This window comes from Aeromicrobium sp. CnD17-E, from assembly GCF_024124745.1.
Classification (GTDB): Bacteria; Actinomycetota; Actinomycetes; order Propionibacteriales; family Nocardioidaceae; genus Aeromicrobium.
In genome coordinates, this window is sequence record NZ_JAMXRU010000001.1 from 112,038 (window position 1) to 168,790 (window position 56,753).

Here is a 56,753-nt window from a genome sequence, read left to right on the forward strand (position 1 = left end):
TCCGCGACGTCTAGGCTCGAGGCATGGCCACCCCGGACTTCGTCCTCGCCCTCCGCGCCAAGATCGGCACGGACCCGCTCTGGCTCCCAGGGACGACGGCGGTGGTCACGCGCGGCGACGACGTGCTCATGGTGCGTCGCGCCGACACGGGCCAGTGGACGCCGGTCACGGGCATCATCGACCCCGGCGAGGAGCCGGCCGACGCCGCCGTGCGGGAGACGCTCGAGGAGGCCGACGTCGTGGCGCGGCCCGTGCGGCTCGCGTCGGTGGGCGTGACCGACGAGGTCGTCTACCCCAACGGCGACCGGACGCAGTTCGTCGACCTGACGTTCCGCCTGGAGTGGGTGTCGGGCGAGCCGCACCCCGCCGACGGCGAGAACACCGACGCCCGCTGGTTCCCCCGCGACGCGCTCCCGGAGATGACCGAGGAGATGCGGGGACGGGTCGACGCCGGCCTCTCCGACGAGCCCTCCGCCCGATTCGGGACGTCATCGCCCATCTGAGCGCGCCGTTCGGGCGATGACGTCCCGAATCGGGGGGACGTGGCCGGTCAGCCCTCGGCGGCGAGCGCGGTGGCGAAGCCGAGCATGACCACACCCGTCCCGCCGTCCACCCCGCGGCGGAAGCCGGGGCGCGCGATGCGCGACGCCGCACCCGAGGCCGCCAGGACGACCGCGAGCAGCACCACCGCGCCAACGACCACGAGCGTCAAGGCGTAGGCCGCGAGCACCGCGACCCCCTGGTCGCGCCCGACGAACTGCGGCAGCACGGCCAGGTTGAACGCCAGCACCTTCGGGTTCGTCACGTTGCAGACGAAGCCCTGCCGGAAGGCGGTACGGCGGCGGACCTGGGCACGACCGGAACCGACGGTCCAGGCCGACCCGTCGCGACGCAGCGCCGCGCGCAGGGCGCCGACGCCCAGCCACGTCAGGTAGACGACACCGGCCCAGCGGATGGTCTGGAACACCGGCTCCGACGCCGCGAGCACCGCACCGAGTCCCATCGCGGCCAGCAGACCCTGCAGCGCACCGGCCGTCGAGATGCCGGCAGCGGTGAACAGTCCACGAGGTCGTCCGCCGACCACGCTGGCGCGCAGGGTCAGGAAGGTGTCGGGGCCCGGCGCGACAGCGAGGAGCGCCGCGAAGGCCAGGAAGGAGAGGTAGGTCGCCACCCGAGGATCGTAGGCCTCGTGGCCGCTCGCGCGGACCCCTTCACGACCTCGCGCGACTCGCCTCACACGGGCCGCGCGGAACTCGACCCCATAGTCGTTCGTCCCTCACACGTACCGTCCACATACCTCGGGGGTTCCCATGTCCACCATCGCTCGCACGCTCGACCACCGCCGACACGCCACCGCGCAGGACCTCGGCCTCCTCATCGGGCGGGCGGTCGTCGGCGTCACGTTCGTGGTCCACGGCTGGCAGAAGTGGTCCGGCGGCATCGGCGGGACGCAGGACGGCTTCGCCGCGATGGGCGTGCCGCTGGCCGACGTGTCCGCGGTCGCGCTGGCCACGCTCGAGGTGGTCGGCGGGGCCCTGCTGGTGCTCGGCGCGCTGACGACCGTCGTCGCCCCGCTGCTCGGGCTCGGCATGCTCGGCGCGGCCTGGTACGCCCACCGCGACGCGTTCCTCGTCTCCGACGGCGGGTCGGAGTTCGTGCTCGTCCTCGCGGCCGTGGCGTTCCTGCTCGCGCTCGTCGGACCCGGCCGCTGGAGCGTCGACGCGCTCGCCGCGCGTGGCCGCCGCTGAGGGCTACGGTGGGAGGGACCGACCAGGAGGAAGCATGACCACGATCGTCGCCGGATACGTCCCGACCCCCGAGGGTGAGGCCGCGCTCGCATGGGCACTCGCTCAGGCCCAGCGCGACTCCGCGCGGCTCACGGTGGTCGCGACGCCGGGCGCCGACACGGCCGAGGCGATCTCCGAGGAGCAGCAGATCGACGCGCTGCAGGCGCGGCTGGCGGAGGCCGGCGTCGAGGGCGACGTCGTGCACTTCCGCGGCGCGGGCGGTGCCGCTGACTCGATCCTCGACCACGCGAAGGGCGACGACGTGTCGCTCGTCGTCATCGGCCAGCGCCGCCGCTCGCCCGTCGGCAAGCTGGTGCTCGGCAGCACCTCGCAGCGCATCCTCCTCGAGGCCGACGCGCCCGTCGTGGCCGTCAAGGCCTGACCCTGAACGAGGACGGCCCCGCCGAGGACGAGCACTACTTCGTCGTCAGGGGTCGACGCTGGCGCCGCACCGACCCCTGCCTGCCCGACGACGTCGTCGAGCGGCTGACGTCGCACCTGGGTCGCGGCCGCTCCGGCGTGCGCGTGGCGAAGAAGGCGGGCGACGACGACGCAGTGGCGGCCGCCCGGCACCGCGTCGGCCTGGCGAAGCACGGTCTCGGGGAGCGCGGACCCCGCTGGTGGGACGACGAGCCCGCCGCCCGCCTCGCCCGAGCCCGCGAGGCGCTCGACGAGCTGGACGCGCTCGACGACTGACCGAGGGCGGTGTCCGAGGCACCGTGGCGGGTCGTCGCGGGACGGCTCACTGTCACCCCGTCTGCTGGTCCTCGACGGTCTTGTCCACGCGTCAAGTCATACGTATGATCTCTCGTCGACGACGAGGATGCCTCCGACGCGGGAGCTGACCGAGGTCTCGCTGAGCCGTCACGACGTCGAGAGGAGGCTCGCATGACCAGCCAGATCGCGGTCCTGCAACGAGCGCACGTCCCCCGCCTCCTGACGAGTGGACTCATCGGACGGATTCCGAGCGCGATCGCTGCGCTGGCGGCGACCCTCGTCATGCGCGACGCGGGACTACCGTTCGACCGCGTGGGCGCTGCGGTCGGGCTCTTCGCGCTCGGGCTGGCCGTCGGTGGACCCACGCTGGGACGCTGGGTGGATCGACGCGGACAACCACGCGTCCTCGTCGTCTCGTCCCTCGTCGCCGCCGTGGGCTTCCTGACGGTCGACGCCGTGGACGACCACTGGCAGCTGATCTGCGTCGCGATGTTCGTCGCCGGCTTCGCGACGCCACCTCTCGAGCCCTGCCTCCGCGCCCTCTGGCCGGACCTGGTCGACGACGACCAGCTCGACGCGGCCCTCAGTCTCGACGCGGCGGCCCAGGAGATCGTCTTCATCGTCGGCCCCCTCATGGTCGCGGTCAGCACGGCCGTCGTAGGCCCGTCGGCCGCCCTGTGGCTCGCCGCCGCGCTGGGGGTCGCCGGCGCGCTGGTGTTCGCGCGCTCCGAGCCGTCCCGGCTCTGGCGACCGCAGCCCGGCGAGCGGCACTGGTTCGGACCCCTGAACAGCGTCGGCCTCGTGCTGCTGTTCTCGACGCTCTTCTTCTCGGGGGCGGCGATCGGTGCCCTCACCATCACGGCCGTCTCCTACGCCGAGGACACCCGCTCCCCCGGCGGCGCGGGCCTCCTCCTGGCCGTCAACGCCGTCGGCGCGCTCGCCGGGGCCCTGATCTACGGGTCCCTGCGCTGGACCATGCCGCACCCCCGACGCCTGGTCGTGTGCTGCGTCGGCATGTGCGCCACCTATCTCACCCTCGTCACGATCCCGAGCCCCCCGGGGATGTTCGCAGCGATGTTCGCGACTGGAGTCTTCCTAGCCCCGCTGCTGGCAGTGTCGTTCTCGATGGTCGGCCGCCTCTGCGATCCCGTGCACGTCACGGAGGCCTTCGCCTGGCTCGTCACGCTGTTCACGATGGGCAACGCGGTGGGCTCGCCGCTGGCCGGCCTGGCCGCCGACGGCGGCCTCTCGGGCTCCGCCTGGGTCGCAGCCGGCACGACAGCCGTCGGTCTGCTGGTCGCCGTCGCGTCCCTACGACGGTGGATGACTGCCGAGGAACGCACGTGACTGCGCGCCCGTCGCCCGAGGCGCGAGCTCAGCCGACGCGGACTCGCGTGACCGAGCCTCGGATCACGATGCGCGGCGGCGCCACGGCCGCGACGGGTGCCGCCGTGTCGAGGACCGCGCGCACCCCGCCCGCGCCGAGGTCCTCCGCCGGGAAGGAGATGGTGCTCAGCGGCGGGTCGAGGAGGCGCGCCGTCGGCGAGTCGTCCATGCCGAGCACGCCGACGTCGCCCGGGATGCTCAGCCCTCGCGCGCGGGCCGCGTGGTAGACACCCGCAGCGATGACGTCGTCGTCGCAGAGGATGACCGTCGGAGGGTCGGGAAGGTCGAGCAGGAATCCCGCTGCCGCGGCACTGCCGCTCACGCCCTGCTCCAGGTCGACCGGCGCACGGACCACGTCGAGGTCCTGCGCCGCCACGTCGAAGGCGAGCTGCCGCGCCCGGAAGGTGTGGGAGGCGATCGATGACTCGAGCCGACCGACGCGCACGTGTCCCAGTCGGCGGGCGTGGGACACCAGGAGGTTCATGCCCTCGGCGACGTCGAGGGTGATGACGCGCTCGACCCCGCTCGTGTGCGGGTCGGCGTCGACGAGGACCACCGGCGTCGCGCCGAGGTCGCCGCGGAGCATGCCGTCGGTCGGCGAGCACAGGATGGCACCGTCGAACCGAGCGCCGGCGACCGCCTCCGAGACCTGACGTCCTGACCATCCGGAGGCGAGGACCACGGAGGCGCCCGCCTCCTCGGCCGCCCGCTGCGCGCCGTGCAGGACGCGAGCGAAGAAGGTGGAGCGGACGTCCGGGACGGCCAGCAGGAGCAGTCCGGTGCGGCCCAGCCGGAGGGCTCGTCCCGCACGTTGCGGTCGGTATCCGAGCTCGTCGGCGATCTGGACGATGCGCGCACGGGTCGCCGCGGAGACACGCGTGGACGACGGGTCGGAGAGGGCCAGCGAGACCGTCGCCTGGGAGACGCCGGCCCGTGCGGCGACGTCGTGCCCCGTGGGACGGGCGGGCCTCTCGGGCGACTCGGACATCGCTGCATCCTCTCGTCATTCCACCTGTCGGTCCAGCAGCGGGGCCCCTCCCCCGACGTTATACGTTTGACCTCATGCGGCGCGCGTTCGTCTTCGACCTCGACGGGACCCTGCTCGACTCCGATGGCCAGCTGTCCGCGGCGACCGTCGAGGCACTGCGAGAGGAGAGGGCGCGGGGGTCGCTCCTCGCGGTCGCGACAGCGAGACCGCTGCGGCTCGCGCGGTCAGCGCTCGGGCGCCACGTCGGGCTCGTCGACGCGCTCATCGTGTCCAACGGTGCCGCGACGCACGAGGGCCCCTCGAGCACGCTGGTCGACGAGGCACCTCTGCCCGCCCGCCGCGTCGCCCACGTGCTCTCCCGCTCACGTCGCCTGTGGCCCGGCTGCGGGATCGGGTGGGAGCGCGGGGACGGCTTCTTCCACGATCCGTCCTTCGCGGGCATCGCGACCCAGCGCAGCATCACCCGCTTCCTCGACCACCCCCCGGCGGACGGGCCGACGGGACCGATCCACCAGCTGGTGATCGCCACGACGACCCCGCACAGCTCTGCGGACCTGCAGCGGCTGAGGTCCCACCTTGGCCGCCGCACCTCGGTCACCGACTCGGCCGGCGGCGTGATCGAGGTGTCGTCGCGCCGCGCCGACAAGGCGATGGCGATGCTGCGTTGGGCGAGCAGGCACGGTGTCGGCGCACCACGGATCACGGCCTTCGGCGACGGGCTCAACGACATCGGCATGCTGCGCTCGGCCGGGACGTCGGTGGCCATGGGGAACGCGGCGGCCGAGGTCGCGGCCGCCGCCACCCACCGAGCCCTTGCCCACGACCAGGACGGCGTCGCCCAGTTCCTGCAGTCGCTACGTCGATGAGTCCGGCGTCGTCGCCTCGCGCGTCTCAGCCCCCGACCGCACGGGGCGACGCCGAGCCGACCTGAGCGAGGACGCGGACGAGTCGTTGGCCGGTGGTCGCGTCGGTCGATCCACCGAGGACGGCGGCGTGGACGCCGCGGACCCCGGCGACGATCCCGACCGCGAGGTGGTCAGGGTCGTCGTCCGGGCCGAGCTGGCCGAGCCGCTGCGCCTCGTGCAGGAGCCGCGCGACCACGTCGACGAACAGCAGGTGCCAGCGGCCGGTGTCGACGACCTCGCGCGGGAGGCCGACGTCGCAGAACAGCACGTGGGCGCCCTGGACGGCGTAGACGCATCGCGCCGCGACCACCAGGAGCTCCTCCAGCTGCTCCAGGGGCTCCGGGCTGAGGTGGCGAGGCGTCTCCTGCGCGATCCGCTCGATGATCTCGGTCGCGGCCGCGTCGACGGCGGCGCCGAAGACGTCCTGCTTGGTGTCGAAGCGCTGGTAGGCGGACCGCACGGAGACCCCGGCGCCGCCCGCCAGCATCTTCATGGTGACGGCCGCGTACTCGTGCTCGCGCAGGAGCTGCTGGGCGCTGCGCACCAGCCGGCTCGACACGTCCTCGTGACCGTCGGGACGCTGCTCGGCGCGGCTCCCGATGAGCTCTCCCGCCCACCGGTAGATCGTGGCGGGGTGGACGTCGAGCTCGGTCGCGACCTGCTCGGGTCCCACGCCCTCGTCGAAGGCGCGGACGACCGCGGCGCGACGTCGTGCGACGTCGAAGCGGGACGGTCGGCTCACGGGCTCAGCATAGGGACGCCGCCGACGGTGACCGTCGCCCGTCAGACGGGGAAGGCGAGACCCACCGCCTGCTCGGAGGCCGACCAGAGACGCTCGGCGAGCTCCTCGTCGCGCGCGCGGGACGGCATGCGCACGAGGACCGGGCGACCGCGGGTGTGGCCCGGCCACGACGGTCCGACGTAGTCGCCCGACGCGAGCGTGGTGTCGAGGGCGGCGCGCAGGATCGGCTGCGCACCGGCGTGCGCGCTCTGGAGCCCGGGTCGGATCGCACGGGTGAGGAGCCAGCCGAGGACCGGGTGGCCCATCGCCATGCCGGTCTGGGTGATCTCGGTCGCCGCGAGGCCCGGGTGGGCGGCCACGGCCGTCCGCGCGCTCCCGCCAGACGACAGGCGTCGCGCGAGCTCGCGCGTGAACAGCAGGTTGGCGAGCTTGGACTCCGCGTAGGCGCGCCAGCGGCGGTCGCGGCGTCGGGCGCCGGGCGACGTCCACGTGTCGAGGTCGAGGCGGCGCGCGCTCGCGGCGGCGACGGAGCTCACGGTGACCACACGACCCGTGGGCGTCAGGTGCGGGAGCAGGTGCGCGGTCCACGCGAAGTGGCCGAGGTGGTTGGTGCCCATCTGCAGCGGTAGGCCGTCGGCCGTGGGCACGTCGGGGGCGAGCATGATGCCGGCGTTGTTGACGACGACGTCGATCGACGGCGTCCGCTCGCGCACCTCCTGGGCTCCGCGGGCCAGCGACCCGAGGTCGGCGAGGTCCGCCTCGACCAGGTGCAGACGTTCCTGCGAGGCACCGGAGGTCAGCCGGTCGAGCAGGTCGGCGCCGCGGCGGAGGTCGCGCACGGTCATGTAGACCTCGGCCCCACGGTCCGCCAGCGAACGTGCCACGTGGAAGCCGAGGCCGCCGGTGGCACCGGTCAGCACGACGCGTGTGCCGGCGACGTCCGGCGGAGGTGTCCAGGTCATACGACGGGACGGTAGAGCAGATCTGCGAGTTTTGCGAATGACGTCTGCATCGTGCATAGTTCGCATCAAGGAGCCCGCGGCCGAGGCCGCCAGAGGTGAAGGGTGGACGCTCATGTCGGACCTGATCGTCGTGACGAGCGCTGCGGGCGGGGTCGGTCGACCGCTCGTCGAGCGCCTCGCCGCCGCGGGCGAGCACGTTCGCGCCTTCGTCAAGAACGACCAGCAGGCGGGCGTCGCGCGTCGGGCGGGCGCCGCCGAGGTCGTCGTCGGCGACCTGCGCGACGCGTCCGCCCTGACCGACGCGCTGCGCGGCGCGGGTCGCGCGTACCACGCGGCCCCGACGCAGATCATCGACGAGCAGCCGCTGCTCGACGCCTTCATCGACGCGGCGACGAGCGGCGACCTGCGGCACCTCGTGTTCCACTCGGTGGTCCACCCCGACCTGCACGTCCTCCCGCACCACCACCAGAAGGACGTCGCCGAGCAGCGGTTGAAGGAGTCCGGGATCCCGGTCACCGTGCTGCGGCCGTCGCACTACATGCAGAACTACCTCGAGCTGTGGGACTTCATCCGGGTCGGCTCCATGCCCTACCCGGTGAGCACGCAGAGCGTCATGGGCGTGGTCGACGTCGAGGACGTGGCCGAGGCGGCCGTGCGGGTGCTGCGCGACCCGTCAGGTCACGTCGGGCAGACGTACGACCTGTCGGCGCAGGAGCTGACGCGGGAGGAGATGGCGGCCGCGTGGTCGGAGGTCGTGGGTCATCGCGTCACGGCGGTGCGGATCCCGCCGGCGTCGATCACGAACCCGCTGCGGTCGGTGCACGTCCTCCCCCGCCTGGTCGCCGCACTGCCGTCGCCGCGGGCGACGTCGGCGGTGCGTCTGCTCAAGGCGCTCGACGGTGCGCGGAACGTCCGGGGCATCAACACCTGGAGCCGGGATGCCGTCGACACGTACCGGATCATGATGAGCCACTACGACCAGCACGGCCTGCCGGCCGGCGACCTCTCCCACCTGCCGACCCTGCTCGACCGAGCACCGACGTCGTACGCGCAGTTCGCGCGTCGCGAGGCCGCGCGCCGCGGCATCTGAGGGGAGGGTCGGGCGATGGGTCGCGAGGTCGAGTGGGAGAGCAGCGAGCGCACGGTGCAGGTGGGCGGGGCGGACCTGCGGCTGGTCGACGTCGGCGACCCGGACGCCGAGCGGGTCGTCGTGCTGCTGCACGGCATCGCGGCCAGCTGGCGCTGGTTCACGCCCGTCATCCCGGCGCTGTCCGAACGGGCACGCGTGCTCGCGGTCGACCTTCCGGGGTTCGGGCGCTCGGCGATGCCGCCCGGCGGGCTGACGTTCGACGGCATGGCTGCCGCGGTCGACGAGCTGGCGGACCGGCTGGGGCTGGGGGTCGTCGACGTCGTGGGCCACTCGATGGGGTCGATCGTCGGCACCCGACTCGCCGTCGACCACCCGCAGCGGGTCCGGCGTCTCGTGCTCACCGGAGGTCCGGTGCTCGCCCTGACGGACCTCCCGCGGCACCCGTTCCGCACTCTGACCAGCGAGCCGCGCGCCGTGACCACCCTCGTCAAGCAGCTCGCGACCATCGGGCTCCCGCTGCCGGCGGCGGCGGCCAGCGTCGTCGCGGAGTCGGCGCTCGTGCGACGCGTCCTCATGCGCGGCTACGTCGCGCGCCCCGCGGACCTGCCGCCCGACGTCGTCCGCGACGTGATGCGCGAGCTGGGCGCCCGCGGGTCGCTGCCGGCGCTGCTGTCGGCGTTCAGGAGCGACCCGTCCGCCGGGCTCGAGCGCATCTGCGCGCCGACACTCATCGTCCGCGGCGCCGAGGACCCCCTCTCCACCGCCCGCGACGTCGAGCGCTTCGCCCGCACCGTCCCCGACGTCCGCGTCGTCACCCTCGACGGCGTCGGGCACTGGCCGCAGATCGAGGCGCCGGGGAGGTTCGCGCGCGAGGTGGTGGGGTTCCTCGACGAGGAATGAACCGTGAGATCCGCCCCGCGCGCGGCTGCCGCGGTGACGTGCTCGGCTCCAGGACTGAGGGTCCTTCAACGTCCACGCGGCGAGGCAGGCGCTCGCTCGGCGCGGAGACACCGTCAGCGCTCACCTGTCTCAGTTCCCGGCTGACCCGAACGCAACACCAGGCAGTCCGACGTGCGCCCACCGGCGCGACTCGGCCTCGAGCCGTGCACGATCCCCAGCCAGCACCACGTGAAAGGCGACGGGAGGCCGATCCCACCACGCACCGACCTCGACGGGCTGGGCCCACTGACTGGCTGCCGACGCCAGCGAATGCGCGAACCACTCGAACGCAGCGTCGCTCTCCTCCGCCAACAACTCAGCCGGCTCGTCGATCACGACGACGTAGCCGTTGCCGCGTGGAAGCCCTTCGAGGTCTGCGATGCACTCGTCGAACGCGTCGCGATTCTCGCCGAAGTAGGTGGGGAACTGGAGCGCGGCCGCGAACTCATCGAACAGTCCCTGAAGAGTCCGGGCCTTCCTCCCTCGAACAACGCGGGCGGCAAGACCACCCTCGAGCCACGCCGCCACGGTCGAACTGACCGAGTCCGCATCGCCCTCGAGAAGATAGGGCCTGAGCGTGGCGTCAACCTTGGTCAGTGACAGGAGATCCATGGTCCGGCCGGCTTTCGTCTCGTCGGGAGGCTGACGTCGTCGTCGCCCGTGCCGCGGCGCTGCAGAAGGACGTCGCCGATGCACGGCGAGCATCAGCGCCCTCCGAAGGTCGCGAGGAATTGTGCGCGGTCTACCGGGGCCAACGGAATCTTGAAGTCGGGCTCGGTGAACCAGTCCAGTGCTTCCTGCGCGGACACCCAGGCGACGTCGCTCGCCAAAGGGGGATCCCACGGTCGCTCCGTCGCGACCACGCCGACATCCCACGACCGCTCGGCCCAGACCGCCCATCGGTGGGAACTGCCCCATATCGCGAAGATGTCCGCCGACACGAAGATCGAGCCGGTCGGGTCATCGTCCGGCTCGTGGCTGAGCGCGTCCCAGAACCTCTCTTCCAGGTCGGCTGCGGGGATCCTGAAGGCGGGAAACCCGCCGTAGTGCAGTCGGTAGGAGGTCGGCGAGGGATCTCGCACGACGCAGGAGATCTCGTCGTCCCCGAACGCCTGCACGAGGTCGGACAGGTCAGAGGCGAAGTCTCCGCTGAGGACGGCGCTGAACTGAGCCAAGCGGAAGTTCGTGAGTCGACCGACGAACGGTGAGTGCGGCAGCGTCCGGGCGCCCGGGGCGACGAACGCGCGATCGTCCTCGAAGGCGGCGAACGCGTCGCCGTCCCGCGGGAAGAGGTCGAAGCCGGTCATCGCTCGCAGACTAGTGCCGGCTCCGGATCTCGCGTACTTCATTATCTAGGAGCGGCGCTCACTGATGGATGACCATCCCAGGATCGATCCCTCGTGCGCTCAGGTCCGTTGCGACCCTGTCGACGAAGCGCCTGCAGCACCGGACGACGTGGGCGAGCTCGACTGGCGTGCTGGTGGCGTCGGGCTCGAGGACCGAGCCGAACGTCCAGCCCGCGGTAGCGCGACGGATGAAGACAGTGCCCCGCTCCTCGTACGACATCGAGTCGAACTCGAAGTCCTCGCTCTCGGCCCGCGGGAGCCACGACAGCAGGCTTCGCGCGAGCTCCACGACAGGGAACGCCGGCTCGTCGAAGATCACCGCGTCGTTCTCCACCACCTGGAGGTGAGCGTCGAGGGCGATCAGGTAGTCCGCCTGCGTGGTCCCCCTCAGCTCGTCCGCGCACAGCCGGTCGTACGTGAGCTGCATGCTCCTCCTCGTCGCTGGCACGGGCCCCTGGTCATCCTGTCCCCAGCCGTGTTCACCACGCCAGCACGACCCGGGCTCAGCCGATCACGCGTCCACCCCTCACCCGGCCCGTCGCGAGCTCGACCGCGACGTCGCGTGGCTCGTCATCGTCCGGATCCGCTACCCCTCGGACCCAACCGCCGTCGGCCTCGTCCAGGCGGATGCCGTCGACGGCGAGCCGTGGGGTCGTCCAGAGCACGCCGCGCTCGCCGATGGCTGTGATGGCCCAAGGGCTCAGGAGGAGCAACACTCGCTCGCGCGGCAGTGCCTCCGCACTCACGACAGGCCTCGTGGTCGCGATCACCCCGAAGCTCGCGGGTTCGAGCACGTCGCCGAGGAACGCAGTGCCCCGCTCCACGATGCACAGACCCGCTGGATCGGGAGTGCCGAGCAGCGCACTCAGGGCAGGGCGGCCGGGGTCGGGGGCCGCGAACGTCCCGGTCCACACCTGCCCGCCCCGCGGTTGCACCGTGACCACCCTCGACCTCGACCCGGAGCCCTCAGCAGCACAGGTGACGTCAGGTGGACCCGTCGGCAGGTCAGCCGTCGTGGCATCGAAGGTGGAGACGAACCGCCCGTGGTTGATCATGAGTGCCCCGTTCCGCTCCTGCTGATCGCTGCTTCGCGACTCATGCACCCTGAGGCGAACGGCCGGCTCACGTCGGCTCCGTGTCGACGTACTGATCGACAGACAGCACCGCGCCTGCCGCAGCGAGCCACCTGATGGCTGAGGAGTCCAGGTTCAAGCCGGTGTGCTCAGGCCGGTCGGCGAGCTCCTGGTGGACGATGAGCACGACCTCGCGCCCTGTCGCGGCGAGCTTCGCTGCTCGTTCGGCCATCGCCATGCCCAGCGATGCGATCGCCGTCGCCAACCCCCCGGTGCCTGCATGAGTGTCACGTGGCAGCCGCAGTTCCATCGACCACGAGGTCCAGTCCCTTGTCCATGTGGAAGAGGGCGCGACAGATCCGCGTTCGAAGCCTCGATCGGGCTCGCGCGTCATGGCGGCACTGATCTCGTCGAGCGTCAGGTCGCGGCTCTCGATGGCAAGAGATGCCTTGATCATGGGCTCGATCTTCCCAGGACGGAGCCGCACGTCAGGCTCACAAGGCTCCGTTCGCGATCAAAGGCGTGGCCACTGAATGTCGTCTCCAACAAGGCCTCCCGCGCCCCACGCTTCTCCCGATCGGTGTTCGAGGGTCGTGCGAACTCCCGCGTCGCGAGCGAGATGTTGTTCCTGCCGCACTACCCGTCGCGCAGAAGGCGATCACCATCCACGCGCCACGCATGCTCGCCGTCCGCCGCGTCACGGACGAGCAGAACCTCGCCCTCCCATCTGGCGACGTCGATCACCGTCAGCCCGGAGTCCGCCGAAGTGGGCAGCTCCACCAGCTCCCGACCCGACCAGACGCAGCCGACGTCACCGAAGGCACCGAATGACACCGCTCGCCACCCTGCAACGGTCGTCGACCATTCGTACCGACTGTCCACCGTCACGGTCAGCACGGCCGCCCGGGCGGCGCCACCCCCCGACAGGCGCACGTCGTAGACACGATCGCCGAGGATGAAGGTCATGGCGTTCATGGTGGCACTCGTGCCTCCGCGAACTTGCCGATGAAGTCTGCGGCGGAACCGTTGCAGCGTTTGCGAACCTCACGTGCGCGGCGGGTTCCAGTGATCTCCCCTGGCTCGCGCCTCGTCCTCAGCCGCGCCGATGCTGTCCAGGAACCGCTCCGCGTCCTCTCGGAACATGCCCAGGATGTTGCGGAAGTCGTGATCTTCCATCGCGACCCCGTACAGCGCATGCGTCAGCAGCAAGTACACGAAGATGTACTCGTCCTTCGTCAGGTCGAGTTCGACACCATCACTTCTGAATCTCGCCATCATGGCTGTCACCGTCCCACCGCATTCTCTCGAGAGGAGCCTCGTGAGTCGAGTCCGACCCGGGCGCGAAGTCTGACGATCTTCGGGGGCGATTCCACAAGATCTTCACGAAGTACTCGACACCATCTCGCGTGACCTCATTCAGTCGCGCGGCCTCGGCGTCCGCCTCGGCAGGGTCGGTGAACCACCTCATCAGGTCGACGCACTGAGCAGGTGTAGCACCGTCGTAGTGCCTGTACCGAACGACGACGGCCAGCTCCTGCGTCTCAACCGCCATGAGCAAGGCTCCCCATCAACTCGTCCGCCGTCCTCGGATCTCAAGTATCGCCGGTCTGACCGAGCGAGACATCGACGTCAGGTGGCAGAGCTCCACTCTTCCTCGTCCTACGGAACTTCATCCGAGACTGGCCCCCGTCTCCCCTGACCTCCTGGGCGGCAGCGGGGCGTCACTCTCTCGAAACTCGCTCCACCGGGTGCGCAGGTGCCATGACCGGCGGAACAAGACTAGATCTTGATCAGTGCCTGAAAGGCCAGCTCCCGCACCCGCGCCCACTCCGGGGACTCACGCAACGAGTCGACGTGCCAGAAGTCCTCGTGAACCGGACCGCTCCACTCTCCGAGCACAGCATCCAGTGCTTCGACAGCCCGGCGAGCTTCGGCCGTGACCCAGCCGGCTTGTTCGAACTGAGGCAGCAAGAGCACACCGCTCTCGAGCTCGAGTGCGAGCTCGTCGGAGTACAGAGGAGCGCCCAGACCCAGCGACTCGAGCCAGGCGATCTGAGCGCCGGCCGGCATCGCCAGCAGAGCGACACTCCGCACGAACGTCGCGAGAGTACGAGGGTGGAGGTCCGTCATCGCGAGACCGTACCGCGCCAGCGATTCCGCGACGATGCTGCTGATCGTGGCGCAGCCGCATCTCCAACGTCCAGCAGAACCTCAGGGCTCGGGCGAATCGACGTACCCCTCAAGGATCACCTCACGGCCGCGTCCGGCAGCCACGTCCCGGATGGCTCGGACCGCGCGGTCGGTTGCCGTGTCCAGACGAAGCATGAGACTCAGGTTCCCCTTCTGAAAGGCACTGGCAGTGACCGAGCGACCGTCCACCGTCGTGAAGCGTGCACCCTCGTAGGTCGACTCGATCCGGGCGAGGTCTTCGACCGGCAGACGGACGGTGCGGCGCCAGGTCCTGATCACCACCGTCGCCTCGTCGAGCGACGCTTTGGGCCACCAGATGACCCACAGGAGCGCTGCTGTCATCGGTGTGACGACGAGCGTGACGGACCACCCGCCGCTGGCCGCCACGACCATGCAGAAAAGCTCATGACCACGCCGAGCGCGACGATGACGAGCCACCGCCATCGCCCGAAAGCTCGCCACTCCATTGCTTCATCCGCCTTCTCTCGACCGTCGAGGCGACGCCAGCGTGCCCGCCGCGCAGAGCGCCGCTCTCCGTCGTGAGCGCGACAGTCCGCCTCGAAGCAGCATCGGACGGCGACCGTCATGGACGTCAGCTCCTTCGCTCGCGATGCTAACCAGCACTGTCAGTCGGTGCGGATACCCGTGACCTCAGCCACGCGCCCGGGAATCTCCTCGTCCGAACGGACGCAGACTTTTGGGAAGGTCACGTGCGTCCCGTCCCGGAGGGTGAAGACTGCCCGTGGAGTGTCCGGCGAGTAGAGGGCCTCGAACGACGTGTTGTACGTGTACCAACCTTCCGCGAGAGCGACGACGTCTCGAATGAGGACGGATGCCACCTTCTCGTCGCCCCGCCAAGCCTCGACACGATCCTGGAAGAACCGGTACTCGACCGGCAGGATGCGGCGACGTATGTACACGTGGACCGCCAGGAGGTACGCGCCGATGACGAGGGTTGCTGCTGTCAGACCGTAGACCTGACCGGACCGCAGCGGGCTGCCGTCCTCGTTGCCCGCCACCATCAGGAGTAGGGGGACGAAGGGGATCCACCCGCGACTCTTGAGCCAGAACCGCGGATAGCTCGAGTCTCCGCGAAGCACGAGCATCATGCTCTCCTCATGCATCGAACGGCCGCCCGGCCCGCGGCGGCCGACACGACAGGCACGGGCTCAGGCTCTGCCATGGCAGCCTTCTCCAGGCTGAGACGCACGCCCGGCCAGGAACATGGTGGCGAAAGGTTCTTCAGTCATCAGACTTCTGTGGCGCCGGCCAATCGAGCATCCTGGCAGCATGGCAGATCACCCACCACCGTCCTCTCAGCTCTCCCGTCGCACCCGATGAGAAGGTCAGGAACACTCTCCACGGCGTATGCGCCAAAATCGACCTCCTGAAGGGGAAAACCGGACTCACCCGCACCGAAACTGGTCCACGCAGGTCGATCGGTGTGCGGTTCTCCGTGAACGCCCATCGCCTCACGACCGACTCCGTCCTCACCTCGATCCCAGACGGTTGACCTCTGAGGTTCGAACCGAAGAGGCCCTCACCCCCAACCACGTGGAGCGAGCCCACCGTCCCGTCGGCCGCCGGCCTCGGCCGTGGGCGCCAGAGGGCGACAGGAACCGCAAGCGGCAGAGCGATCGCGACGCGGACGCCGCACGTGACGAGTCAGAACATGTACACGAACGGGCCAGGTCGTCGAACGGACCACTCCATCAGTACCCCTTCGGCCCACCAGGGAACGCTCGCGACCTCAGTATCCCCGCGTCGTGCTGCGACGATGGCTGCAGGGCATCCCCATCGGTTCCGATGACGCCTGCTTGGTGCAAGGGCAAACGCTTCTCAGCCACAACCCGCCGGGCGGACGGTTCACGTCATACGAACCAGCTCACGAGTCCGATGGCGACGATGAGTGCGATCTGGGAGGCGCGGCCCCATCGCAGGTCTCGTGCGCTCTGAGCCTCCCGGTCGGGCCAGCCGTCAACCATGACGAGAGCCGGCCTCGCGCCCGTCACCACCGTCACGACCACCAGCACCACAGCCGCATCGCGCAGCGCCTGAGCGGCATCAGCGTTTCCCGTGATCGCGCCACTGAGGCGCAGCGCGGGATACACACCGAGCCATGACAACGCCGGCAGCCAACGATCCTCATGACGCCACACTCGGTCCTGCCAGGTCCGAACGACAAGAAGAGTGGTGAGGAGGACGACGAGTCCTAGCTCGAGCATGCGCGATCCCTTCACCCCACACCATGGCCGAGGCCGTACCCGGTCACGCGAATGTAGCCACGACGCGAGTGTCCTCTTCCACCGGCGAGGCTCTTAGCACGCCGCCACCCTGCCGGCCCCCGCCACGGCTCCGCTCGGTGACGGTCTCCCTGCGCCAGCCCACCGGCAGAGCCTTCTCGGGAGGGCGACCTCTGCACGAAGGCTGGATGCGCTTTATCCCGGCTGCTCGAGTTGCCGGCACGCAGCTTGGTACTGAATCTTTCGCGTCAGGTCGAGCTCCCGTCTGAAGGGGCGCCAGTGCGCGACCGCTGCCTCGGCGTCGGACCGCTTCCACGCCTCGTCGCCCGCGGCGAGCGCGGCTCTCCGCCCTAGCCCGTGACGACCTTGACCAAGCTCGTCGCGAGGACGTCCGCCAGCGCCACGAACATCGCCCCCGACGAACGCGGACCCCAAGACGAATCCCTGCGGCCCCACCTCGCCGCGCTCGACCAGCTCGACCCCAACGAACGCAACAGCATCCGCGCCCGCATCGAATGCGCCCTCCTCCGCCACCAAGCACGGCGACTCGCCGAGACCAGCTGATCGGACGGTTAGCGGGAATTCTCGACGAAGCGGCCTAGAAAACCGACGACTCGTTCCAAGCCGGGCTCATCGGCCTGGGGTTCGCTCCACGGTCGCCAGGCTCGGAAGATCGTGCCCGCATTGGATCGCGACAGGGCGCTCTTGTTCAGGCCCGACAACAACTGCTCCTCTTCGGCCACTGCCTGCGAGCCAAGTTGAGTTGACCAGAACCATGTCGTCGGCCAGAGCCTTGAGCGCTGGCTCCCCACCAAAGCGGCCGGCGTCGGGAAGGTTGCCTCGATCCCGATCGCTCCGTACTGAGCCTTGGTCGGCCCGACCAGGGCGAGCAGCAACCTCTCCATCCAACCCATGAGGCGCTTCGCGGATTGCCGGTCGGACTTGGACCAGAGCTCGACCGGCATGGACAAGGGTCCAGCGTGGATCGCGACTTCAAGCGGATGCGGTTCACCAAACTCGCCGGCCGACGAGAGACCCAGCGCAACAATGCCGATGCTCCGGTGACGGAACTGGATCCGAAGAACGTCGCGTCGCACCAGCAGGTCGCGCGGCGAACCGCTCGGCCGGATCACCTCGCGCTCGACATCGCTCACGCCTCGGAACCACTCGTGTTCGCGCGCGACCAGGACCTCGCCAGCGAACGCACAGCCCTGGCCGTTGAGCACGTCCCAAGCCAGTCCGAGCGCCTCCCACGAATCCAACGCGGGCGCGACGAATGCTGACAGGTGGGGCGGGTCTGGATACAGATCTGTCATCACTGCCCCAGCAGTCGCAGCATCGCGCTGCGCTGATCGTTCTTCGGGACGAACGCGGTGACCAGGTCACCGCTCCCGCGGTCGAACTGCGCCACGAAGTACTTGCCGTCAGTTCGGGCGATGTGCGCGTCGGTCAACGTGCTGCCAGAGCTCCACAGGCCCCTCCGAGCTGCCCGCAACCACGACCACCACCCACGATGCCAGAACGCCGAGGTCCAGCAGGGCATCACGGGATTGAAGAAGGTCCGGATACGCATCAGTTGAAAATCTCGCCCACCGTGTCGTTCGCCTCGGGAGTGTGCTCAGTCGCGCCATAGAGTGCGACGACTTCGCCGAGTCTACGAATCATCAGAGAGGCGCCGTGCCGTGTCGGCCAAACGCCATACGCTGGCGTGGATGCGTCCGCGGTGATTCCGTCAGTTCGGTCGACATCGCAGCCAGATGCACCTGTTGAACGGCCACCCGCTCTCTTCCTCAGGGCTGGAACGCCACGCCGAGTAGACCACGTCGAAACCTTCCGGCGCTCGTGGATGTTCGAACACCCTCCGGTACTCCACGCTCTCTTCCTCACGCAACCAACGCACGCGTTGAAGCAGATAGAGGCCCGGGACCTCGTGGCCGGGACCGTTCCGCCACGCGCGGTCGAGAAGCTCTCCCAGGTCGGGAACGGCCGTCGGAATCCGCTCATCTTCGAGCGGCGGCAAGGGAACGCACGCAGCGACCTCGAGCACAGAGTGCGCCTCATCGAGCACGGAGCGCACAGCGCGGACACAGTCCACCGCCAACGGAACTGCCGCAGCGGGCAACTGCTCGTCAGTCAGCTCGTCGATATCAACCTGCTCGAAAGTGGATCCGCGAGCCAGCGACCGACGGGCCCAATCGGCAGCAGCCGTAGTCCAGTCGCTCATAGGTTCCATCCGTTCGCCATCAGCCGCGATGGAATCTGGCCATCATGGCCGTTCACCGTCCTTCGCATGTTCCTCCTCGGAGGCAGGCCGCGAGTCAAGTACGACCGGGCCCACAGCTGGTCGCTTGGGCGAACGGTTCTGCAAGATCTTCACGAAGTACTCAACGCCTTCGACCCGAACCTCATTCAGACGGACGGCCTCGGCGTCAGCGTCATCGAGATTGGTATACTACCGCATCAGATCAACGCACTGTTCGGGAGTGGCGCCGTCGTAGTGCGAGTAACGCACCACGACGGCCAGCAGTTGCGCTTCATGTGCCATAGAGGTTCCCCCGTCAACTCGCCCGCTGGCCGATTCCGCACGTTGATGGTCGGACCGAGCGAGACATCGAACTCAGGTGGCAGAGCTTCTCTCTTCCCCATCCTATGAATGTGCGTGCCGAACTGGCTGCATTTCCCCTGACCCCCCGGGTGGAGGCGGGGCGTCACACCTCTCGAAACTCCGGCCCTCTGAGTACGGCACCTTGAGCGAAGTGCTGTCCTCCGCGCTCTTCGCGGCTCGCCGGATCACTCTTCGTTCGCATACCACGAGTCCAACTCCTCACGCGCGAGTCCGCGAGTCGGCAAGCGATGCCACCACCACCTCGAGGACAGGCTGGGCTCCGGGTCGCCGTAACGGACCACCACGCCACGACGGTCTTCCTCGGTGATCTCGCGCAGCAGCTCGTCCGTTGCCGCCACGCTGGCCGCGACGAGGTGATCGTGTCTGCGGGCCAGGCCGTAGCGGCCAGTCTCGATGAGATCGCGAAGACTGAGCGCAGCGAAGTAGTCGTGCGCTCCCCACGTCTCCTGACGCACTGGACCTCGCATCTCCTCCGCGAGGCGCGCGATGTGTCGCTGCCAACCAACGACCAATCCCTGCATCGTGAAGGTACGGTCATGCGCCAGCTGGACGCGGATGCCTTCAAGGTCTGTCATGATCACCGTCCCGGTGAGTACCTTGCAGGGACGCCAAAGCGCCGCGCAACCAGGGGTCGTTGGCGTCGCAGGTATTGCCTTGGTCGTGCTTCGTAGGCGGGCAGCGGTGCGCGAGTCGCGCGAAGCCCGGCACGCAACTGGCGGGGTTGCAGCAGCGGAAAGCCAGGCGGGACGGCGCTGACGTCTTGGCGGCGGCCGCTGCGGGAGGAGCGAGTCCTCTCCGGGCAACCAAGGCCCGGAATCCTGGCGATCACGCACCCCACGAGGTGCCTCCCAGGGAGTCTCATCGGCTCCCTTCCGGCCGATCCGCGCCATCGCCGGACTGCGGCGACTGCGTCAGGTGAATTCGACGCGCCGTCGCTACTCGTCTGCTGAGCAAGTCAAGTTCCGTCATGGTGAGACCTACTCTGATGGCCATCTCCCAAGGCTCGATCGACACTGCGACATGGCGAAGAGAGCGATCAATGACCTCCAGACTGGCGACATCGCCTGAAACCTGTCTCCCGCTCGATAGGTCTGCCAGGAGTTCGTCGGCTCGAGCGAGGATGTCAGGCTCAACGTCAAAGATCTCGTCGGTGACCGCCTCCAGCACAGCCGCCCGAGCGCCGTGGAGCTCTCTGTACGTCACCTCAAGACTGATCTCGATCATAAGAACTCGTCATGGTAATGGATTGCGGCCTCGATACTCGGCTCACTCGACGCGGTGCCGCCGTGTGCTGGTGTGGGGTCGCTGATGATGATGTTGCGGCCGTCCCGCCATAAAGCCCGCCCGGGTTCGCCGGGCCACCAGATGACTCACAGGAGCGCTGGTCTGACGACGAGCGCGACGGACCACCCACCGCTGGCCGCTACGACTATGCAGAACAGGCTCATGACCACGCCGAGCGCAACGATGACGAGCCACCGCCATCGCCATCGCCATCGCCATCGCCATCGCCCGAAGGCTCGCCACTCCGTTGCGTCATCCGCCTTCTCTCGACCGTCGAGGTGCGACCAGCGAGCCCGCCGGGAAGAGCGGACCACGCCCTAGTCCAAGAAGTCTTTCAGCTCAACCAGAGGATCCCACTCATCGACCCTCGCGAGAACTCTCCGGCGTCCAGTGCCTCTCGCCACGTGGGTGGGGGGCGGGGTGTCGCGGCTCTCGAAACTCGCTCCACTCAGCGCAGGAGTTCCAGACAGCCGTCTTGCGACGTCCCGGAACTTCCCCAATCTCGTTGCCGTGTACGCCAAAAGCTCCAGCACGACTGCACGGTCGCGACGCTCGACGGCATCCTCAACGAGGAGGACCGCACGCGTCCCAGCGACGAGCCATTCGGTATCCCCGCTGCCCAGGGCAACTGAGGCGCACCGCTCGCTCCAACCGAGCAGGGCCCAGACTTGTTCGACCGTCAAGTGCTGGAACTCAACCGGCGCGGCTTTGGAGACCGCCTTCTTCACGGCCTGGTCCCAGCGTCCTCCCAGGTCCTCAAGTGCCGCCGGCGCATCTTTCAGGCTTTCCGTCAACCTCATGAGGGCGGTACCAGGTAGTCCCCGTTTCGCCTGTAGCCAGCATCTCGAAGTTGTCGAAGCTCTCGGGCGAAAATGGTCGGTTGGCCTGCGAAGGAACCTTTGCGCTGCACCATGTTTCCCTTCGTCGGAGAGGCACGGCAGACGGTCCTATTCTGCGCTATCGCGCCTCGGATGAACTCGTCGTTCAGGTCCAGCGACCACTTCTTCGATGCCAGGACAGAATGCCCCGGCCAGGACTGCGCGATCGCCGTAACGGTCTGCCGTCCAAGCACCACGATGTTGCCTGCGGGCCCGAGTTGTGCAGCGGCCTCCCCCTTCAGGGCCACCGTAGCGCGTGCCCCTGTGCCGAAGCGCGACGCGCCGAGACAACTCGTGGAGTCCCGCTCCCAAGGCCTCGCCCTCAGCATCGGTGAGTTTGATGCGGTCGACCTCGGCGCTGGCAGTACCTCTGTCGATGATCTTGAGCACGCTATTCAGCAGTCCGCGCATCCCTTCCCGACAAACCTCGTGATGCTGGTGGGCTCGACGGATCGACATCCGCGCGAGCCGACGGGGAGATCGTGGCTCTGCCCCCGCAAGACGTCGAGGCCCACTGCCGCCACTGCCGTCCCACCTGAGAAAGATGCCTCTCCTGGCTCGCGCCCGGCACGCCGCCTCCCTCACGGGTTCAAAGAGGTCGCCGGTCACCTCCGACTCGTCGCGCGAGCAGTTTTCTGGACGAGCGTTTCCCTATGGCCTGTACGAAGCACTCCATGCCGTGTTGCCGGACTCCACCCCAGCGCGGCCGCCGCGTCGGAGTCCGCGACGTAAACATGCCACCCCTACTATTCGACACTATGAGCGTGAGGGACGCCGTCCTCGTGCGAGTCCACCACGATGATAAGCAATCTCGCGTCGTCCTTCATGATCGATGCACCCATCTCGTTTGCCGTCCGTGGATGTCGGGGGCCGACACTCCACAGCAAGACGGACGGCGCCCGCCGACTGGCCTGCCTCACGCGCGCAGCGGATTCCAGTGATCTCCCCTGGCTCGCGCCTCGCGCTCAACCGCGCGAATGCTCTGCATGAGTCGCTCCGCGTCGACTCGAGACATACCCAGGATGTTGCGGAAGTCGTGGTCCTCCAACTCGACACCGTGCAGTCCGTACGAAAGCAGCAGATACACGAAGATGTACTCGTCCTTGGTCAGATCGAGTTCGACACCGTCCCTTCTGAAACGTGCCTTCATGACTTGTTTACCGTCCTATCCATTGCCTCATCAACAGCATGCGCAAAGTTGTCCGGGCGGTAGACCGAGCCCGGAACGCCAGCATTCGGACCTCGGAAGACGATAGCGGAGTTGCCATAGTCGACCCAGAACCGTGAACCGTCCTCACGAAGATGCCCAGCGCTGGAACTCATCACCTTGTCGACGTATGCTCCCATCTCTTCAACGGACTTGAAACCCATCTTGGCGCCGTGCTTGTCGAACGCCTTCATCGCGATGTCCCACGCTGCATCCGAGCAATCGTTATGGACGAGGATCGCATCGCCGCCGACGTGATAGGTGTGCACCCCAGCGATGGAAAGGTTGTAGGCCAGCGCGGTGCGGTTCGTGCCGGGCCGGAACCCGCGAACCTTGACGTGACGACCGCCGTCACCCAACACGAGCTCGCCTGCACCAAGGTCGTCAGCTCGTTCGAACTGCTGATCTGACACCGACCAGAAAAGGTGGTCCTCGGTAGTGGTGATGACCTCGCCGTCAAGAACCAGGTCGAGAACTTCGTCCTCATGGACCCAGAGACGCGTGACCCTGCGGATCACTCTCTCACCGGTCTCGGGATCGGTCGCGACGACCTTGTCGCCGACCCTGATCTTGCTGATCGGTCGTTGCGAACCATCAGCCATGAGCACAGCGGTCTCGCCTGCGAAGGAGCGCAGACAGGAGCGCGCGCCTGTGGTGCCGGCGCGTTCAGCGTCTCCCGCACTGCGAGCCGAACCGCTGCCCTTCTTCGCCTTGGAGCCGGCTCCACCGACGTTGTCGATAAGTTTCAGCGGCTTCGCGACCTTCAGGATCGGGATGGCCATCGCGATCTCGGCCGCGCACGCTCCCTTGCTTCCCTGTGTGCAGCTTCTCTCGTCGAAGACCCCCACTCGCCAGAGGCCGAGCGCCATGTCCTTGAAGGACTTCGCGGGCGCAGTGCGTTGCTTCTGGTACTCCGCGACGAGCGCGTCGTGGCTGGCCTGGACCCGCTTGCTCGCAGCGTGGTTCTCGCCCAGCGCACGAGCCGTGTCATAAGCCTGGATCCGAGACTCGGTCAGCTGCCACGGATCGCCCGAGTACCCGACGTAACGCCCCGGCGTCACCGTGCCCGCCGTCTGGTGCCACCCGTTCTTCGTCTTCGTCGGAGCCGTCCGGTTGCTGCCACACTCACACGAGACGAACTCACCACTGGGGTCAGAGAGCGTCACCGGCGAGTTGTTCGCATACGCGTACCCGTTCAGCTGCTGCGGGTCGCCATAGTCCGCGATCGGGTCGACCGAGATGAACCGCCCCGCACCCGGATCGAGCTCACGCGCCTCCAGGTGCACCGTCCCCGGACCAGCATCAGTGATCTTGTTCAAGAAGCCCCGGTTCGACAACCACGTCGCCGACGCATCCGTCAACGCCTCCCCGAACGGGGAGTAACGACGCTTCTCCACACTCGCCGTCGTCGACGTCACCGACACCAACGGCGTGCCCTGATGATCCACCGCCGTGTGCTTGAGCCCACCAGAGTCACGCGTGGCCACCGCCTCACCGTCCAGTGAGTACGTACGCACCGCCGAGCGGGTCGTGCCCTTCACCTTCAGCTGCGTCGACCCGAACAGCAACGTCGTCGAACCATCGAACCCGTCACGCTCGATCAGACGATTGCCGTCAGCGTCGTAGAGATACTCCACGCTCTTGCCGGTCGCCAGGTCCGTGACCTTCTTGACGTTGCCCTCACGATCCCACTCGTACGACTTGCCCTCCGTGCTCGAGGTCGACCGCTTCTTCATGTTGCCGACCTCGTCGTACGCGTACGTCGTCGTACCCGTCTCCCCACCAGACTTCGTCGTCGTCAGGGCAGCGTGAGGACGATCCGCAGTCGCCGCGGGGTAAGCCGGATCATGCGTCGTGGTGACGATGCCCGACGTCCCCGCACGCATCGAGACGACCTTCTCGCGGTTGCCGTTCTTCGCGAACGTGTACACGTCCGAGTACGGAGCCGTCGAGCCCAGGTTGCTCGCCGTGGGAGCGACGCACGAGTTCCCCGACGACGTCCAGGCGTTCGTCATCCGACGCAGGTAGTCGTACGTGAAGCACTGACGCCACGTCGTCGCGGACGTCTGGTTCGTGTCACCTGGAGCGACGTCGTTCAGCTTCTTGACGTTGCCCATCGGGTCGTAGGTGTAGCGCAGGTCCAGCTTCGGAGCCGTGGCACTGCCCTGCAGCGAGAAGGCACGTCGCGTCGTCCGACGCGTGGCGTCGTCGTACTCGCGGGTGTCGTACACGGCCTTCCCGGCCGTGCTTCCCGACGTCCGTTGAAGCACCTCGCCCAGCGGCGAGTAGAGGTTGTCGGTGACGATCACGACGGCGCCGGTCAGCTTCTTCACGTTGCCGAGCCGGTCGTACGTGTACGTGAGGTTCTCGTTCGTGATCCCCGTGACCAGAGGCTGGGTGATCTTCTGCACCGACCCGTCCGGGTTGTAGTCCACACCCGTCACGTAGCCGCCGGAACGCGAGAGGAGGCCCTCCTCCGTCGGGATCGTCAGCGTGCTCGACGTGGGTCGACCTGCACTGTCGTAGGCCGTGACCTCGTCCTTGTACTCCTTGCCGTCAGCCACACGGACGGCGGACGCCAGGGCACCCTTGCGGACGGTGTCGTACGTCCACCTCGCTCGGACGAGACCAGTGGCGGAGTCGTCACGCAGCGCGATCTTCCGGCCGAGCGCGTCGTAGTCGGTCCACAAGGTCACACCGCGCTTGTCCGTCGCCGAGACCGGGCGGTCGAGCTCGTCGTACGTGAAGGTGCTCTCGCCCTTGTCCGGGTCGTCGTCGGCGATCAGGCGCCCACGGATGTCGTAGGTCTTCGACCACTCGGTGCCCGAGGCGTCGGTGACCTTCTTGAGCTGGCCCGACGGCGTGTACGTGTAGGAGGTGACGTCACCCCCGCCTGTCGGGGTCGACGCGGTGTGCTGAGTGAGGCTCGTGACCTGCCCTCGCGCGTCGGAGACCGTCGTCGTGGCGGTGCCTCCGGTCGGCGGCGTGACGAGGACCCGATCGCCCCCGTAGGCCGTGCTGGTCGACCACTTGACTCCACCGAGAGAGGCAAGCGCCTCCCTCGTGACGCGGCCGGCGAGGTCGTACGTGTAGTTGGCGTAGCGGGGGACGGCGTTCTCCGCGGCCGACACGAGCGTCGTGTCGACGTCGCCGGAGTTGTAGTACGGGCCGCGAGACGAGCTCACCCACCCGCGGTCGTCGTAGATCTTCTCGGTGATCACGCGTCCACCGTCGGCGCTCGGCGAGGCCTTCTGCGTCGACCTCTCCCGCATGAGGCCGTCGTAGAACGCCACGGTCGCGACGTACTCCTGCGCAGCGTTCAGCCGCTCGGTCGTGACGGTGTTCGGTGCCGTCGCGCTCACCTTGTAGGTGAACTTCACCGACGGCGTCTGCGTCGCCTTGTCCCGACCCGGTCCCCAGACCGCGACCACACGGCCCAGGCCGTCGTAGGAGTAGTTGGTGACAGCGCCGGCAGCGTCGGTCTCGCTCGTCGGTGTGCCCCACGAGCGGGAGGGACTGACGACCGTGACGTGGTCCAGTGCGTTGGTCACCCTCACCTCCTCGGCCGGTCCGCCGGTGGCCGGGACGTAGGCAGTCGTCGTGGTCTTGCCCTTGGCGTCAGTGACGCTCGTCGGACGGCCGTACACGTCGTACTGGGTCTCGGCGTCGACTTGGTAGGTGATGCCGTTGGACCAGCCGGAGACCGTCTCGAGGCGCGTCGGGCGCCCCTGCGTCGGCGCTGCGCCGAACGCCTGCCCGTCGTACGACGTGCGGCTCGCGGAGATGATGTGACCAGCCGCCGACGGTGCCGTCCCACACGCGAGTGCCGTGGTGACCTGGGTCGCGGGGTAGTCGTACATCCCGAGAGTGGCGTTGGTGGCGAACGACGTCGTGGTGCACCGGTTGTCGGCCGCCGTCGACGTGTCCCCGAGGTCGTTGACGGCGACGGGCTGACCGCGGTCGTTGTAGTCCGTCGTCGTCTTCACCGTGCGGTACGAGCCTGACGAGAGCCGCGTCCGGGTCTCGGTCTCCCCGAGCCTCACGATGTGCGCGGACCGCCCGTTCGACGTGGCGGTCGCGGGGGAGGTCCAGGGCGTGTTGACCGTGATGTCGACGACCGCTCCGGAGGCTCCCAGCTGGGTGCGTGTCCGGCGCTCGAAGCCGGCCCGTTCGTCACGGTCCTGGATGTCGGCGCTGTCCCCGAGCGGGTCGGTCACGGTGACCGACTTGGTCCCTCCCCCTGCCGCGCGGTCACCGTGCATGCCTCGCAGGTACAGCGACTCGCTCCAGGTCTTGCCCGACTCCGCCCCGACCTCGGTCCTCACCCGGGAGTAGCCACGCCACTCGCCCCAGGTGCGGTACTTCGGCTCGACGAGGTTGGACGTCGTGTAGTGCCAGCCGTCGCCGCCGCCGTAGGTGTAGCTGGTGGTGACGTTCGCTCCGCCCGAGGTGTTGTCAGCCTCCACGACACTGTCGACCCGGTACTTGTGGAAGAACTCGAGCTGGGAGTCCTCGCTCCACCACGGCCTGAACCAGACCGGGAAGCAACGCCTGGCGTTCGTGTCGAGCGAACCGGCGGCCGGCTTGTCGCTCGCCGTGCAGTCGCGAGGCGAGTAGTTCACCGCGATGGACCCACCGGTGCCGTTGTCAATGGCGTTGACGCGGAAGCGGGCGAACGAGTCCACGCCGTTCGTGTCGTAGACCCGGTTGTCGAGAAGCTCCTTGTTGAAGCGCACGGGCGGCAGGCTGACGTCGGTCCCCACCTTGCCCGTCTGCTGCACCTGCGCGAGCCAGAGCGTGCGGACCTGGGCCTGCTCCGCGTTCTCCTCGTTCGTCATGTCGCCGGTCGCGGGGATCTCGTGCGTGAGGTTCCACTCGTTCACGGCCGACCACGAGTTGCTCGTCGCCTTCACGAAGGTCGTGATCTTCGCGAGGCGCTTGCGGGAGAAGAACGTGGGAGAGGTGCGCGTGGCGCAGGAGGTATCGCTGGTGCAGATCCGGTCGTAGGGGACGTCCGGCCAGTGCGAGGCGGTGTCCTTGGTCAAGGACTCGCAGGTGACCTCGCTGGTCTTCAGGCACCGCTCGGCGGAGGTGAAGACGACCTTGGCGGAGGCGGCGTCGCTGCCCTGACGGGTGCCGTACTCGATCGACGTCAGCAGCGCCGCGCGGTCGTAGGCGCGGACGGTGGCGTTCTTGTTGGCGCCGTAGTTGTTCTTCTCCTGGTCGTAGAAGTACGACATCGTGTTGCCGTTCGGGTCGACGACGTAGTCGAGACCCCAGCGCCACGCCTGGTCGCACGCCGATGTCGCGAAGGTCGAGCCGTGGCAGGGCTCACCCGCGCGAGCGCCGTAGACCGGGACGGTCGAGACCGAGTCGGTCCGGCGGTCGTCACCGTCGAAGCGCTGGTTCCTGCCGTAGTAGTACCGGGTGCCGTCGGGCGTGGTCACCCGCCAGTACTCGCCGTTGTCGTCGCGGTTGATGCCGTCCTGCTTGAGCAGCTCGACGCGCGTCCCGTCGTCGTTCTTCATCCGCCACTGGCTGGTCGAGCCGTCCTGGACGAGCTCAGAGCTCTGACCGTTCAGCGAGATGGTGAGGTTGTCGTCGCGCCAGCACATGTCGCCGACGTCCTCGGGGGTTCCGCCGACCTGGTCGCACGACTCGTAGGACCGCTCGACGAACCCAGGATCGAGGGAGAAACCCTCACCGATCCACGACGTCTGGTTGTTGGTGGACGAGGTCCGCCCGTCCACGGAACCCGACGAGTAGCTCAAGGCGAGGTCGGGCGTGGGACCGTTCATCGCCGGCGGCGTCGCGATCGGGTACGACCACGCGAAGTCGCCGGACTGGTTCCCGGCGGACCACGACGACGAGGGCGCGAGGGAGGACGCCTTGTAGTCGCCCTGGGGTCCCGAGGGACCCGGCGCTGCTGCCACCGTCATGGTCGAGGCCGACGTCGAGCTGGAGCGCTGGGTCGGCACGGTCGCGGTGAGGGTGTTGTTCTTCGCGTCCGCGGTGGTCTTGAGCGCCTTCATCGCGCCGCAGTCCAGGCCGCTCCCGGACTCGTCGCAGTCCTCGAAGGTCACCAGCCGCAGCCGACCTGCCCAGTCGGCCCCGAAGGCGTTGACGAAGTCGGTGTAGTCGAGCTTGACGTCGACGGTCGCAGGCAGGTCCTCCTGGCGCGCGGTCGCGGCAGAAGGTTCCGCGGACGGGCTGGCCGCCGACGCCGACGGGGCTCCCGCCTCCTCGCTCGCGTCGGTCGTCGCCTCTTCGGCAGCGATCGGCTGAGGAGCCAGGTCGATCGTGTACGCCGGGGCGGCAACCGGCTCGCCGTCGAGCGTCACGGTCTCAGTCGAGAGCGTGGCCTTGGCCGACTCCTCGGCCCCCTTCGAGCGGACCGAGAATCCCTCGACCTCCCGCGTCCACGAGTCGGCGACGGTCGTCTCGATCTCGACGCCCGCACGCGGGAGCTCGTCGGCCGTCACGGGTTCGCCCGACGGCTCGATCGACAACGCGTCAGCGTCGACCGGCGCGACCGGCACCGAGGGCATCACCTGCGTCTTCGGAGGTGCGTCGTCCCCCTCGGCAGAGGCGGGCGCGGTGGCCGAGGCGGCGAGGAGGGAGGTGATCAGAGCGCCCACGAGCGCCCAGATCGTCCAGCGACGACGTGTGGTCATGTCAGCAGCCTCCGCTCACGGCGACGCACTCGGTGCGGTCCCAGATCTTCAGGAAGTTGGATATCTCGTCATCGGTGAGAGGACCGCGGGCGACGACGACCTGGTCGAGGAAGCCGGTCCACCGACGGGTCGCGTCGTAGGAAGCTCCCACCGTCAACCGCTGGCGGACGAAGGACTCAGGGAGCGTGGCCGTCCCTGGCGTGACCGCGGTCGCGGCGTTGGCTCCGAGCACTCGGAGCGTCGCCTTCTTCGTCACGACGTCGTACGAGCCGACGACGGGTCGCGTCCCCGGTTGGCCGTCGTCGCCCGGCACGCGCGCGACGACCCACGCTGCCGTCTGGCTGTCCCAGACGCGCAGGACGTAGTCGAAGCCTGTGCCGTTCACCTCCGCGCCGATCTCGAGGCCGGGAGAGTTCTCCCCTCCGAGCGAGAGAGCCGTCATCTGGTTGCTGCTCGTCGCCGTCTTCGCGGGATCGACGAACAAGGCCAGGTCGAAGGACCTCTTCGGGTCGACGAAGGAGCCGACCATCGCCGGAGGCTGCGAGCTCTCGGAGAGGCTGATCATGGCGTCACGAGCACGGTTGTCGGGGTCGTCGTCCACGTAGAGCGAACGCGTCGAGCGGGTGGCGTCGCCGATGTCGAGCGGGAACTCACCGGTGCTGTCGACCGCCAGCGACCCGTCCTCGTCATCGAACGTATACGTCGAGCGGACGAACCGTTCAGGGTCAAGGACCTCGAACTCGTGGACGAAGGGCACTTCGCTCCGATTCCCTGAGGCCTCGTAGGCCCAGACCCTCAGCTTGTGCGTACCGACGCTCTGCGCAGGCAGGTCGAGAGTGTGGGTCTTGCCCGAGCCGGACGCAGCGAGCATCGCCGTCGTGGGAGGTTGGTCGGACGTGAAGCTGTACCGGTAGCCGACCACGTCGTCCTTCGTCGATCCCGGCGCGAAGGTCAGCTGGTAGGACTTGTCCGGTTCCCAGCTCGTGGACGGGTCGTCGACGCCGGGCAAGCCGAGGACCCGAGGAGGTGCGGCCAGGGTGGAGTCGATGGTGAAGGTGCACTCGTCGGAGGCCGCGCTCCGCAAGCCTCCGGAGTCCTCGGCAGATACCCTGAAGGTCCAGGTACCGGACTTGACGGTGTCGTTCTCGTCCCGGCTCAGCGCGCTGAGGCTGCGAGCGGCGGTGGAGCCGCTCGCCACGTAGCTGCCCGTGATGTCACTGTGGGCGGAGGTGATGTCGGAACCCGCGTTCCAGTCCCAGAGAGCGCGGACATTGTTGCCGTCGGGGTCGGCCAGCTTGGCCCGCATGACCGGGTAGGACGTCATCCTGCCGAGCCGGACGGCGCCCGTCGTCGGGCAGGCGATGCCGTTGATGGTGCGGGACGTCGGGACGCTCGGGCGTCGGTTGTACTCGACGGTGATGGACGCGTTGTGCTTGAAACGCCTCCAGTTCACCGGGTCTGATTCGTCCTCGGCGATGAGGGCGAGGCCGATGGTGGGGCGTCCGTCGCCAGCCGCGGCGGCCATGCCGTTCTTGATGTTCCACACGACATCCCGACCGCCGGGGTTGCACCCGGAGTGGCCGGCTGAGTACGACTTCCTGTCCTGGAACGCCCCCAGCGACGGCTGGTCGTTCCAGGTCGTGTCCGACGACACTCCCCCGGACCGGTAGACCTTGATCGGGCGCGTCGTGCACGAGGGCGACCACACCATCGTCGCCTTGAAGGTCGCCGATCGGATCTGGTGCCCCGAGAGCGAGCTGATGCCGTACTGGAAGAAGAGTCGCTTGTTCGAGACCCCGATGTAGTTCTGGTAGCCGGTGCCCTGACCCTCCTCGTCTGTCCACTTGTAGAACGAGGAGCTCGGGTGCTGCTTGAACACCATGGCCCACGCGAACGCGCGCCCGCCGACCTTCGGATCGATGTAGACCGGATACTGCACGTCTGCACCCGTCAGAGCGTCGCGGTGCGGCTCCAGCACGATGTCGCCGCCCGTGACTGCCAGCCCCACCGGGGCGACGTCGTCGTTCTCCACCGGCCCCTGGGTCCGCCGATCGACAGCCTCCGCGCTGCTGTCGACGACAGGATGGCCGCCGTCGCCGACTACCGTCCCGCTCGAGTCCCACATGATCGGAGCGGGCGCATCGCCGACCGTGCGCCCCACGTCGTCGAGGACGCTGAGCCCGCCGCCGTCCGCCACCTCGACGCGTCCGTTGTCCACGTCCGTCGCGAGCTTGAGCTGGGCGAGGCGCGGGTCCGCTGCCGCCGCTGCCGTCCTCACCACGAGGACCTGGGAGACACCGCCGTCGGTGACCGTCATGCGAAGGTCGACGTCATCGATCACGTCCACGTAGGTGGCGGTCGGGCCGTCCAGCACGGGCGACGGCAGCGTGCCGGGCCAGGAGATCGACGTCGTGACGTCTCCGACGGTCACCTGGAGCAGCGGGTCGCGCCCGCCCGCCGAGAGCTCGACGTCGCCAGGCGCGGCTTGAGGTCGAACCACGCCGTCACGCTCGACGAGATCGAAGTCGATGGATTCCCATCCGTCGTCGCCCTTGACCCGCACGGGCGCGTTCGAGATCTTCGTGGAGAACGTCCCCCGGGGCGTCGCCCACACGGTCTCGGTCTCCGTTCGGTCCTCCACGATCTCGACGTTCTTGCCCGTCGCCGCGGCTTCCGCGAAAGCCTTCGCCTCAGGATCGAGAGGAGCCGTGTCCTCGCCTTGCGCCTGCGCCTGCAGGCCGGTCAACACCAGACACGACGACACCAGACCAACGACAAGACGGCGCACGGCGACCTCCAGAGCAGCTCACAACGCCACCCCGAGTGAGTTGCGCAGGCACTGTCTACCAGCGGAAGTCCTGGACACGAGTCTTTTTCTCAGAATTTTTTCATGTTTCGGTGTGAGCGGACGGAAACTGGGTAGCGGGCGCATTCCAAGGACCGGCGCGATGGGGAGGTCCTCGCGCAAGAAAAGAGCCGCGGGCGCTACCGCCCACGGCTCTTGCCATCTCCATCATGCTGCTTGCTTGGTGCGCGAGGGGGGATTTGAACCCCCACGCCCTTGCGGACACTGGCACCTGAAGCCAGCGCGTCTGCCGTTCCGCCACTCGCGCGTCGTTCCCTGAGGAACAGTCGTTGAGTCTAACACCACGGCTTCCGCGCGCCCGCACCCGCCCGTCGGCGGCTGGGCAACCGCAGCAGGGCTGTTGGGGGTGCTGAGGCACCGATGCCGGCGCGCGGGTTGCTGAGCCACCGATGGAGAGGGCGGCGGGGCTGGGGTGGGGCAGGAAGAATGGAACGCGTTCCCACGTCAATTCGCGTGCGTCGTGCCTGCCGATACCATCGTCGGGACCACCGACGACCCCACGCACGTGACCCGGCAGGAGGCGAGAACCGATGGCAGGTGTGCTCAGCCGCTTCGAGCAGCGGCTCGAGGGCGCAGTCACCGGCGCGTTCGCCCGAGCCTTCCGCAGCGCCGTGCAGCCGGTGGAGATCGCCGCCGCGATCCAGCGCGAGGTCGACAACTCGGCCCACGTGCTCTCGCGCCAGCGGATGCTCGTCCCCAACGACTTCACCGTCGAGCTCTCGCCCACCGACCACGGCCGGCTCGCCCCCTTCGGCGACACCCTCACCACCGAGCTCGCCACGCTCGTGCAGGAGCACGTCACCGAGCAGCGCTACACCCTCGCCGGGCCCCTGCGCATCGAGCTCGTCGAGTCGCCCGACCTCGGCACCGGACGCTTCCGCGTGCGCAGCCGCACCAACGCGGCCGTCCGGCCCGTCGAGGGCGCCCGCATGACCGAGACCGCCGTCCGCAGCTCGCAGGTCGTGCTCGAGGTCAACGGCCTCAAGCACCCCCTCACCCCGCCCGGCGTCGTCGTCGGACGCGGCAGCGAGGCCGACCTGCGCATCGACGACCCCGGCATCTCCCGCCGGCACGCCGACATCAAGGTCCACGAGTCCGGCGGCAACACCACCGTCACCATCACCGACCTGCAGTCGACCAACGGCGTCGTCCTCAACGGGCACCGCGTGCAGACCGCCTCGGTCGGCAACGGCTCGGAGATCCGCCTCGGCAACACGGTCCTCACCATCCGCATCACGACGAGCGAGGACCGATGACGGACCTGACCCTCACCCTCATCAAGATCGGCTTCCTCGCCGTCCTGTGGCTGTTCGTGCTGTCCGCCGTGTCGGTCATCCGCTCCGACATCTTCGGCGCGAAGGCACCGAACCAGAAGCCCGCCAAGCAGCCCCGCGCCGCAGCCGCCGCGAAGCCCGCCAAGAGCCGCAAGCAGCGCACCCCGCGCGGCGCGCCCACCAAGCTCCAGGTCGTCTCCGGCCCCAACTCCGGCCAGAGCGTGCCGCTCGGCGACGGACCCGTCCTCCTCGGCCGCGGCACCGACGCGGCCATCCGCCTCGACGACGACTACGTCTCCACCCGCCACGCCCGCTTCGCCACCAACGGCGAGCAGTGGTTCGTCGAGGACCTCGGCTCCACCAACGGCACCTACCTCGGCAGCCAGCGGATCACGTCCCCCACCCCGATCGGCCTGGGCATCCAGGTCCGGCTGGGCAAGACCATCGTCGAGCTGCGGAAGTAGGACGATGTCCCTCACCCTGCGCTACGTCGCGCTCACCGACGTCGGTCTGCGCCGCTCCAGCAACCAGGACTCCGGCTACGCGAGCAGCCGCCTCATCGCCGTCGCCGACGGCATGGGCGGAGCGGCCGCCGGCGACCTCGCCTCGGCCGAGACCATGAACGTCATCCGCCAGCTCGACCGCGAGCTGCCCGAGATCGACCCGCTCGAGGCGCTCCAGAAGGCCGTCGCCCACGCCAACCAGCGCCTCGGCGAGCTCGTCGCCGAGGACCCGTCGGTCGAGGGCATGGGCACCACGCTCGAGGCGATGCTGTGGGACGGCGAGCGCTTCGCCACCGCCCACATCGGCGACTCGCGTGCGTACCTCCTGCGCGACGGCGAGCTGACCCAGATCAGCACCGACCACACGTTCGTGCAGAGCCTCGTGGAGGAGGGGAAGCTGACGCCCGAGGAGGCGCGCGTGCACCCGCACCGCTCCCTCCTGCTGCGCGTCATGCTCGGCCGCGACGACAACGACGCCGACCTCGAGTGGTTCGAGGGCCAGGTCGGCGACCGCTTCCTGCTGTGCAGCGACGGTCTCTCCGACATGGTCGACGACGCCACCATCCAGCAGCTGCTCAGCGCCGAGACCATCGACCAGGCCGCGTCCGACCTCGTCCGCACCGCGCTCGAGAACGGCGGCTACGACAACGTCACCGTCGTCATCGGCGAGCTCGTGCCCTCCGGTGCCGTGTCGGAGGAGGAGCTCTCGTCGGCCGACGGACGCCCGCAGCTCGTCGGCGCCGCCGCCGAGGGACCCCGCCCCCGCACCGGCAACGCCGCCGGTGGCTCCGGGAAGGCCCGCTCGCGCGAGGAGCGCAAGGAGCGCAGGCGCGAGAAGGAGGTCGACCCCGAGGAGCTGCGCTACGCGCCCCGCCCGCCGAGCAAGTGGCGCTGGGTCCGCCGCCTCGTCGCCCTCGCCGTCGTCGTCGGCATCGTCGCCGCCGGCGCGTTCTACGCCTACCGCTGGTCGCAGGACCAGTACTACGTGGCCTCCGCCGACGGCAAGGTCGTCATCTACCGCGGCGTCCAGGCCGACCTGCCGCTCGTCACCCTCAAGCACGTCGACGAGGTCACCGACGTCGAGCTCGACACCCTGCCCACCTTCCGCGCCCAGCAGGTGCGCGGCGGCATCGAGGCCGACAGCCGCGCCGACGCCGAGCAGATCGTCGAGAACCTGCGCGGCCTCGCCGAGGAGCCCGAGCCGTCGCCCTCGCCGAGCCCCTCCCCCTCGCCGTCCCCCTCCGCGTCGCGCACCGCCGACCGGGAGCGGTCCGCATGAGCACACCCACCCTGGTCCCGCGCAAGCGACGCGGGGCCGAGCTCACCCTGACCCTGCTCGCCGTGCTCATCGGCGTCGGCGCCTACTGCGCCGTCGGCCTCGGCGCCGAGGGTCGCGTGCCGGCCGACGCGCTGCGGCTCGTGATCTTCCTGGTCGCGGCCGCCGTCGCCACGCACCTGCTCGTCCGCAAGGTCGCGCCCTACGCCGACCCCGTCCTGCTGCCGCTGGTCATCTGCCTCAACGGGCTGGGACTGGCGATGATCTACCGCATCGACCTCGGCTACCAGGCGATGGGCAACGACGCGTTCGGCCCGCTCGCCACCAACCAGCTGATGTGGTCGGGCATCGGCATCGCGCTCTTCGCCGTCGTGCTGCTCGTCATCCGCGACCACCGCCGCCTGCAGGCCTACACCTACACGTTCGGCTTCGTCGCGCTCGCGCTGCTGGTGCTGCCGCTGCTGCCCGTCATCGGCCAGAACATCCGCGGCGCGCGCATCTGGATCAACATCGGCCCGTTCAGCTTCCAGCCCGGCGAGGCCGCCAAGATCTGCCTGGCCATCTTCTTCGCCGGCTACCTCGTCGTGAAGCGCGACGCCCTCGCGCTCGCCGGCCGACGCTTCGCCGGCATCGACCTGCCGCGCGGTCGCGACCTCGGCCCCATCGGCGCGGCGTGGCTGATCAGCATCGCCATCCTCGTCTTCCAGCGCGACCTCGGCTCGTCGCTGCTGTTCTTCGGCCTGTTCGTCGTCATGCTCTACATCGCCACCGAGCGGCCCGGCTGGCTCGTCGTCGGCGGCAGCCTGTTCGTGGCCGGCGCCTACTTCGGCTACCTCGCGTTCGGGCACGTGCGCGTGCGCTTCGACGCCTGGCTCGACCCCTTCTCCGACCCCGACCGCAACGGGCAGATCATCAACGGCCTGTTCGGCATGGCCTACGGCGGCGTGCTCGGCACCGGCTGGGGGCAGGGCAGTCCGCAGCTCACCCCGTTCGCGTTCTCGGACTTCATCGCCTCCGCGATGGGCGAGGAGCTCGGACTCACCGGACTCATGGCGATCCTCGTCATCTACGGCCTCGTCGTCGAGCGCGGCATGCGCATCGCGCTCACCTGCCGTGACGCGTTCGGCAAGCTGCTCGCCGCCGGCCTCGCCGTCTCGATGGCCCTGCAGATCTTCGTCGTCATCGGCGGCGTCACCCGCCTCATCCCGCTGACCGGCCTGACCACCCCGTTCATGGCACAGGGCGGCTCGTCCGTCGTCATGAACTGGGCCATCATCGCGCTGCTCCTGCGCATCAGCGACCAGACCCGACGCCCCGCGCCCGAGGTGTCGCAGTTCGACCACGACGAGGAGACCCAGGTGGTGAAGCTGTCGTGAACAAGCCCATCCGCAACCTCGCCGTGGCCTGCCTCGTGCTGTTCGCGGCGCTGCTGATCAACGTCAACTACGTGCAGTTCGTCGAGGCCGGCGACCTCAACGCACGCCAGGGCAACAAGCGCGTCATCGACGCCGACTTCAGCCGCGACCGCGGCGCGATCCTCGTGGGCGACGAGCCCGTCGCCGAGAGCAAGCCGAGCAAGGACCAGTACAAGTTCCAGCGGGTGTACCCGCAGTCGACGCTGTACGCGCCGCTCACCGGCTACTTCTCCTACATCTACGGCAGCGCCAACCTCGAGCGCTCGCAGAACCAGGTGCTGTCCGGCAGCGACAACCGGCTCTTCGTCAGCCGCGTCGTCGACCTGCTGGCCAACAAGAAGCCCCAGGGCGGCAGCGTCGAGCTGACCATCAACCCGCGCGCGCAGAAGGTCGCCGCGAGCGGCCTGGAGGCGCTCGGCGAGGGCACCAAGGGCGCCGTCGCCGCGCTCGACCCCAAGACCGGCGCCGTGCTCGCGATGGTCAGCCAGCCCTCCTACGACCCGAACGTGCTCGCCAGCCACGACTTCTCCAAGGTCACCGAGGCGATGAAGCGTCTGCAGGCCAACGAGGACGACCCGCTGACCAACCGTGCGACGCAGCAGATCCTCCCGCCCGGCTCGACGTTCAAGCTGGTCACGGCGGCCGCGGCACTCGAGGACCTCAACCTCAAGGCCGACAGCCGCGTGAAGGGTGGCGCCAGTCTCTCCTTCCCCGGCATCCAGTACACGCTGCCCAACGAGAACGGCGGCAACTGCGGCGGCGACCCGATCACCTTCGAGCAGGCGCTGCAGGTCTCCTGCAACGTCTCCTTCGGCGACCTGGCCGGCAAGATCGGCCAGGACAAGCTCGAGGAGCAGGCCCGCAAGTTCGGCTTCGGCACCAACCCGCTCGAAGGCCTGGCCAGCAGCGCCAGCCAGTTCACGGCCGAGGGCACCGACCTGGAGGCCCCGCAGCTCGCGCAGAGCGGCATCGGCCAGTTCGAGGTCGCGGCCACCCCGCTGCAGATGGCCATGGTGGGCGCCGGCATCGCCAACGACGGCGTCGTCATGAAGCCGCAGGTGGTCAAGTCGGTCCGCTCGCCCAGCCTGCGCGTCCTCGAGTCCCTCGAGCCCGAGGAGCTCGACCGCGCCATGAGCGCCGACAACGCAGCGATCCTGCGCTCGATGATGGTGGCGACCGTCCAGTCGGGCACCGCCACGTCGGCGCAGATCCCGGGCGTCCAGGTGGGCGCCAAGACCGGCACCGCGCAGTCGACCCCCGACCGACCCCCCTACGCCTGGTTCGTGGCCCTCGCGCCGGCGAACGACCCCAAGGTCGCCGTCGCCGTCGTCGTCGAGTCCTCGAGCACGGCCCGCAACGAGATCGCCGGTGGACGCCTCGCCGGCCCCATCGCACGCTCCGTCATCGAGGCGGTGCTCGGTGAGTGACTTCGACCCCCCTAGGGAGAGTGACCCCATGACCGGATCCGGCGACGAGCCCATCCTGCTCGGCGAGCGCTACGAGCTCGGCGGGCTGCTCGGTCGCGGAGGCATGGCCGACGTCCGCGTCGCGCGCGACCTGCGCCTCGGCCGCACCGTGGCCATCAAGCAGCTGCGCGCCGACCTGTCCTCCGACGACACCTTCCAGGCCCGCTTCCGCCGCGAGGCGCAGTCGGCCGCCGCCCTGAACCACCCCGCCATCGTCGCCGTCTACGACACCGGCGAGTCGACCGACAAGCACGGCAACCACATCCCGTACATCGTCATGGAGTACGTGGAGGGCCAGACGCTGCGCGAGATCATGCGCGACGACCGCAAGATCCTGCCCGAGCGCGCCCTGTCGATCACGGCCGACGTGCTCAGCGCGCTCGACTACTCGCACCGCTCCGGGATCATCCACCGCGACATCAAGCCCGCCAACGTCATGCTGACGCCGTCGGGCCAGGTGAAGGTCATGGACTTCGGCATCGCTCGTGCGATCGCCGACTCCTCCAGCGCGATGACGCAGACGGCCGCGGTGATCGGCACCGCCCAGTACCTGTCGCCCGAGCAGGCGCGCGGCGAGACCGTCGACGCTCGCTCCGACATCTACTCCACCGGCTGCCTGCTCTACGAGCTGCTCACCGGCCGTCCGCCGTTCGTCGGCGACAGCCCGGTGTCGGTCGCGTACCAGCACGTCCGCGAGGACGCCCGCCCGCCGTCGCAGCTCAACCCGGAGGTGACGCAGGCGGTCGACCACATCGTCGCGAAGTCGCTCGCGAAGCGCACCGACGACCGCTACCAGTCGGCCGCCGACATGCGCAAGGACCTCGAGCGGGCCATCGCCGGCCAGCAGGTCGAGGCCCCGACGGCCGCGACGTCGGTCGCGCCGGCCGCCACCGCCGTCGCCCCGGCCGTCGCTGCCGCCGCGGCCACCGGCACGCAGCCCGCCGTCGAGGACGAGGAGGAGCGCAAGAACCGCAAGCCCCTGTACTGGGCGCTCGCGATCCTGCTCCTCCTGCTGCTCGCCGGCATCGGCCTCTACGCCTACAACCAGGCCAACCAGCCCCCGCCGGCGCCCGCCCAGGTCGAGGTACCCGACGTCACCGGCCAGGACGCCGTCGCCGCGCAGCGCACGCTCGAGCGCGACGGGTTCACCGTGCAGACGCAGGAGCGCGCCGACGGCGACGTCGAGGAGGGCAACGTCGTCTCCCAGGACCCCGAGGGCGGCACCGAGGTCGACAAGGGGACCGAGGTGACGCTCGTCGTCTCCACCGGGCCGGCGCAGGTCCAGGTGCCCAACGTCGTCGGCTACACCTTCGACGAGGCGAAGGCCGCGCTCGAGGGGCAGGGGCTCAAGGTCAAGCGCGAGGAACGCGCGTCCGACCAGAGCCGCAACTCCGTCATCAACACCAACCCTGCGGCCGGGGTCAGCGTCGACGCCGGCACGACCGTGACCGTCATCGTGTCGCAGGGCGAGGTGCAGGTGCCCAACCTCGTCGGCATGACGCAGGAGGAGGCGGAGAAGACGCTGCAGGAGGCCGACCTCGAGGTCTCGGTCACCGAGGACCCGGCCGCCACCGCGCCGAAGGGCCAGGTCACCAACCAGGGCACGCCGGCGGGCACGTCGGTGCCGCCGGGCACCACCATCGAGATCACCGTGTCGAGCAACGAGGGCGACGACCAGGGCGGCGACCAGGCCGACGGCAACGGTGACGCCCCCGCGGACGGCAACGGCGACGGCGGCGCCGACCTCGACATCACCCCCGGGCAGTAGCCGGGCTCTCCTGGCCGGCGGCGACGTCGGTCAGGAGAGCGCCGACGCGTACCGCAGGACGGTCGCGCCGCCGTAGGGCGCGACCACCAGGTCGTCGCTGGTCGCGACCTTCAGGCCGAGCCGGAACTTCGTCACGTAGCGCTCGAAGTTGGCCACCTCGGGGGACGAGCCGAGCGAGTAGGTCATGCCAGGCACGTCGCCGACCGCCTCGATGACGTACGGCGGCGAGAACGGCCGCCCGTCGATGATGACGTTGGAGCCGACGCACACGATCGCCGTCGTCGACACGAGCCGCTGACCCTGCAGGCTGACCGCCTCGGCGCCCCCGGCCCAGAGGGCGTTGACGAACGCCTGCAGGTCCTGCTGGTGCACGACGAGGTAGTTGGGGTCGATCCCGGCGGAGTCGGCGTCGCGCGGGGCGTCGGTCAGCGTGACCCGCATGCCGGGCCCGCGGACGGTGCTGAGCCCGGCGAGGTCGCGCAGGGTGCGCAGCCGTCGCACGATCGACTCGACCCCGCTGGCGTCGTCGGCGGCGGCGGTCGCGGCGTCGATCTCGCGCTGCAGGTCGACGACGTCGGCCTGGCGTCGCTCGACCCGACGCTCCCGCTCGCCCACCAGCGACGCGACGTCGCCGCCCGCCGGCCGAAGGTCCTGGCCGTCGGACGTGCGGTGCGCGGCCGCGGCGGTCAGGCCGGCCACCAGGCAGACGCCCAGCACCGCGACGGACCAGGCGCGCGACGACGTCGTCCGCGAGCGTGCACGCGTCCCCGACATGCGAGCACCTCTCCCCACTCCGACACCGTCCGCGACGCCGACTACGCTAGCCCAGAACCCGCAGACGGCACCGAAAGAGATCCCCGTGGCCAAGAACAGCACCCCGAGCACGGTCCGCACACGCCGAGGCGGCTGGGCGCACCCGCTCGCCCTGCTGCTCCTGGTGGTGGCCGTCGCCTGGGCGGTCGGCGCCTTCTTCACGGTCTCCGACCGCTCGTTCCCCAAGATCGGCGCCATCCCCGGTCTCTTCGACCTCGGCGGCTGGAACTTCGCCATCGCCGCGGTCATCGCGTTCGCCGCGTCGTCGATCGCCTCGCGCACCCGCCCGGAGCCCGAGCCGGGCACGCCCACCGGCAGCCGCTTCGCCGCGCCGCTGATGATCGCGTCGGCCGTCGTCGGGCTGCTGTGGATCGTCGTCTTCTACGTCATCTCCGGCACCGACATCACCATCCCGGTCTACTCCGACCTCGGCGACTGGAACATCGTCATCGGCATGGGCTTCATCGTGGCCGCGTTCGGCTTCGCGATGAAGTGGGAGTGAGCGCTACCGGAAGGTGACCTGGTCGGCAGGCACGTGGCCGTGCTCGTTGTAGGTCAGCAGGCGTGTGCCGCCACGGCCGACGATGAGCGTCGTCACCGACGCGTTCACCACCACCCGGTTGAGCGGGATGAACAACGACGCGTCGCCGGCCAGCAGGTGCGACGCGACCAGCGCGATCGGCCCGCCCGACGTGAACACCGCGACCCGTCGGCCCGACCCCGCCTGCGCGACGGCCTCGTCGAGCGCGCGCAGCACCCGGGCGGAGAACTCCGCGAACGACTCCACCGGTGACGGAGCTCCGCTGACCCACGCCCCGAGAGCGGCGTCGAGGTGCGCCTGGAACTCGCGCGGGTCCGTCGTCGGCGTGACCGTCTCGCCAGCCAGCGCGAGGTGGTCGTACTCGTCCCACCCGGCGTCGACGTCGTAGAGGTCGCCGTCGACCGCGTCGAGCACCGCGACGGCGGTCTGGGCGTGGCGGCGCAACGAACCCGCCACCGACCAGTGCGGCCGGAAGTCGGCCGCCTCCCACGCGAGCCCGAGCCAGCCGCCCTGACGGGTGCCGAGGGCGGAGAGCTGGTCGTAGTCGTCGCTGCCGAACGAGGCCTGGCCGTGACGGATCAGATGGATGGCGCCCACCGTCGCAGGCTAGCGGGTGCCGGCCGGTCACGTCGCCGGGCGGACTCGGCCCGCGTCCCCGAGGATGGAAGCACCGACCGAGCGGAGGATGCGGCGCGATGACCGCGATCGAGAACGAGCAGGACCTGGTCGTTCTGCTGGACGACGACGGCACGCCCGCAGGCACGGCACCACGGCTCGACGTGCACGGAGCCGACACCCCGCTGCACCAGGCGTTCTCGGTGCACCTGTTCGACGACGCCGGCCGCGTGCTGCTGACCCGCCGGGCGCTGTCGAAGCGGACCTGGCCCGGCGTCTGGACCAACTCCTGCTGCGGGCACCCGCGCCCCGACGAGCCGATCGCCGACGCCGTGCAGCGCCGCGTGCGCGAGGAGCTCGGCGTCGGGGTGCACGACCTGCGCCTGCTGCTGCCCGACTTCCGCTACCGCGCGGTCGACGCCAGCGGCGTCGTGGAGAACGAGATCTGTCCGGTCTTCGTGGCCCGCGTCGACGGGCCGCTCGCCCCCGACCCTGCCGAGGTCGGCGAGCACACGTGGGTCGCCTGGGCCGACCTCGTGGCCGCCGCCCGCGCCACGCCCGCGGTCTACAGCCCGTGGTCGGTGCTGCAGGTGCCGCAGCTCGACGCCGAGCGTGCCCGGCTCCCCCTCGGCCCCCAGCCCGCGGTCCCGCTCGAGCCGTCGGGCGCGGACGCGTCGGTGCACGTCACGCTCGCCGCCGTCAGCGACCTGCTGACGGCCGAGCTCGCGTGGGTGGGCACCGTCTGGGACGGCCTCGCGCCTGCGGGCACCCCCGGTCCGCTCGCCGACGACCTGCCCGGCTGGCTGCACACGCTGCTGCAGGGTCGGGGCAAGCGGCTGCGTCCGCAGATGTGCCACTGGGGGTTCGTCGCCGCTGGCGGGTCGCTCGGCACCGCGGCGCACGACGACGTCGTCCGGGTCGCTGCGGCGCTGGAGACCCTGCACCTCTTCGCGCTCGTGCACGACGACGTGATGGACCAGTCGAGCGAGCGTCGCGGGGCGGCAGCCGCGCACGTCGTGGCCGCCGCGCAGCACCGCGGGGCAGCGGCCCACGGCGACGCGACCCGCTTCGGCGAGAACGTCGCGATCCTGCTCGGCGACCTCGCCCACCACGAGGCCGACCGCCTGGTGCACACGCTCCCGCCCGCCCTGCGCGACTTCTGGTACCAGCTCACCCTCGAGCTGATCGCCGGACAGCGCGCCGACCTCACCGGAGCGGCCAGCCGGCGGACCGACCTCGCGCACGTCGAGGCCGTCGCCGCCCTGAAGTCGGGCGCGTACACCGTGGGCCGACCCCTGCAGCTGGGTGCGATCGCCGCCGGCGCCACCGCCGCGCAGCGCGACGTGCTCGAGCGGTTCGGGCTGCACCTCGGCCGCGCGTTCGCCTGGCGCGACGACGTCCTCGGCGTCTGGGGCGACCCCGACGTCACCGGCAAGCCCTCGGGCGACGACCTGCGTGAGGGCAAGGCCACCGTGATCTGGGCTCTCGGCGCCGAACGCCTCACAGGCGAGGCCGCCACCGCGATGGCCCGCGTCGGCACGTCCGACGCGCGTCCTGGCGACGTCGCCCTGCTGCAGCGCGCGCTGGAGGAGTGCGGCGTCCGCCAGGACGTCGAGCAGCGCATCGTCGACGAGACCGAGCGTGCCGAGCGCGCCCTCGTCGGCTCCCCCCTGACCGCGGCCGGCGTCGCCGGACTGCGCGCGGTCGCCCGCACCGTCTCCTGGAGGTCCGCATGAGTCACGTCGTCGTCGTCGGAGCGGGGCTCGCGGGCCTGGCCGCCGCCTGCCACCTGGTGGGTGATGGGCACCGCGTGACCGTGCTGGAGCGCGAGGACGTGCCCGGCGGCCGGGCCGGCATCCTGCAGCGCGACGGGTTCACGTTCGACACCGGACCGACGGTGCTGACGATGCCCGACCTGATCGACCGGCCGCTGCGCGCGGCAGGGTCGAGCCTGGCCGAGCGGCTCGAGCTCACGCTCCTCGACCCCGCCTACCGCGCGTTCTACGCCGAGGGCTCGACGCTGGAGGTGCGGCACGGCCACGAGGCGATGCGGGCGGAGATCCACCGCGAGTGCGGCAGCGTCGACGCCGCCGCGTTCGACGAGTTCGTCACCTGGCTGCGGCGGCTGTACCTCACGGAGATGCCGCACTTCATCGACCGGAACTTCGACCGGCCGACGGACCTGCTGTCGCGGCCCGCTGCGGCGGCCCGGTTGCTCGCGATGGGTGGCTTCGGACGGCTGGGTCCGATGATCCGGCGCCGGTTCGCCGACGAGCGCCTGCACCGCCTGTTCTCGTTCCAGGCGATGTACGCCGGGCTCGCGCCCGACGACGCGCTGGCGCTCTACGCCGTGATCACCTACATGGACTCGATCGAGGGCGTCTACTTCCCGAAGGGCGGCATGCGTGCCGTGCCCCGGGCACTCGCCGACGCGGCCACCGACGCCGGCGCGGAGATCCGCTACGGCACCACCGTGACGGCGCTCGTGCGCGACTCCGGAGGTCGGGTGCGCGGGGTCGCGACGGGCGAGGGCACGGTCGCCGCCGACGCCGTCGTGTGCACCATCGACCTGCCGACCGCGTACACGTGGCTGCTGCCCGACCTGCGCCCGCCGCGTGCGGTGCGCGGCGTGGGTGGGCGGCTGGGCGGCGACTACTCGCCGTCGTGCGTCGTGTGGCACGTGGGCGTCAAGGGCGTGCCGGAGGGCAAGGCGCACCACAACATCCACTTCGGGCAGCAGTGGAACGAGGCCTTCGAGGACCTCATGAAGCGCGGCACGCTGATGCGCGACCCGTCGCGGCTCGTCACCGTCCACTCGCTCGACGACGACGAGGCCGCGCCCGAGGGACACAGCACCCTCTACGTGCTGGAGCCGACCCCGAACCTCGACGTCGGACGTCTGGACTGGAAGGCCGAGCGCGGGCCGATGCGCGAGCGACTGCTGGCGTTCCTGGAGCGGTCGGGCTACCCGACCGACGTGGTCGTCGACGAGCTCGTCACCCCGCTGGAGTGGCAGAAGCAGGGCATGGCCGCGGGCACCCCGTTCGCGCTGGCGCACACGTTCGCCCAGACGGGTCCGTTCCGTCCGGCCAACGTCGACAAGCGGGTCCCCGGCCTCGTCTTCGCCGGCTCGGGCACCGTCCCCGGCGTCGGCGTCCCGATGGTGCTCCCGTCGGGCCGTCTCGCGGCGGAGCGCGTCAACCAGCTCGTCCGCTGACCACCCCTCCCCCTCCCTTCCCTCCCCGCGTTTTGTGGACTTGGTGACGGTTTCTGCGCCGACAACCGTCACCAACTCCACAAAACGCGGGGAGGGCTAGGGGAGGAGGGTGGCGCGGGCGAGCTCGCGGCGGCCCGACCAGGGCATCCGGCGGAACATCGACCACATGGCGGCGGCGACGTCGGCGAGGTCGCCGTCGCGCGACATGTACGCGCGCTGCAGGTGGGCGGGGAGGTGGCCGAAGCCGTCGAAGAGGGCGAGCGTGCCGTCGACGTCGAGCCGCAGCACCGCACGCAGGCCCGCCTCGCGCAGCGCGTCGGCCGGCGCCAGGGCGTCGACCCGACGCGGCACCTGTCCGGCAGCCAGCTCGTCGGCCAGCGCACGGGACCGACGCAGCGCGTGCGCCACCGAGTAGCCCGTGACGACGTGCCCGCCGCGTCCGGCGACCCCGTGCGCCAGGGTCCCGTCGACCGGCGGACGACCTCGACCGCGCATCGGGATGTGCACCACCTCGCGGTGCAGGGGAGTGTCGACGGCCGACGGGTCGACGCCGCGCGCCGCGAGCCGGCGGCGCAGCCGCGCCTTCAGCTCCTCGACGGGCAGGGGCGGAACGGCGGCGAGGCAGGTCTCCTCCAGCAGGACGGTCCCGTCGCCCAGGGGGATCGCGTAGAGGAACGACGGACGCAGACCTGCGGTCCCCGCCCCGACCTGGTCCGTCCGCCAGTCCGTCCGCCAGTCCATCAGCAGCGCCTCCGCGTCCTGCAGCGCCGGGGCCGCGACGTCGGCGGGCACGACCACCCCGAACGCGGTCTGCGCAGGCGCGGGATCATCGGCGCGCAGACCGCGCGGCCTGGCGCCGCGCGCGTCGACCACGACCCTCGACGACGACGTCAGCGCCGCGACCTCGGCGTCGTCGAGCCGGGCGGGGCGCACGTCGACGTCGTCGAGGGGCAGGGCGGCCTGCAGCGCGATGTTGTCGAGCACGACGTACGGACGCGACAGCCGGTGCGTCTCGTGGGCACGGACCTCCGGCGCCGCCAGACGGGACCGGACCACCGTCGGGGGCAGCTCGGCGAGCTCGTCCTCCCAGACCCCGTACGTGGGCGTCCAGACGGCGGCGGGACGCGGGTCGACGGCGACGACGCGCAGCCCCCGCGCCGCGCACGCCGACGCCAGCGAGCGTCCCGCGGGCCCGAGACCCACGACGGCCACGTCGACCCGTCCGCCGCTCACGTCCGCCCGCGATCCACGGGACCCATCGTGGCACGGCCGCTCGCCCTAGGCTGGGTGTCACCATGGCCCGACCCCTGCACCCCGACCCGCGGCTCGCGGCCGGCTACGCCCGGTGCGCCGAGCTCACGCGGGCGCACGGCACCACCTACTACTGGGGCGCCCGGCTGCTGCCCCGCGAGCAGCGGATCGACGTGTACACCGTGTACGCCCTCTGCCGGCTGGCCGACGACATCGTCGACGAGCCCGAGCGCGTCGACCCCGCGGTGCCCGGGCACGACGAGACCGACCCGGCCGCCCGCCTGCGTCGCTTCGAGCAGCACTTCTGGGACAGCATCGCGGCGGGCGGGTCCGACGAGCCGGTCATGGCGGCGGTCGTCGACAGCCTCCAGCGTCGGCGCACCGACCCCGAGTGCTTCGACCGGTTCTTCCGGGCGATGGAGCTCGACCTGACCCGCACCACCTGGGCCACCTGGGAGGAGCTGCGCGACGGCTACATGGAGGGCTCCGCCGCCGTGATCGGGGAGATGATGCTGCCGGTGCTGCAGCCGCTGACGCCCGCGGCGAAGGAGCCGGCGCGCGCGCTCGGCCACGCGTTCCAGCTCACCAACTTCCTGCGCGACGTGGGCGAGGACCTCGACCGCGGGCGCGTGTACCTGCCGCAGGAGGACCTCGCCCGCTACGGCGTCGACCCGGCCGAACGTCGTGTGACGCCGGCGTGGCGCTCGATGATGGCCGAGCAGGTCGAGCGCAACCGGGCGCTCTACCGTCAGGCGGCACCGGGCGTCGCCATGCTGCCGCCACCGGGCGCGCGCTGCGTCGCCACCGCCCTGCGGATGTACGCCCGCATCCTCGACCTGGTCGAGGCCGCCGACTACGACGTCTTCTCGGGCCGCCACCGGGTGAGGCCGCGCACGAAGGTCGCGATCCTGGCCGACGTGCTCGTGCGGGGTCCCCGACGCGGGCTGCCGCCGTCGGGTCCACCGTCACCGAGGGCGAGCCTGGCCCCGCGCAACCAGTAGCCCGCGACGAGGTGGTCCCACCCCAGCTCGGGCTCGGCCACCAGACGCGGCTCGAGGGCGAGCAGCCGGACGAGCAGCGCGTCGGTCTCGAGCAGGGCGAGAGGCTGGCCGGGGCACTTGTGCTCGCCGTCGCCGAACGCCAGCACGGGCTCGCCCACGCCGGCGGGCAGCGTCCGCCCGGGGCAGAGGTCGAGCGGCGCTGCGCCGACGGCCTCGGGGTCGGCGTTCGTGGACCGCACGCACACGTCGACCAGGTCGCCCGGCTGGATCGTCCAGGTCTGGTCGCCGTCACTGACGTCGATCGGCTGCTGCGCGCGCCGGTAGAGGTGCCCGACCACCGGCTCCAGACGGATGACCTCGCCGAGGATCGCCAGCCGCTCGGGCTCCGACGCGACGAGGTACCGCGCGCGCAGCGCGTCGTCGTCGAGCAGGTGCAGTGCCGCCATGACCACGAACTCGCGCGTCGTCACCATGCCCGCGGTGCCGTAGGTGACGCACTCGACGAGGATGCTGGCCGTCGAGTACCCCTCGGCGAGCAGGTGGCTGACGATGTCGTCGCGCGGCTCGCGCCGACGTGCCCGGACCGCGGGGCGGACGTCGGCCAGGAAGAGCCGCCCCACGGGGACGAGCCCGTTCACGGCGGCCTGCATCCACTGCCGTCGGGTGCGGCCGAGGTCGCGGCGGGTGACGTCGAAGGGCGGCTGGCTGAACATGGCCTCGAGCCGCCGGGCCATGCGCGGCACGGACGACTCGGTCAGTCCGACCACCTCGGCCGTGACCTCGACGGTGTAGAGCAGGGCCAGCTCGTCGAGCGTGCAGCCGCCCGCCGCGACCGCCTCCGCGAGCAGACGGTCGGCGGTGGCGTGCATGAGGTCGGTGTAGCGGTCCGCGACGACGGTGGGCGCGAGGAAGCGCGCGACCTTGCGGCGCTGCTCGTCGTGCTGCGGACCGTCGGACACGAGGATCGGGTGGTGCTCGAGGTAGCCCTGCGGGATGGCCTCGGCGGTGAACCCCGCCTGCGTGGTGGCGTGCCGTGCACGCAGCACCTGGCGCGCGGCCTCGAGCGAGCGCAGCCGCCACACGGTGCTGACGCCGGGCCTGCCCCCGGCGTCGACGCGCTCGACGCGGGGTGCGTCGGGCTCGTCCGCCACGACGGCGCGCCGCCGGCCGTGCCCGGTCGGGCTCACGACGGTCGCCGACCGCGACCGGGGAGCCGGTGCACGAGACCCTGCAGGGGCACCGTCCACACGTCCTCGCCGCGCACGCCCCAGCCCTCCAGCAGACGGTTCGCCGCGAGGACGCCTGTCGTCGCGGCGCGCTCCATGAGGGCGATCGGCCAGTCGACGCGCAGCCCGTCGCCGGCCAGCACCAGCCCGGGGTACGGGGTCTCGACGGTGAGCCGGTCGCGCCACGGCCCGGTGCCGACGAGCCCGCAGTCGTCCTCGACGAGCAGCTCCTCGTGCACGACGCCGAGGTCGCGCGTCTCCGGGTAGACCTCGTGCAGCCCGGCGAGCAGCCGCGCGCGCAGCCGCCCGACGTCGATCCCGTGGGGTCCGTCGCCCGCCAGCTCGGGGTCACGGGTCGGGTCGGCTGCGTAGGCGTGCAGCTCGACGACCGATCCCCCGTGCTCCGCCGTCCACCGTGCCGCGCCCGCCTCGAAGCGCTCGAGGACGGTGACGTTGTCGAGCAGGTCGTAGCCGCTGGTCCCGAGGAACGCCTCCCGCTCGGGCGCGACGCGTCCGTCGAGCCACACGCGCAGCACCCCGAAGGGTGGCGCGTTGCGGCCCGCCGCGACCCTGCGGTGCCAGGCGGTGCGCTCGTCGTCCCCCGCCGGCAGGGACGAGACGAGCGCACGGGCGGTCCGCGGGTCGGTGGCGACGACGACCGCGTCGGCCGTGAGCGACCCGCCCGCGCCGTCGACCCGCCAGCCGTCTCCCTCGGGCTGCAGGCCCTGCACGACGGTCCCGAGCCGCACGTCGGCGCCGAGCTCCTCGAGGTAGCGGCCGAGCGGCGCCCACAGGACGGTGTCGTAGTCGTCGTCGGGGACGTCGAACATCAGCCCCTCGGAGCTGCCCGTGAAGTACGTGTGGAACATGCCCACCAGCTCGCCGGCCCCGAACTCGCTCGGGTGGGCGAAGAACGACCGCGCGAACACCTCCAGCGCCAGGTGGCGGGCACCCTCCGGGAAGTTCAGCCGGTCGAGGAAGTCCTGGGCCGACTCGCCGTCGTAGCGCTCGTGGCTGGCGGGGTAGTCGGCGGCGACGAGCTCGAGCGCGCTCGGCACGTGCACCGACGGCAGCGCCGCGACCGGGAACGTCGGGCTGCGCAGCACGAAGGCGAGCAGGTTGAGCGGCGGCCTCGTGGGGAGCGCGGCGAAGGAGTCGGTGAGCCCGTCGCCCCGCCGCAGCGGGTAGTCGGGCACCGGCACGAGGTGCGCCAGCGTCGGGTCGACGCGGCGCAGCAGGGAGCGCAGCGTGTAGTACTGCCGGAAGAACGCGTGGAACCCGCGGCTCATCGTGCGCCCTCCCCCGGCGGCGCCCGTGTCGTCGAGCGGCCACGACCGCACGCGTCCACCGAGCTGCTCGCACGCCTCCAGGAGCGTCACCCGCACCCCGCGCTCGGCCAGCACGACCGCAGCCCCGAGACCGGCGATCCCGCCGCCGACCACGACGACGTGCCGCGGCTCCGCCAGCCGGGCGCTCCCCGGCGCGGCCGCGTGCAGGACGGCGTGGCGGTCACGCCCCGGCGGGATGCGTCGGACCATGCGTCAGAGGGGCTTGCGGGCGAGGACGGTGTGCAGGATGCCGTGCTGCCAGCCGCCGGCGGTCGACCAGGTGACGTCGGTCAGCCCGGCCCGCTCGAGCCGGGCCTGCAGCTCCGCGGTGGAGTCGTTCTCGAGCACGCTGCGCCAGAGGTAGCGGTAGATGGAGGGGTTGCCGCGCACCGCGACGGACAGCGGAGTGACCACGCCCCAGCAGACGGCGCTCCACACCGCCTGCGCCGCCGCGGAGCCCTTTACGTGGTAGTCCTGCAGGGCGATCCAGCCGCCCGGACGGACCTGGTCGGCGATCGCCGCGACCGTGGCGTCGCGCTGGTCGACCGGCACGTTGCGCAGCAGGTAGGCGCCCAGCGCGCCGTCGGCGGGGCCGTCGAGGTGCAGGCGCGCGACGTCGGGCAGGTCCTGCGCGAGGGCCTGGACGAAGCTGACGCCGTCGGGCCAGGTCTTCTCCTGCGCCTCGGCGAGCATGCCGGCGGAGGCGTCGAGCCCGACGATGCGGGCCTCGCGGCCGGCCGCCTCGACGAGGGCCTGCGTGGAGAGCCCGGAGCCGCAGCCCAGGTCCCACAGGGTCGGCCACGTCTCGCGGCGGGGCAACCGGGCCACGAGCTGGCGCGCCGCGTCGCGCAGGGCGCCGTGGTAGCCAGGGTTCAGGGCGGTGAGCAGGTCGTAGCGTGGGGCTGCGCGGTCGAACTCGTCCGCGAGCCGGGTCCCAGGTGTCCGCACGTCAGCAGCCTACGGGCGAACCAGCCGGGCCGCCGGGGCCCGGCAACGGGACGGGGCCCGACTCCCCCGAGGAGAGCCGGGCCCCGTGACCGGAGGGATGCCGTGATCAGCTGGCCGGCGGCATGAGCACCGAGTCGATCAGGTACACCGTGGCGTTGGCGGTCTTGACGCCACCGCAGATGACGGCGGCGTTGCCGTTCACCTTGATGTCGTCGCCGGAGCCGGTGACCTCGAGGTCGGCGCCGTTGACCGTCTTGTGCGTGCCGTCGATCTCGTCGGGCGCGATCTGGCCGGGGATGACGTGGTAGGTCAGGACCGACTCGAGGGTCTTGGCGCCCTCGGGGGTCTTGAGCGTCGCGACCGTGTCGGCCGGCAGCTTGGCGAACGCGTCGTCGACCGGCGCGAACACCGTGAACTCGCCACCGTTGAGGGTGTCGACGAGGTCCACGTCGGGGTTGAGCTGGCCCGAGACGGCCTGGACGAGCGTCTTCAGCAGCGGGTTGTTGCTGGCGGCGGTGGCGACCGGGTCCTGGGCCATGCCCTCGACCGAGCCGGCGCCGTCCGGGACGGCCTTGGCGTAGTCGGCGCAGCCCGGGCCGACGAGGTCGGAACCGGCGTCGGACGCAGCCTCCGACGACGGCGTCGAGGAGGACTCGCTGTCGGACGAGGCGCTGTCGTCGCTGGACGAGCCGCAGGCCGCGGTGAACAGGGACAGCGAGGCCACGGCTGCGATCGCGAGGCTCTTGCTCTTGGTGGTCGTGCGCATGTTTCTTCTCCTTGGTTGGGTGTTTCGTCCTGCTACTCGACGCGGAATCTGACGTTGTGCCAGCCGGTCGACCCGTCCGGTGCGATGGGCACACGGTCGGAGGTCTGTGTGGTGCCGTCGGCGTCGGTCGCCCGGACGGTCACCTGGTGGGTGCCCTCGGTGGCGTCCTCCCAGGTCCAGGACCACTGACGCCACGTGTTGACGTTGTCCTGGGCGGCGAGGTCGACGTCCTGCCAGTCACCGTCGTCGATCTTCACCTCGACGCGCTCGATGCCGACGGACTGGGCCCAGGCGACGCCGCCGATGCGGACGTTGTCGCGCGGGAGGGCCTCGAACGCCTTCGGGACGTCGATGCGGGAGGAGAGCTTGATGGGTGCCTCGGCGTCGTAGCCGCGGGTCGTCCAGTAGGCCTTGAAGTCCGAGAACTTCGTGACCTCGATGTCGACCAGCCACTTGGTGGCGGAGACGTAGCCGTAGAGGCCGGGGACGACCATCCGCACCGGGAAGCCGTGCTCCAGCGGGAGCGGCTCGCCGTTCATGCCGACGGCGATGAGCGCACCGCGCTCGGTGTCGGTGAGCGCCTCCAGGGGCGTGCCGATGGTCATGTCGTCGGCGCTGGTGGTCTTGACCGCGTCGGCACCGTCCTTCACGCCGGCCCGGGCGAGCAGCTCGGCCACGGGGACGCCGAGCCACGCGGCGTTGCCGACGTAGGGCCCGCCGACCTCGTTGGAGACGCAGGTCAGGGTGATGCGGCTCTCGACGAGGCGCTCCTTGAGCAGGTCCTCGAAGGAGAGGTTGAGCTCCTTGTCGACCATGCCATGGATGCGCAGGTTGAACGTGTCGGCCGGGACCTGCGGGACGCGCAGGGCGGTGTCGATGCGGTAGAAGTCGCGGTTCGGCGTGATGTAGGGGCTGACGCCCTTCACGTCGGCCTGGGCGCCCGCCGGGACGGCCGGGGCCGGGGTCGCGGGCTGGGGCAGCATGACGTCGGCCCGGGAGTCCTTGGCCGCCGACGAGCCGAGGAAGCGGGTGACGCCACCGCCGATGGCCATGGCGGCGCTGGCGATCAGCACGGCCTGCAGGAACGCGCGGCGGTCGAAGCCGGCGGGGGTCTCGTCGCCGACCTTGCGGGACAGCTCGAGGGCCTTGAGCAGACGGACCAGCAGCAGCAGGCTCACGGCCAGCGTGACGAGCGAGGGGATGACGGTGACGACGACGTTGGCGGTCGACGTCCGGTCGAGTGCGGCGGTGACGAGAGCGGCCAGGCCCAGCAGGGCGGTGATGCCGAGGGCGAGCCGCGGCCGTCGCAGGCCCAACCAACCGGCGACGGCCGCGGCGACCAGGAGGGTCGCGGCGACGCTGCCGATGAGCACGGGCTTGTCGTTCGTCCCGAACTGCTCGATGGCGAACTCCTTGAGCGGCCTCGGGACGAGGTCGATCACCCGGTTGCCGACCGACTCGATCGGGGTGGGCACGCCGAGCAGCGTCGCGACACCCGATCCGAGGGCGACGCCCGCGACCGCGGCGAGCAGACCCGACAGTGCGCCGGTCCACCACGGGGCGGTGGCCCGGGTGGCGGGTGCTGCGGTGGTCGTCTCGCTCATGCCCCTGATTCGGGGCCCGTCGCCGTCTGGATGGGTGCTCACGGAAAAAATTGTTCAAGGGGTCTGCGGATGAGCAACCTGGTACGTCACTCCCAGTTACCTTCGATGCCCGTTCTGCCCTGCCCTTGCAGGGTTCCTAGGGTGGTCCCATGAGCACGCACGAGGGAGTCGCGTTCCGTTCCGAGAGCACGTCGGCGACCGCCCGGGAGGTGCTGGCGGACGCCCTGCGGGCCGCCGACCCGGTCGGCTCGCGCGCCGTCGAGCGGGAGACCGCCTGGCGTCGGCAGTACCTCGAGCACTTCCGTCGAGCCGTCGAGGCCGGGATCGGCGACGCAGCAGCCGCGCAGGCCATCGCGTCTGCCGGGCTGCGCAGCGCGCACGCGGCGATGCGGTTCGGCGACGTCGGCCTCGACGCCGCCGTCACCGACGCTCCGCTGGACCAGGTGCTCCACACGACCACCGTCGAGGGCGGCGCCGAGCCGGAGACGGAGCTGACGCTGCCCTACCGCGGGGAGCGGCTCCGAGGCGACGCCCTGCTGCGCCAGCTCGACGCGTGGGTGGAGCGAGGCGTGGTGACGGCCTCGTGCGCCGAGGCCGTGCGGCACGTGCACGAGAACCCCGACTGGCTGCGGCTCGAGGGCGACGTCGTGGCGGTGCTCGGCGCGGGAGCGGAGATGGGTCCGTACCGGGCGCTGCAGCGCTGGGGGGCCGAGGTCGTCGCGCTCGACCTGCCCCGCGCCGACGTGCAGGAGCGCATCGCCCGGGTCGCGATGGACGGTGCGGGGCGGGTGCACGTGCCGACGCGGATCGTCACGAGCGGGCGGGGCGACGGCGGGGCCGACGTCGGCGCCGACCTCGTGCGCGAGCTGCCGGCGGTCGCACACTGGCTGGGCTCGTTCGCCGGGTCGTCGCGGCTGGTGCTCGGCAACTACTGCTACGCCGACGGCGGCCTGCACGTGCGCGTGTCGATGGCGGCCGACGCGCTCGCCGCGCACCTGGTCGCGGAGCACCCGCGGACCGCGCTGGCGTTCCTCGCGACCCCGACCGACGTGTTCGCGGTGCCCGCCGAGGAGGTGGCCCGGTCGCAGGAGGCGTACCGCAAGGGCCGGGTGGGGCGGGTCGCCCGGCACGCGACGCGGGTGGTGAGCGGCGGCCGGCTGCTGCAGCGCAACTACCCGCCCGGCGCCGACCCCGGGCTCTGCGACGCGCTCGTGCCGCAGCAGGGCCCGAACTACGCCCTGGCCAAGCGCGTCCAGCGCTGGCGTGCCACCGACGCGCGAGCCGCAGGCACGACCGTGTCGCTCAACGTCGCGCCCGCCACCCGCACGCGGTCGGTGGTGAAGAACAAGGCGCTGGCCGCCGCGTACGCGGGCGCGCACCGCTTCGGCGTCGAGATCTTCGACCCGGCGACGTCGAACACGCTCATGGCGGCGCTCCTCGTGCACGACCTGCGGGCCGGTCTGGCGCCGGAGGCCGAGCCGTGGCGGGACGAGGCGCGCGGAGCCGCGCACGGCGGGCTCTGGACCGCGGCCTACCACCCCCGCTCCGCCCTCGGCCTCGCCGCCGTCCTCGGCGTCGGCGCCCTGCGCAGCTGACCTCTCTCCTCCCCCCTGCCCTCCCCTCTCCGCGTTGTGTGGACTTGGTGACGGTTTCTGTGCCGGAAACCGTCACCAAGTCCACAAAACGGGGGGACGGGGCGGGCTGGGGTCAGAGGCGGAGGTCGGCGGCCTGGTCGAGCGGGGCGCGGGTGGTGCGGTAGGAGGCGGTGGGGTGGTCGGGGTCGGGGTGGCCGAAGGAGATGCCGCAGACCACCTGACGGTCGTCGTCGAGCTCGAACCACTCACGGAGCAGCTCCGAGCGCATGGCGAGCGCCGCCTGGGCGCACGCGCCGAGCCCGAGCGCCTGTGCGGCGAGCAGGAACGACTGCACGTAGAGCCCGCAGTCGACCGCGCCGTACACGCCGAGCGAGCGGGTCGTCGTCACGATCGCGACGTGGGGCGCGCCGAAGAACTCGAAGTTGCGCATCGTCTGGGCGGCCGAACCCGCCCGGTCACCCTTCACGACGCCGACCGCCTCGTAGAGCTGCCAGCCCGACTCGCGGCGCCGCTCGGCGTACACGCCCTCGTAGGAGGGCGGGAACTCCAAATCGGGACCGAAGCGCTCGTCGTCGGCCATCGCCTGCTTCAGCCGCTCGGTCTCGCCGCCGGCCGTGACGACCACGTGCCACGGCTGCGTGTTGCACCACGACGGCGTGCGCTGCGCGGCGGTGAGCAGCCGCTCGATGGTGGCGGTGTCGACCTGCTCGTCGGTGTAGCCGCGACAGCTCCAGCGGTCGGCGAGCAGACCCTCCAGGACGTCGATCGGCGCGCTCATCGGCCCTCGAACCGGGCGGGCCGCTTGTCGAGGAAGGCCTGGATGCCCTCCTGGGAGTCGGCGGTGTCGGCGAGCTCGCGCTGCAGCCGCAGCTCACGCTCGAGGGTCTCGTCGAGGCTGCGCAGCGTGGTGGCGTTCATGGCCTGCTTGGTGGCGGCGTAGGCGCGCGTGGGACCGCCGGCCAGCGTGGCGACGAGCCCGGCCACCTGGTCGGCGTAGTCGTCGCCGCAGCACCGGTCGATGAGTCCCATCTCGGCCGCCCGGCTGGCGGGGAGGCGTTCGCCGAGCAGCGAGAGCCGAGCCGCCCGGGCCCGACCCACCGACGCCGCCAGCAGCTCGGTGGCGCCGCCGTCGGGCATCAGGCCGATGTTGACGAACGCCTGGAGGAAGTACGCCGACTCGTGCGCGACGGTGACGTCGGCGGCGAGCGCCACCGACATCGCGATGCCGGCGGCCGGACCGTTCACCGCGGCGACGACCGGACGCTCGGTCGCCACGATCGCGCGCACGAGCCGGTTGCCGTTCTCGTGCGTGCCGCCGCGCTCGAGCCGCCGCAGGTCGGCGCCCGCGCTGAAGGCCGCGCCCGCTCCGGTGACCACGACGACGCGGGCGTCGGTGGTCTCGACGGCCTCGGCGGCCCGCGCGAGCATGGCGCCGTCGACGGCGTTCATGACCTGCGGCCTGTTGAGGGTGATCGTGAGGACGCCCTCGGCGTCGTCGAGCAGCAGCTCCGACGCGGTGTCGGGCTCGTCGGTGGTCGACTCGGTCACGGTCGTCTCCATTCTCCGGTGATCGCCTGCACGACGGCGGCGAGGACGAGGGGTTGGTCGAGCATCACGTGGTGCCCGGAGTCGCGGACCACCGTGACCGGCACGTTCCCGCCGAGGCGGGCGGCGACGGTGTCGGTGATGTCGGTCGTCGCCATGCCGCGGTCGCCGCGCAGGAGGGCCACCGGGCAGTCGGCCTCGGCGAGCTCCTCGGGCTCCATGCGCGAGCGCAGGAAGATGCGCGGGTCGAACTTCCAGCGCCACCCGCCCTCCACCTCGCGGACCGACGTGCGGGCGACGTGCTCGTGCACGTAGTCGAGGGTCGCGTCGTCGGCCGGCAGCGTGCGGAACCGACGGAGGATGCTGGGCAGGTCGGGGTAGACCTTCTGCGGCGGCAGCCCCCGGCCCGACGCGACCCAGGCACGCGTCTCGCTCGACATCTCCTGGACGGGGGAGTCGACGGCGACGGCACCGGCGAGCGAGGCGCCGTGGTCGCGTGCGGCCGTGAGGGCGACGAAGCCGCCCATGCTGTGCCCGACGACGACCGGCGGTGACGGGCTGAGCTGGTCGGCCGCCACCGCGACCACCTCGTCGGCCCACGTCTCGAGCGTGTAGGCGTCGCGGTGGTCGCTGTCGCCGTGGCCGCTCAGGTCGAGCGCGACCACTCGGTGCGGGGAGGAGGGCGCGTCGAGCAACGG

53 protein-coding genes, 1 tRNA gene and 3 pseudogenes (1 of these 57 only partly in view) are annotated in these 56,753 nt (G+C 70.6%); 21 read left to right on the top strand and 36 right to left on the bottom strand.

What is annotated here, in order from left to right; translation table 11 throughout:
• Nucleotides 1–23 precede the first annotated feature (23 nt).
• The gene (locus tag NH339_RS00565) at nt 24–503 is read left to right on the top strand and encodes an NUDIX domain-containing protein (protein ID WP_253021435.1); all 480 of its coding nucleotides are present in this window, start codon (nt 24–26) and stop codon (nt 501–503) included.
• A 47-nt stretch (nt 504–550) separates the two neighbouring features.
• On the opposite strand, the gene NH339_RS00570 is transcribed toward NH339_RS00565, so the two are convergent.
• Entirely contained in the window at nt 551–1,171 is a 621-nt protein-coding gene (locus NH339_RS00570; protein ID WP_253021436.1) for a LysE family transporter, read from the bottom strand.
• 139 nt (nt 1,172–1,310) lie between these two features.
• Here NH339_RS00570 and NH339_RS00575 point away from each other — a divergent pair, with 139 nt between their 5' ends.
• The 4 genes from NH339_RS00575 (at nt 1,311) to NH339_RS00590 (ending at nt 3,851) form a co-directional block, all read left to right on the top strand.
• Nucleotides 1,311–1,748, top strand: a complete 438-nt coding sequence (locus tag NH339_RS00575; RefSeq protein WP_253021437.1) for a DoxX family protein — start codon at nt 1,311–1,313, stop codon at nt 1,746–1,748.
• Nucleotides 1,749–1,782: 34 nt separating this feature from the next.
• The gene (locus NH339_RS00580) at nt 1,783–2,169 is read left to right on the top strand and encodes a universal stress protein (RefSeq protein ID WP_067860848.1); all 387 of its coding nucleotides are present in this window, start codon (nt 1,783–1,785) and stop codon (nt 2,167–2,169) included.
• A gap of 143 nt (nt 2,170–2,312) precedes the next feature.
• Nucleotides 2,313–2,483, top strand: a complete 171-nt coding sequence (locus tag NH339_RS00585; protein WP_202967686.1) for a hypothetical protein — start codon at nt 2,313–2,315, stop codon at nt 2,481–2,483.
• Between the two features lie 192 nt (nt 2,484–2,675).
• Nucleotides 2,676–3,851 carry an MFS transporter gene (locus NH339_RS00590; protein ID WP_253021438.1) on the top strand — a complete coding sequence of 392 codons (1,176 nt, stop codon included), beginning with the start codon at nt 2,676–2,678 and terminating at the stop codon, nt 3,849–3,851.
• 28 nt (nt 3,852–3,879) lie between these two features.
• Here NH339_RS00590 and NH339_RS00595 read toward each other — a convergent pair whose 3' ends face one another.
• Nucleotides 3,880–4,878 (bottom strand): LacI family DNA-binding transcriptional regulator, encoded by a 999-nt coding sequence (locus tag NH339_RS00595; RefSeq protein WP_253021439.1) that lies wholly within the window; start codon nt 4,876–4,878, stop codon nt 3,880–3,882.
• Nucleotides 4,879–4,952: 74 nt separating this feature from the next.
• Here NH339_RS00595 and NH339_RS00600 point away from each other — a divergent pair, with 74 nt between their 5' ends.
• A complete protein-coding gene (locus NH339_RS00600) occupies nt 4,953–5,744 on the top strand; it encodes an HAD-IIB family hydrolase (protein WP_253021440.1) in 792 nt (263 codons plus the stop codon).
• A gap of 25 nt (nt 5,745–5,769) precedes the next feature.
• Here the strand turns inward: NH339_RS00600 and NH339_RS00605 are convergent, their stop codons facing one another.
• Nucleotides 5,770–6,525 carry a TetR/AcrR family transcriptional regulator gene (locus tag NH339_RS00605; protein WP_253021441.1) on the bottom strand — a complete coding sequence of 252 codons (756 nt, stop codon included), beginning with the start codon at nt 6,523–6,525 and terminating at the stop codon, nt 5,770–5,772.
• Nucleotides 6,526–6,566: 41 nt separating this feature from the next.
• Complete coding sequence (locus NH339_RS00610; protein ID WP_253021442.1) at nt 6,567–7,487, bottom strand: oxidoreductase; 921 nt, start codon at nt 7,485–7,487, stop codon at nt 6,567–6,569.
• A gap of 112 nt (nt 7,488–7,599) precedes the next feature.
• Here NH339_RS00610 and NH339_RS00615 point away from each other — a divergent pair, with 112 nt between their 5' ends.
• Complete coding sequence (locus tag NH339_RS00615; RefSeq protein WP_253021443.1) at nt 7,600–8,577, top strand: SDR family oxidoreductase; 978 nt, start codon at nt 7,600–7,602, stop codon at nt 8,575–8,577.
• A 15-nt stretch (nt 8,578–8,592) separates the two neighbouring features.
• Nucleotides 8,593–9,477: an alpha/beta fold hydrolase gene (locus NH339_RS00620; protein ID WP_253021444.1), complete on the top strand. Its 885-nt coding sequence runs from the start codon at nt 8,593–8,595 to the stop codon at nt 9,475–9,477.
• Between the two features lie 129 nt (nt 9,478–9,606).
• Here NH339_RS00620 and NH339_RS00625 read toward each other — a convergent pair whose 3' ends face one another.
• The 11 genes from NH339_RS00625 to NH339_RS00675 all read right to left on the bottom strand — a co-directional run bounded on the left by NH339_RS00625 (nt 9,607) and on the right by NH339_RS00675 (nt 16,350).
• Nucleotides 9,607–10,128 (bottom strand): barstar family protein, encoded by a 522-nt coding sequence (locus NH339_RS00625; RefSeq protein ID WP_253021445.1) that lies wholly within the window; start codon nt 10,126–10,128, stop codon nt 9,607–9,609.
• 92 nt (nt 10,129–10,220) lie between these two features.
• Nucleotides 10,221–10,823 carry a hypothetical protein gene (locus tag NH339_RS00630; RefSeq protein WP_253021446.1) on the bottom strand — a complete coding sequence of 201 codons (603 nt, stop codon included), beginning with the start codon at nt 10,821–10,823 and terminating at the stop codon, nt 10,221–10,223.
• A gap of 58 nt (nt 10,824–10,881) precedes the next feature.
• A complete protein-coding gene (locus NH339_RS00635) occupies nt 10,882–11,289 on the bottom strand; it encodes a hypothetical protein (protein ID WP_253021447.1) in 408 nt (135 codons plus the stop codon).
• 76 nt (nt 11,290–11,365) lie between these two features.
• Nucleotides 11,366–11,917 (bottom strand): hypothetical protein, encoded by a 552-nt coding sequence (locus NH339_RS00640; RefSeq protein WP_253021448.1) that lies wholly within the window; start codon nt 11,915–11,917, stop codon nt 11,366–11,368.
• 67 nt (nt 11,918–11,984) lie between these two features.
• The gene (locus tag NH339_RS00645) at nt 11,985–12,392 is read right to left on the bottom strand and encodes a hypothetical protein (RefSeq protein WP_253021449.1); all 408 of its coding nucleotides are present in this window, start codon (nt 12,390–12,392) and stop codon (nt 11,985–11,987) included.
• Between the two features lie 179 nt (nt 12,393–12,571).
• On the bottom strand, nt 12,572–12,901 hold the full coding sequence (locus NH339_RS00650) for a hypothetical protein (RefSeq protein WP_253021450.1): 330 nt from the start codon (nt 12,899–12,901) through the stop codon (nt 12,572–12,574).
• 78 nt (nt 12,902–12,979) lie between these two features.
• The gene (locus NH339_RS00655; protein ID WP_253021451.1) at nt 12,980–13,222 is read right to left on the bottom strand and encodes a hypothetical protein; all 243 of its coding nucleotides are present in this window, start codon (nt 13,220–13,222) and stop codon (nt 12,980–12,982) included.
• Nucleotides 13,223–13,714: 492 nt separating this feature from the next.
• Nucleotides 13,715–14,065, bottom strand: coding sequence for a hypothetical protein (locus NH339_RS00660; protein ID WP_253021452.1), 351 nt, complete (start codon nt 14,063–14,065; stop codon nt 13,715–13,717).
• Between the two features lie 81 nt (nt 14,066–14,146).
• Entirely contained in the window at nt 14,147–14,518 is a 372-nt protein-coding gene (locus tag NH339_RS00665; RefSeq protein ID WP_253021453.1) for a PH domain-containing protein, read from the bottom strand.
• A gap of 233 nt (nt 14,519–14,751) precedes the next feature.
• Nucleotides 14,752–15,234: a hypothetical protein gene (locus NH339_RS00670; protein WP_253021454.1), complete on the bottom strand. Its 483-nt coding sequence runs from the start codon at nt 15,232–15,234 to the stop codon at nt 14,752–14,754.
• 762 nt (nt 15,235–15,996) lie between these two features.
• Nucleotides 15,997–16,350 (bottom strand): hypothetical protein, encoded by a 354-nt coding sequence (locus tag NH339_RS00675; protein WP_253021455.1) that lies wholly within the window; start codon nt 16,348–16,350, stop codon nt 15,997–15,999.
• 384 nt (nt 16,351–16,734) lie between these two features.
• Between NH339_RS00675 and NH339_RS00680 the strand changes: the two genes are divergently transcribed.
• Nucleotides 16,735–16,932, top strand: coding sequence for a hypothetical protein (locus NH339_RS00680; protein ID WP_253021456.1), 198 nt, complete (start codon nt 16,735–16,737; stop codon nt 16,930–16,932).
• Between the two features lie 8 nt (nt 16,933–16,940).
• On the opposite strand, the gene NH339_RS00685 is transcribed toward NH339_RS00680, so the two are convergent.
• From NH339_RS00685 to NH339_RS00730, 10 genes are all read right to left on the bottom strand, one after another.
• Nucleotides 16,941–17,684 (bottom strand): hypothetical protein, encoded by a 744-nt coding sequence (locus NH339_RS00685; RefSeq protein WP_253021457.1) that lies wholly within the window; start codon nt 17,682–17,684, stop codon nt 16,941–16,943.
• Nucleotides 17,684–17,941 (bottom strand): hypothetical protein, encoded by a 258-nt coding sequence (locus NH339_RS00690; protein WP_253021458.1) that lies wholly within the window; start codon nt 17,939–17,941, stop codon nt 17,684–17,686. The genes NH339_RS00685 and NH339_RS00690 overlap by 1 nt, the downstream gene beginning before the upstream one ends.
• 159 nt (nt 17,942–18,100) lie before the next feature.
• A complete protein-coding gene (locus NH339_RS00695) occupies nt 18,101–18,592 on the bottom strand; it encodes a hypothetical protein (protein WP_253021459.1) in 492 nt (163 codons plus the stop codon).
• 566 nt (nt 18,593–19,158) lie between these two features.
• Nucleotides 19,159–19,575 (bottom strand): hypothetical protein, encoded by a 417-nt coding sequence (locus NH339_RS00700; protein WP_253021460.1) that lies wholly within the window; start codon nt 19,573–19,575, stop codon nt 19,159–19,161.
• A gap of 277 nt (nt 19,576–19,852) precedes the next feature.
• Nucleotides 19,853–20,218: a hypothetical protein gene (locus NH339_RS00705; protein ID WP_253021461.1), complete on the bottom strand. Its 366-nt coding sequence runs from the start codon at nt 20,216–20,218 to the stop codon at nt 19,853–19,855.
• A 377-nt stretch (nt 20,219–20,595) separates the two neighbouring features.
• Complete coding sequence (locus NH339_RS00710; protein WP_253021462.1) at nt 20,596–21,006, bottom strand: hypothetical protein; 411 nt, start codon at nt 21,004–21,006, stop codon at nt 20,596–20,598.
• Nucleotides 21,007–22,072: 1,066 nt separating this feature from the next.
• Nucleotides 22,073–22,306, bottom strand: coding sequence for a hypothetical protein (locus NH339_RS00715; protein ID WP_253021463.1), 234 nt, complete (start codon nt 22,304–22,306; stop codon nt 22,073–22,075).
• Nucleotides 22,303–29,037: a polymorphic toxin-type HINT domain-containing protein gene (locus NH339_RS00720; protein WP_253021464.1), complete on the bottom strand. Its 6,735-nt coding sequence runs from the start codon at nt 29,035–29,037 to the stop codon at nt 22,303–22,305. Before NH339_RS00720 ends, NH339_RS00715 begins: the two co-directional genes overlap by 4 nt.
• Nucleotide 29,038: 1 nt before the next feature.
• The gene (locus tag NH339_RS00725; RefSeq protein WP_253021465.1) at nt 29,039–31,678 is read right to left on the bottom strand and encodes a hypothetical protein; all 2,640 of its coding nucleotides are present in this window, start codon (nt 31,676–31,678) and stop codon (nt 29,039–29,041) included.
• A 386-nt stretch (nt 31,679–32,064) separates the two neighbouring features.
• Nucleotides 32,065–32,150, bottom strand: a tRNA-Leu gene (locus tag NH339_RS00730).
• A gap of 283 nt (nt 32,151–32,433) precedes the next feature.
• Here NH339_RS00730 and NH339_RS00735 point away from each other — a divergent pair.
• From NH339_RS00735 to pknB, 6 genes are read left to right on the top strand one after another with little or no spacing between them, the layout of a single operon-like run.
• The gene (locus NH339_RS00735; protein WP_253021467.1) at nt 32,434–33,159 is read left to right on the top strand and encodes a DUF3662 and FHA domain-containing protein; all 726 of its coding nucleotides are present in this window, start codon (nt 32,434–32,436) and stop codon (nt 33,157–33,159) included.
• Nucleotides 33,156–33,641: an FHA domain-containing protein gene (locus NH339_RS00740; RefSeq protein WP_067860872.1), complete on the top strand. Its 486-nt coding sequence runs from the start codon at nt 33,156–33,158 to the stop codon at nt 33,639–33,641. The genes NH339_RS00735 and NH339_RS00740 overlap by 4 nt, the downstream gene beginning before the upstream one ends.
• A gap of 4 nt (nt 33,642–33,645) precedes the next feature.
• On the top strand, nt 33,646–34,959 hold the full coding sequence (locus tag NH339_RS00745) for a PP2C family serine/threonine-protein phosphatase (protein WP_253021469.1): 1,314 nt from the start codon (nt 33,646–33,648) through the stop codon (nt 34,957–34,959).
• Nucleotides 34,956–36,332: an FtsW/RodA/SpoVE family cell cycle protein gene (locus tag NH339_RS00750; protein WP_067860876.1), complete on the top strand. Its 1,377-nt coding sequence runs from the start codon at nt 34,956–34,958 to the stop codon at nt 36,330–36,332. Before NH339_RS00745 ends, NH339_RS00750 begins: the two co-directional genes overlap by 4 nt.
• Complete coding sequence (locus tag NH339_RS00755; RefSeq protein WP_253021471.1) at nt 36,329–37,798, top strand: penicillin-binding protein 2; 1,470 nt, start codon at nt 36,329–36,331, stop codon at nt 37,796–37,798. Before NH339_RS00750 ends, NH339_RS00755 begins: the two co-directional genes overlap by 4 nt.
• A 28-nt stretch (nt 37,799–37,826) precedes the next feature.
• The gene (gene pknB / locus NH339_RS00760; protein WP_253021473.1) at nt 37,827–39,605 is read left to right on the top strand and encodes a Stk1 family PASTA domain-containing Ser/Thr kinase; all 1,779 of its coding nucleotides are present in this window, start codon (nt 37,827–37,829) and stop codon (nt 39,603–39,605) included.
• Between the two features lie 30 nt (nt 39,606–39,635).
• Here the strand turns inward: pknB and NH339_RS00765 are convergent, their stop codons facing one another.
• A complete protein-coding gene (locus NH339_RS00765) occupies nt 39,636–40,379 on the bottom strand; it encodes a DUF881 domain-containing protein (protein WP_253021476.1) in 744 nt (247 codons plus the stop codon).
• An 85-nt stretch (nt 40,380–40,464) separates the two neighbouring features.
• On the opposite strand from NH339_RS00765, the gene NH339_RS00770 reads away from it, so the two are divergent.
• On the top strand, nt 40,465–40,920 hold the full coding sequence (locus NH339_RS00770; RefSeq protein ID WP_253021478.1) for a cell division protein CrgA: 456 nt from the start codon (nt 40,465–40,467) through the stop codon (nt 40,918–40,920).
• Nucleotides 40,921–40,923: 3 nt separating this feature from the next.
• Here NH339_RS00770 and NH339_RS00775 read toward each other — a convergent pair whose 3' ends face one another.
• On the bottom strand, nt 40,924–41,556 hold the full coding sequence (locus NH339_RS00775) for a histidine phosphatase family protein (RefSeq protein ID WP_253021480.1): 633 nt from the start codon (nt 41,554–41,556) through the stop codon (nt 40,924–40,926).
• A 98-nt stretch (nt 41,557–41,654) separates the two neighbouring features.
• On the opposite strand from NH339_RS00775, the pseudogene idi reads away from it, so the two are divergent.
• The 3 genes and pseudogenes from idi to crtI all read left to right on the top strand — a co-directional run.
• Nucleotides 41,655–42,185, top strand: a pseudogene (idi, locus tag NH339_RS18710) (isopentenyl-diphosphate Delta-isomerase); the annotation flags it as partial.
• 204 nt (nt 42,186–42,389) lie between these two features.
• Nucleotides 42,390–43,310, top strand: a pseudogene (locus tag NH339_RS18715) (polyprenyl synthetase family protein); the annotation flags it as partial.
• Nucleotides 43,307–44,791, top strand: coding sequence for a phytoene desaturase family protein (gene crtI / locus NH339_RS00785; protein WP_253021484.1), 1,485 nt, complete (start codon nt 43,307–43,309; stop codon nt 44,789–44,791). The pseudogene NH339_RS18715 and the gene crtI, both read left to right, overlap by 4 nt.
• Before the next feature lie 96 nt (nt 44,792–44,887).
• On the opposite strand, the gene NH339_RS00790 is transcribed toward crtI, so the two are convergent.
• Complete coding sequence (locus NH339_RS00790) at nt 44,888–46,024, bottom strand: lycopene cyclase family protein (RefSeq protein WP_253021486.1); 1,137 nt, start codon at nt 46,022–46,024, stop codon at nt 44,888–44,890.
• A gap of 62 nt (nt 46,025–46,086) precedes the next feature.
• Here NH339_RS00790 and NH339_RS00795 point away from each other — a divergent pair, with 62 nt between their 5' ends.
• Nucleotides 46,087–47,043, top strand: coding sequence for a phytoene/squalene synthase family protein (locus NH339_RS00795; protein ID WP_253021488.1), 957 nt, complete (start codon nt 46,087–46,089; stop codon nt 47,041–47,043).
• A 71-nt stretch (nt 47,044–47,114) separates the two neighbouring features.
• Here the strand turns inward: NH339_RS00795 and NH339_RS18720 are convergent.
• The 5 genes and pseudogenes from NH339_RS18720 to NH339_RS00820 form a co-directional block, all read right to left on the bottom strand.
• Nucleotides 47,115–47,912: pseudogene (locus tag NH339_RS18720) on the bottom strand (cytochrome P450); the annotation flags it as partial.
• A 314-nt stretch (nt 47,913–48,226) separates the two neighbouring features.
• On the bottom strand, nt 48,227–49,807 hold the full coding sequence (locus tag NH339_RS00805; protein ID WP_305883260.1) for an FAD-dependent oxidoreductase: 1,581 nt from the start codon (nt 49,805–49,807) through the stop codon (nt 48,227–48,229).
• Between the two features lie 3 nt (nt 49,808–49,810).
• A complete protein-coding gene (locus NH339_RS00810; RefSeq protein ID WP_253021490.1) occupies nt 49,811–50,545 on the bottom strand; it encodes a methyltransferase domain-containing protein in 735 nt (244 codons plus the stop codon).
• Between the two features lie 106 nt (nt 50,546–50,651).
• A complete protein-coding gene (locus NH339_RS00815) occupies nt 50,652–51,311 on the bottom strand; it encodes a fasciclin domain-containing protein (RefSeq protein ID WP_253021492.1) in 660 nt (219 codons plus the stop codon).
• Nucleotides 51,312–51,343: 32 nt separating this feature from the next.
• A complete protein-coding gene (locus tag NH339_RS00820; RefSeq protein ID WP_253021494.1) occupies nt 51,344–52,915 on the bottom strand; it encodes a molybdopterin-dependent oxidoreductase in 1,572 nt (523 codons plus the stop codon).
• Nucleotides 52,916–53,064: 149 nt separating this feature from the next.
• Here NH339_RS00820 and NH339_RS00825 point away from each other — a divergent pair, with 149 nt between their 5' ends.
• Nucleotides 53,065–54,510, top strand: coding sequence for a hypothetical protein (locus NH339_RS00825; protein WP_253021496.1), 1,446 nt, complete (start codon nt 53,065–53,067; stop codon nt 54,508–54,510).
• Between the two features lie 112 nt (nt 54,511–54,622).
• On the opposite strand, the gene NH339_RS00830 is transcribed toward NH339_RS00825, so the two are convergent.
• The 3 genes in view from NH339_RS00830 to NH339_RS00840 are tightly spaced (each overlapping or abutting the next) and all read right to left on the bottom strand, a layout consistent with a single transcriptional unit that may run on beyond the window.
• Complete coding sequence (locus NH339_RS00830; RefSeq protein WP_253021498.1) at nt 54,623–55,288, bottom strand: nitroreductase; 666 nt, start codon at nt 55,286–55,288, stop codon at nt 54,623–54,625.
• The gene (locus tag NH339_RS00835) at nt 55,285–56,058 is read right to left on the bottom strand and encodes an enoyl-CoA hydratase-related protein (RefSeq protein ID WP_253021500.1); all 774 of its coding nucleotides are present in this window, start codon (nt 56,056–56,058) and stop codon (nt 55,285–55,287) included. The genes NH339_RS00830 and NH339_RS00835 overlap by 4 nt, the downstream gene beginning before the upstream one ends.
• On the bottom strand, nt 56,055–56,753 hold the 3' portion of the coding sequence (locus tag NH339_RS00840; RefSeq protein ID WP_253021502.1) for an alpha/beta fold hydrolase. 171 nt of this gene lie beyond the right edge of the window; 699 of the gene's 870 nt are visible here — the last part of the coding sequence; its start codon lies off the right edge, out of view; the stop codon is at nt 56,055–56,057. Before NH339_RS00840 ends, NH339_RS00835 begins: the two co-directional genes overlap by 4 nt.

Coding starts and splice junctions, on each gene's coding strand:
- NH339_RS00740 (WP_067860872.1), top strand. CDS start 33,156: ATGACGGACCTGACCCTCACCCTCATCAAGATCGGCTTCCTCGCCGTC.
- NH339_RS00815 (WP_253021492.1), bottom strand. CDS start 51,311: ATGCGCACGACCACCAAGAGCAAGAGCCTCGCGATCGCAGCCGTGGCC.
- NH339_RS00690 (WP_253021458.1), bottom strand. CDS start 17,941: ATGCGTATCCGGACCTTCTTCAATCCCGTGATGCCCTGCTGGACCTCG.
- NH339_RS00820 (WP_253021494.1), bottom strand. CDS start 52,915: ATGAGCGAGACGACCACCGCAGCACCCGCCACCCGGGCCACCGCCCCG.
- NH339_RS00765 (WP_253021476.1), bottom strand. CDS start 40,379: ATGTCGGGGACGCGTGCACGCTCGCGGACGACGTCGTCGCGCGCCTGG.
- NH339_RS00705 (WP_253021461.1), bottom strand. CDS start 20,218: ATGATCGAGATCAGTCTTGAGGTGACGTACAGAGAGCTCCACGGCGCT.
- NH339_RS00695 (WP_253021459.1), bottom strand. CDS start 18,592: ATGAGCGACTGGACTACGGCTGCTGCCGATTGGGCCCGTCGGTCGCTG.
- NH339_RS00575 (WP_253021437.1), top strand. CDS start 1,311: ATGTCCACCATCGCTCGCACGCTCGACCACCGCCGACACGCCACCGCG.
- NH339_RS00615 (WP_253021443.1), top strand. CDS start 7,600: ATGTCGGACCTGATCGTCGTGACGAGCGCTGCGGGCGGGGTCGGTCGA.
- pknB (WP_253021473.1), top strand. CDS start 37,827: ATGACCGGATCCGGCGACGAGCCCATCCTGCTCGGCGAGCGCTACGAG.
- NH339_RS00830 (WP_253021498.1), bottom strand. CDS start 55,288: ATGAGCGCGCCGATCGACGTCCTGGAGGGTCTGCTCGCCGACCGCTGG.
- NH339_RS00610 (WP_253021442.1), bottom strand. CDS start 7,487: ATGACCTGGACACCTCCGCCGGACGTCGCCGGCACACGCGTCGTGCTG.
- NH339_RS00620 (WP_253021444.1), top strand. CDS start 8,593: ATGGGTCGCGAGGTCGAGTGGGAGAGCAGCGAGCGCACGGTGCAGGTG.
- NH339_RS00595 (WP_253021439.1), bottom strand. CDS start 4,878: ATGTCCGAGTCGCCCGAGAGGCCCGCCCGTCCCACGGGGCACGACGTC.
- NH339_RS00590 (WP_253021438.1), top strand. CDS start 2,676: ATGACCAGCCAGATCGCGGTCCTGCAACGAGCGCACGTCCCCCGCCTC.
- NH339_RS00750 (WP_067860876.1), top strand. CDS start 34,956: ATGAGCACACCCACCCTGGTCCCGCGCAAGCGACGCGGGGCCGAGCTC.
- NH339_RS00600 (WP_253021440.1), top strand. CDS start 4,953: ATGCGGCGCGCGTTCGTCTTCGACCTCGACGGGACCCTGCTCGACTCC.
- NH339_RS00665 (WP_253021453.1), bottom strand. CDS start 14,518: ATGGTCGTGGCGGCCAGCGGCGGGTGGTCCGTCACGCTCGTCGTCACA.
- NH339_RS00645 (WP_253021449.1), bottom strand. CDS start 12,392: ATGATCAAGGCATCTCTTGCCATCGAGAGCCGCGACCTGACGCTCGAC.
- NH339_RS00650 (WP_253021450.1), bottom strand. CDS start 12,901: ATGACCTTCATCCTCGGCGATCGTGTCTACGACGTGCGCCTGTCGGGG.
- NH339_RS00720 (WP_253021464.1), bottom strand. CDS start 29,037: ATGACCACACGTCGTCGCTGGACGATCTGGGCGCTCGTGGGCGCTCTG.
- NH339_RS00625 (WP_253021445.1), bottom strand. CDS start 10,128: ATGGATCTCCTGTCACTGACCAAGGTTGACGCCACGCTCAGGCCCTAT.
- crtI (WP_253021484.1), top strand. CDS start 43,307: ATGAGTCACGTCGTCGTCGTCGGAGCGGGGCTCGCGGGCCTGGCCGCC.
- NH339_RS00670 (WP_253021454.1), bottom strand. CDS start 15,234: ATGATGCTCGTGCTTCGCGGAGACTCGAGCTATCCGCGGTTCTGGCTC.
- NH339_RS00735 (WP_253021467.1), top strand. CDS start 32,434: ATGGCAGGTGTGCTCAGCCGCTTCGAGCAGCGGCTCGAGGGCGCAGTC.
- NH339_RS00745 (WP_253021469.1), top strand. CDS start 33,646: ATGTCCCTCACCCTGCGCTACGTCGCGCTCACCGACGTCGGTCTGCGC.
- NH339_RS00675 (WP_253021455.1), bottom strand. CDS start 16,350: ATGCTCGAGCTAGGACTCGTCGTCCTCCTCACCACTCTTCTTGTCGTT.
- NH339_RS00715 (WP_253021463.1), bottom strand. CDS start 22,306: ATGAAGGCACGTTTCAGAAGGGACGGTGTCGAACTCGATCTGACCAAG.
- NH339_RS00640 (WP_253021448.1), bottom strand. CDS start 11,917: ATGATCAACCACGGGCGGTTCGTCTCCACCTTCGATGCCACGACGGCT.
- NH339_RS00630 (WP_253021446.1), bottom strand. CDS start 10,823: ATGACCGGCTTCGACCTCTTCCCGCGGGACGGCGACGCGTTCGCCGCC.
- NH339_RS00825 (WP_253021496.1), top strand. CDS start 53,065: ATGAGCACGCACGAGGGAGTCGCGTTCCGTTCCGAGAGCACGTCGGCG.
- NH339_RS00580 (WP_067860848.1), top strand. CDS start 1,783: ATGACCACGATCGTCGCCGGATACGTCCCGACCCCCGAGGGTGAGGCC.
- NH339_RS00660 (WP_253021452.1), bottom strand. CDS start 14,065: ATGACGGACCTCCACCCTCGTACTCTCGCGACGTTCGTGCGGAGTGTC.
- NH339_RS00685 (WP_253021457.1), bottom strand. CDS start 17,684: ATGACAGATCTGTATCCAGACCCGCCCCACCTGTCAGCATTCGTCGCG.
- NH339_RS00635 (WP_253021447.1), bottom strand. CDS start 11,289: ATGCAGCTCACGTACGACCGGCTGTGCGCGGACGAGCTGAGGGGGACC.
- NH339_RS00565 (WP_253021435.1), top strand. CDS start 24: ATGGCCACCCCGGACTTCGTCCTCGCCCTCCGCGCCAAGATCGGCACG.
- NH339_RS00805 (WP_305883260.1), bottom strand. CDS start 49,807: ATGGTCCGACGCATCCCGCCGGGGCGTGACCGCCACGCCGTCCTGCAC.
- NH339_RS00795 (WP_253021488.1), top strand. CDS start 46,087: ATGGCCCGACCCCTGCACCCCGACCCGCGGCTCGCGGCCGGCTACGCC.